43 protein-coding genes and 2 pseudogenes are annotated in these 47060 nt (G+C 41.7%); 7 read left to right on the top strand and 38 right to left on the bottom strand.

Annotation, left to right across the window (positions count from 1 at the left end; all coding sequences use genetic code 11):
* Together R7V76_RS16685 and R7V76_RS14395 are read left to right on the top strand one after the other, a co-directional pair.
* Positions 1-77: IS3 family transposase (locus tag R7V76_RS16685; RefSeq protein ID WP_369076255.1), on the top strand; the 77-nt coding region annotated here is incomplete at its 5' end.
* A gap of 290 nt (positions 78-367) precedes the next feature.
* Positions 368-682, top strand: a complete 315-nt coding sequence (locus R7V76_RS14395) for a DDE-type integrase/transposase/recombinase (RefSeq protein ID WP_440137055.1) — start codon at positions 368-370, stop codon at positions 680-682.
* A 72-nt stretch (positions 683-754) separates the two neighbouring features.
* Here the strand turns inward: R7V76_RS14395 and R7V76_RS14390 are convergent, their stop codons facing one another.
* The 20 genes and pseudogenes from R7V76_RS14390 to R7V76_RS14300 all read right to left on the bottom strand — a co-directional run bounded on the left by R7V76_RS14390 (position 755) and on the right by R7V76_RS14300 (position 20973).
* A complete protein-coding gene (locus R7V76_RS14390) occupies positions 755-1906 on the bottom strand; it encodes a hypothetical protein (RefSeq protein ID WP_318093442.1) in 1152 nt (383 codons plus the stop codon).
* Between the two features lie 534 nt (positions 1907-2440).
* A pseudogene (locus tag R7V76_RS16760) lies at positions 2441-2570 on the bottom strand (IS30 family transposase); the annotation flags it as partial.
* 116 nt (positions 2571-2686) lie between these two features.
* Positions 2687-3835: an acyltransferase family protein gene (locus tag R7V76_RS14385; RefSeq protein WP_318093440.1), complete on the bottom strand. Its 1149-nt coding sequence runs from the start codon at positions 3833-3835 to the stop codon at positions 2687-2689.
* Between the two features lie 1239 nt (positions 3836-5074).
* Positions 5075-6472: a hypothetical protein gene (locus R7V76_RS14380; RefSeq protein ID WP_318093438.1), complete on the bottom strand. Its 1398-nt coding sequence runs from the start codon at positions 6470-6472 to the stop codon at positions 5075-5077.
* 150 nt (positions 6473-6622) lie between these two features.
* Positions 6623-7306, bottom strand: a pseudogene (locus tag R7V76_RS14375) (IS30 family transposase); the annotation flags it as partial.
* 60 nt (positions 7307-7366) lie between these two features.
* Positions 7367-7486: a helix-turn-helix domain-containing protein gene (locus tag R7V76_RS14370; RefSeq protein WP_318093436.1), complete on the bottom strand. Its 120-nt coding sequence runs from the start codon at positions 7484-7486 to the stop codon at positions 7367-7369.
* A gap of 109 nt (positions 7487-7595) precedes the next feature.
* A complete protein-coding gene (locus tag R7V76_RS14365; RefSeq protein WP_318093434.1) occupies positions 7596-8870 on the bottom strand; it encodes a hypothetical protein in 1275 nt (424 codons plus the stop codon).
* Positions 8871-9995, bottom strand: coding sequence for a non-hydrolyzing UDP-N-acetylglucosamine 2-epimerase (gene wecB, locus R7V76_RS14360; RefSeq protein ID WP_318093432.1), 1125 nt, complete (start codon positions 9993-9995; stop codon positions 8871-8873).
* On the bottom strand, positions 9992-11110 hold the full coding sequence (locus tag R7V76_RS14355; RefSeq protein ID WP_318093431.1) for a polysaccharide biosynthesis C-terminal domain-containing protein: 1119 nt from the start codon (positions 11108-11110) through the stop codon (positions 9992-9994). The genes wecB and R7V76_RS14355 overlap by 4 nt, the downstream gene beginning before the upstream one ends.
* A 12-nt stretch (positions 11111-11122) precedes the next feature.
* Positions 11123-12178, bottom strand: a complete 1056-nt coding sequence (locus tag R7V76_RS14350; protein ID WP_318093429.1) for a polysaccharide biosynthesis protein — start codon at positions 12176-12178, stop codon at positions 11123-11125.
* Between the two features lie 3 nt (positions 12179-12181).
* Complete coding sequence (locus R7V76_RS14345; RefSeq protein ID WP_318093427.1) at positions 12182-12550, bottom strand: hypothetical protein; 369 nt, start codon at positions 12548-12550, stop codon at positions 12182-12184.
* A 13-nt stretch (positions 12551-12563) separates the two neighbouring features.
* Entirely contained in the window at positions 12564-13406 is an 843-nt protein-coding gene (locus R7V76_RS14340; protein ID WP_318093426.1) for a glycosyltransferase family 4 protein, read from the bottom strand.
* A complete protein-coding gene (locus R7V76_RS14335) occupies positions 13403-14563 on the bottom strand; it encodes a DegT/DnrJ/EryC1/StrS family aminotransferase (RefSeq protein ID WP_318093424.1) in 1161 nt (386 codons plus the stop codon). Before R7V76_RS14335 ends, R7V76_RS14340 begins: the two co-directional genes overlap by 4 nt.
* Positions 14564-15205: an acetyltransferase gene (locus R7V76_RS14330; RefSeq protein WP_318093422.1), complete on the bottom strand. Its 642-nt coding sequence runs from the start codon at positions 15203-15205 to the stop codon at positions 14564-14566.
* Positions 15205-15804 (bottom strand): sugar transferase, encoded by a 600-nt coding sequence (locus R7V76_RS14325; protein ID WP_318093420.1) that lies wholly within the window; start codon positions 15802-15804, stop codon positions 15205-15207. The genes R7V76_RS14330 and R7V76_RS14325 overlap by 1 nt, the downstream gene beginning before the upstream one ends.
* Positions 15801-17663 (bottom strand): nucleoside-diphosphate sugar epimerase/dehydratase, encoded by a 1863-nt coding sequence (locus R7V76_RS14320; protein ID WP_318093418.1) that lies wholly within the window; start codon positions 17661-17663, stop codon positions 15801-15803. Before R7V76_RS14320 ends, R7V76_RS14325 begins: the two co-directional genes overlap by 4 nt.
* Positions 17664-17701: 38 nt before the next feature.
* Positions 17702-18595 (bottom strand): UTP--glucose-1-phosphate uridylyltransferase GalU, encoded by an 894-nt coding sequence (gene galU, locus R7V76_RS14315; RefSeq protein WP_318093416.1) that lies wholly within the window; start codon positions 18593-18595, stop codon positions 17702-17704.
* A gap of 182 nt (positions 18596-18777) precedes the next feature.
* Positions 18778-19542: a tyrosine-protein phosphatase gene (locus R7V76_RS14310; RefSeq protein ID WP_318093415.1), complete on the bottom strand. Its 765-nt coding sequence runs from the start codon at positions 19540-19542 to the stop codon at positions 18778-18780.
* A gap of 11 nt (positions 19543-19553) precedes the next feature.
* Positions 19554-20249, bottom strand: coding sequence for a CpsD/CapB family tyrosine-protein kinase (locus R7V76_RS14305; protein WP_318093414.1), 696 nt, complete (start codon positions 20247-20249; stop codon positions 19554-19556).
* Entirely contained in the window at positions 20242-20973 is a 732-nt protein-coding gene (locus R7V76_RS14300; protein ID WP_318093411.1) for a YveK family protein, read from the bottom strand. Before R7V76_RS14300 ends, R7V76_RS14305 begins: the two co-directional genes overlap by 8 nt.
* A gap of 196 nt (positions 20974-21169) precedes the next feature.
* Here R7V76_RS14300 and R7V76_RS14295 point away from each other — a divergent pair, with 196 nt between their 5' ends.
* Positions 21170-22327 carry a hypothetical protein gene (locus tag R7V76_RS14295; protein WP_318093409.1) on the top strand — a complete coding sequence of 386 codons (1158 nt, stop codon included), beginning with the start codon at positions 21170-21172 and terminating at the stop codon, positions 22325-22327.
* Positions 22328-22373: 46 nt separating this feature from the next.
* Here R7V76_RS14295 and R7V76_RS14290 read toward each other — a convergent pair whose 3' ends face one another.
* From R7V76_RS14290 to R7V76_RS14260, 7 genes are all read right to left on the bottom strand, one after another.
* A complete protein-coding gene (locus R7V76_RS14290; RefSeq protein ID WP_318093407.1) occupies positions 22374-23300 on the bottom strand; it encodes an LCP family glycopolymer transferase in 927 nt (308 codons plus the stop codon).
* Positions 23301-23478: 178 nt separating this feature from the next.
* A complete protein-coding gene (locus R7V76_RS14285; RefSeq protein WP_318093405.1) occupies positions 23479-24192 on the bottom strand; it encodes a hypothetical protein in 714 nt (237 codons plus the stop codon).
* Positions 24193-24240: 48 nt separating this feature from the next.
* Positions 24241-25809, bottom strand: coding sequence for a S8 family peptidase (locus R7V76_RS14280; RefSeq protein WP_318093403.1), 1569 nt, complete (start codon positions 25807-25809; stop codon positions 24241-24243).
* A gap of 162 nt (positions 25810-25971) precedes the next feature.
* On the bottom strand, positions 25972-27555 hold the full coding sequence (locus R7V76_RS14275) for a S8 family peptidase (protein ID WP_318093402.1): 1584 nt from the start codon (positions 27553-27555) through the stop codon (positions 25972-25974).
* Positions 27556-27717: 162 nt separating this feature from the next.
* The gene (locus tag R7V76_RS14270; protein WP_318093400.1) at positions 27718-31062 is read right to left on the bottom strand and encodes a hypothetical protein; all 3345 of its coding nucleotides are present in this window, start codon (positions 31060-31062) and stop codon (positions 27718-27720) included.
* A 535-nt stretch (positions 31063-31597) separates the two neighbouring features.
* Entirely contained in the window at positions 31598-32011 is a 414-nt protein-coding gene (locus R7V76_RS14265) for a hypothetical protein (protein ID WP_318093398.1), read from the bottom strand.
* A gap of 64 nt (positions 32012-32075) precedes the next feature.
* Positions 32076-33317: a UDP-glucose dehydrogenase family protein gene (locus R7V76_RS14260; protein ID WP_318093396.1), complete on the bottom strand. Its 1242-nt coding sequence runs from the start codon at positions 33315-33317 to the stop codon at positions 32076-32078.
* Positions 33318-33427: 110 nt separating this feature from the next.
* Between R7V76_RS14260 and R7V76_RS14255 the strand changes: the two genes are divergently transcribed.
* Positions 33428-33673 (top strand): hypothetical protein, encoded by a 246-nt coding sequence (locus R7V76_RS14255; protein ID WP_318093394.1) that lies wholly within the window; start codon positions 33428-33430, stop codon positions 33671-33673.
* 67 nt (positions 33674-33740) lie between these two features.
* Here the strand turns inward: R7V76_RS14255 and R7V76_RS14250 are convergent, their stop codons facing one another.
* From R7V76_RS14250 to R7V76_RS14225, 6 genes are all read right to left on the bottom strand, one after another.
* Positions 33741-34589, bottom strand: coding sequence for a pirin family protein (locus tag R7V76_RS14250; RefSeq protein ID WP_318093392.1), 849 nt, complete (start codon positions 34587-34589; stop codon positions 33741-33743).
* Between the two features lie 133 nt (positions 34590-34722).
* Positions 34723-35154 carry a helix-turn-helix domain-containing protein gene (locus tag R7V76_RS14245; protein ID WP_012371518.1) on the bottom strand — a complete coding sequence of 144 codons (432 nt, stop codon included), beginning with the start codon at positions 35152-35154 and terminating at the stop codon, positions 34723-34725.
* A gap of 117 nt (positions 35155-35271) precedes the next feature.
* On the bottom strand, positions 35272-36804 hold the full coding sequence (locus R7V76_RS14240) for an SdrD B-like domain-containing protein (protein WP_318093389.1): 1533 nt from the start codon (positions 36802-36804) through the stop codon (positions 35272-35274).
* A gap of 185 nt (positions 36805-36989) precedes the next feature.
* Positions 36990-37412 carry a hypothetical protein gene (locus R7V76_RS14235; RefSeq protein ID WP_318093387.1) on the bottom strand — a complete coding sequence of 141 codons (423 nt, stop codon included), beginning with the start codon at positions 37410-37412 and terminating at the stop codon, positions 36990-36992.
* A 7-nt stretch (positions 37413-37419) separates the two neighbouring features.
* Entirely contained in the window at positions 37420-37842 is a 423-nt protein-coding gene (fabZ, locus tag R7V76_RS14230; protein WP_012371522.1) for a 3-hydroxyacyl-ACP dehydratase FabZ, read from the bottom strand.
* A gap of 27 nt (positions 37843-37869) precedes the next feature.
* A complete protein-coding gene (locus R7V76_RS14225; protein ID WP_318093444.1) occupies positions 37870-38166 on the bottom strand; it encodes a DNA-directed RNA polymerase subunit beta in 297 nt (98 codons plus the stop codon).
* Between the two features lie 306 nt (positions 38167-38472).
* Here R7V76_RS14225 and R7V76_RS14220 point away from each other — a divergent pair, with 306 nt between their 5' ends.
* Positions 38473-39843, top strand: coding sequence for a copper amine oxidase (locus R7V76_RS14220; RefSeq protein ID WP_318093384.1), 1371 nt, complete (start codon positions 38473-38475; stop codon positions 39841-39843).
* Between the two features lie 86 nt (positions 39844-39929).
* Positions 39930-40862, top strand: coding sequence for a class F sortase (locus R7V76_RS14215; protein ID WP_318093382.1), 933 nt, complete (start codon positions 39930-39932; stop codon positions 40860-40862).
* Between the two features lie 49 nt (positions 40863-40911).
* Here R7V76_RS14215 and R7V76_RS14210 read toward each other — a convergent pair whose 3' ends face one another.
* From R7V76_RS14210 to R7V76_RS14190, 5 genes are all read right to left on the bottom strand, one after another.
* Positions 40912-41505: a hypothetical protein gene (locus tag R7V76_RS14210; RefSeq protein ID WP_318093381.1), complete on the bottom strand. Its 594-nt coding sequence runs from the start codon at positions 41503-41505 to the stop codon at positions 40912-40914.
* An 8-nt stretch (positions 41506-41513) separates the two neighbouring features.
* Entirely contained in the window at positions 41514-42581 is a 1068-nt protein-coding gene (locus R7V76_RS14205) for a YheC/YheD family protein (RefSeq protein WP_318093379.1), read from the bottom strand.
* The gene (locus R7V76_RS14200; RefSeq protein ID WP_318093377.1) at positions 42578-43201 is read right to left on the bottom strand and encodes a class D sortase; all 624 of its coding nucleotides are present in this window, start codon (positions 43199-43201) and stop codon (positions 42578-42580) included. Before R7V76_RS14200 ends, R7V76_RS14205 begins: the two co-directional genes overlap by 4 nt.
* On the bottom strand, positions 43198-44844 hold the full coding sequence (locus tag R7V76_RS14195; RefSeq protein ID WP_318093375.1) for a poly(glycerol-phosphate) alpha-glucosyltransferase: 1647 nt from the start codon (positions 44842-44844) through the stop codon (positions 43198-43200). The genes R7V76_RS14200 and R7V76_RS14195 overlap by 4 nt, the downstream gene beginning before the upstream one ends.
* 82 nt (positions 44845-44926) lie before the next feature.
* Positions 44927-45082, bottom strand: coding sequence for an LPXTG cell wall anchor domain-containing protein (locus R7V76_RS14190; RefSeq protein ID WP_318093445.1), 156 nt, complete (start codon positions 45080-45082; stop codon positions 44927-44929).
* Between R7V76_RS14190 and R7V76_RS16755 the strand changes: the two genes are divergently transcribed.
* Positions 45023-47060: DUF2715 domain-containing protein (locus R7V76_RS16755; RefSeq protein ID WP_440137054.1), on the top strand; the 2038-nt coding region annotated here is incomplete at its 3' end. The genes R7V76_RS14190 and R7V76_RS16755 overlap by 60 nt on opposite strands.

Below are 47060 nucleotides of genomic sequence, written 5' to 3'. Positions count from 1 at the left end.
ATTACTATAATGAAGAACGAATCCAAGAAAAATTAGGCTACCTGACACCGAAAAAATATGGTGTACTGGCAGCCTAATCAAGGTGTTTTATATGTGTCTCATATCGCTAGGTCAGTCTAAAGAACCACTCCTATTTTGCATTACACAGAAATATCCATGAGAGAACGTCATGGTCTAGGTGCACGTTAAGAAAAAAAGCCATCCTTTCGATGGCTTTTTTCTACGCATTAGGTAGAGTACATTTGTCCGAAGGACTATATTTCACAAGGTGGTCAAAACGTGGCACTGATTGGTACAAAAAACGGCACTTGATGGTACAGAAAATGTCATAAGTGGTAAAAATTCTTGTCCGTAATCACCTCTCGTCATCGATACGTTGAAATTGGCTTTAGAGAATCGAAACCACCCCAAGGGAGTAATCCTTCATTCGGACCAAGAAAGTGTCTATACGTCATACGCTTTTCAAGAATTCCTTAAGAGGAACGATCTAACAAGCAGCATGTCTCGTAGAGGAAACTGTTGGGACAACGCAGTTATCGAATCGTTCCACTCCAATTCAAAGTCCGAGGAGTTCCAGTACGTCAAATTTAATTCACTAAGAGACCATGAGGTTTCTGAACGCGTTATCAATTACTTAAATTACTATAACGAAGAACGAATCCAAGAAAATCAAGCTATCTGACACCGAAAAAAATACGGTGTACTGGCAACCTGATCAAGGTGTTTTATATGTGTCTCATATCGCTAGGTCAGTCTAATCATCGATTTTTTTAGTGAAAGAAAATCTCTTCCAACTTTTCCAAATCGACATCAATATGACAAACATAACAAGTAATTTAGTAGCACTAGAAGTAGTCACAAAGTTACCTATCGGCAGTGATATCATCTGCATAAAACAAATATATAATACTATCAAATCAAAGGCATTTTTATCAGTTTTATCTGATATTAACCTCGATAGTTTACCTAATAATAAAGCTAAAACAAATATACCTAACAGACCATAATTTGAAAAAATGACCATTGAATCGGGATCCCACTTAGCTTCCGTATCTATATAGCTATTGATTTCTTCAGTAACTTCGATATTATCAAATAAAGTAAAACCGAAAGGAAGCAGTCCTTTTATAAGGGAAGTTAAGTCTTTAATCCATATTTCCGACACCACAGTAGAGGTATAATAAAAGCCAAACGCAAAATATCCAAATAGTTTACTAATGATAATTGATAATCCCGGAAAGTGTATTGATATAAATGAGCTATCATCATAAAAAACATCTCTAGATATATAGATACTAAACTTCATGCCTCTAGCACTAATATTGTTGGAGAAAATATAAATTGCTATCATAGATATTGAAAATAATGCTATTAATCTAACAAACATTTTTTTAGTAGACGTACGATTTAATGATAATAAAATGAAAAACAACAGAATAATCCATTCAAAAATTTCAAAACTAGTTCCTCTAGCTACTCCAATGTACAAATGCGCGATAGAAACAGCAAATAAATATAAGAAAATCCGCAAATTCATTCTTTTTTTAGATTGTGCAAACGTCACATAGCTAAATATCATTATAAATTTGCAAAAAAACATCATACCTATGTAGGGTATCTTTGATAAACTGAATACATCTAAATTATTGTTACTAAAATACCGTTGATACTCATAATAAATAGAAATTCCATTCTGAAAATTTGATAAAACATCAAACGGTGTTTGTCCTGTATAGTATTGAGCTACAATTATCGAAAAGAACATTGTAATTAAAGCTACTATTAATAAAAAAAATCCATTGCAATCATAAGATTTTTTCTCCGAAAAAACATTATCTCGTTTTTGGGAAGTATTATAATCATAAAGTTTTATCTTCCAGCCCAAATAATAAAACAAGTATCCCAACCACAATATGAGAATTGAAGAAAATAACTTACTCACTTCTAAACTAGTAACATTTGAAGTAATCAAAATAAAAAAAGTTAGTACTATGTATACATACATAAGTAATTTTGATATGCTCACTTATTTTCTAGATCTCCTCTATAAATAATTTTTACAAATAACATATACGCTCTTTGGATCAAGTTATCATAAGAAGTTGAGTTAATAAAAAAAAATTCTAATCTACTATACGGTTTATTAATTCAAAATACTACATCGTTAATATAAGACATTGATTAAACGAAGACCACATTCACAAACTATTTTCTAAGAAATTTTTTTGCTTATTTAGACTCTTTTTTAGACAATGTTTTAGAAAATCAGGAGATTCGACTAACACATCACTTCTTTTTGAAAATATTTTTTTAAAAGTTTTTTATTTACCCTTGCTGATATCTTAAAATATTTACTTAATATGCTCAACATATTCTATTAATTCTTTTTTCGATCTACATAAATTTGGTTAGCATGGGAAGCATCGTAGTGCGGATTTCATCTCGGTTCTCGTGAAATCGTAGAAGATTAACGCTCGAGGCGTCCTGCAATCTTTCACACAGAAAAAACCTAGTTCGAGATACGTCTCTATTTTGACTCCTTCTAAGGTGGTAAAATGAACATAACTCATAGTGAACCCTCCGTTGAATTTTGTGTGGTAACTCTATTCTACAAGAGGCCGCTATAGTTTTTTTTATGTTTTCAGCTAGATGTTGCACTTAATATTACAATTCATCAATATTAAATTTAGTCAATTTTTTTGTTTTTCAAACCATCTTTGTTTTTGTCAGAAAATTGTTTTACTATACGTATACTTATCTTATTAAATTTTGTTTCTAAGTGTTCGTACATAAATTTTGCAGCAAAAAATGTAATGCAAGAACTAGTAAAAAGTAATACAATAAACATTAAATTAGAATCTTGAATAAAATTTAACTTTTTAACTAAGTATGAAGATAGATATACTGCAAATATAAAATGAATAATATATGCAGAAAAAGAGTAAATACCTAGATTGGAAAGTATTTCAGATTTAAATTTTATATGATACTGAAGTAAAACAAAAACAAAAGCAAATGATAATCCAGAACTAAATGGAACTAACACATCAAAAAAGGTAAGTTTTTCACTACCAATAAAAAGCATAGTTGTACTGAGTAAGGTAAAAAATATAAAGAGGACAACCGCATGTGACAAACGAATTTTCTTAAGTATATCATTTTTGTATAAATAATATAAAGAAATACCAATGCTAAAAACAGGAATTTGATTAAAAATATTATAATAATAAAATGTCTGATTATTTGAGAAATTTGAATCAATTGTTCTAATAGAAAAATGTATCAATATTGAAACTAATAAAATAATAAGTGGTAATAATATTAAATGGTTTTTTATGGCGATAAATTTATTGAATATCCAAAATAAAGCAGGGAAAACTAAATAAAATATCATTTCAGTTCCAATAGACCAACCTCCCGGTACGATGTTATTGTTGGCTGGAATGTATAATCCGTTCAAAAATGATATATTAACTAAAATATTCAAAAGTGAATAATCGTAACCTGTTTTATTTATAAAACCAAAATATCTTGATAAAATATCTATAAATAAATACATCAAAATGCCTAAATAATAAACTGGTGCAATTCTTAAATATCTCTTCAGATAAAAAATACTTATTGTTTGATTTGGTTTATTATCCATCGAATAACAAAGAGTAAACGCAGAAATTACAAAAAACATTTGCACTCCCATCATTCCATATAATCCAATGCTTCTCAAAATAAAGCTTCCTTGTATTTGTTGAACTGTATGAACTGAGATTACCATCAATATAGCTAGCCCTCTCATCATATTAATTGAATCTAGATTCCTTACTTTGATATCTTTCAAAAAAATCCCTCCTAAGAAACTAACAATTTTATTAATCAATATTAAACTAAGTTTAATTTAAAATAATTTGTCAAATTAAAATAAACATTTCTTCCGAAAAGACTTCGTATGGAGTTTCCCAGTTAAGGCACTTTTGTGTTTTTCTATTAATCCAAGCGAGCGTTTGAGCGAATTTAGAATGACTACTCTTTCCGAAATATGTTTCTTTCAGGAAAAATTTCACGGAGAAGACCATTGGCGTTCTCATCACTCATACACTGCCTAGAAGAATATGGATCCGCAAAATACATGAATATTCTTAAAACGTGTAACGAATTCGATCGTGAATGATTAAATCCATCGAAATGTACCATTCTTGCAATCTTTTTTTACCAAAGAGTGATAAAAGAAGTACCATAGCGCTGATCGGATTTCCATCGGTACTGCGAGATAAAAACGACTTTCTCGCTCGACGAACGTCGCGACATAGACCTTGGACTTATTTAATCCCCGTTCCCGAACGACTTGACGTCGAACGGAAGTTTACTGATAGACATTCGATATTCGAACATCCACGCGTCTCAATTGGTTTCTGGCGCTCTTCCTTTTGACGACTTAGTCTAGGATCGGCTCAATGAGAACCGCCCCATATAGATACAATGATAAATAATCATAGACAAAATTTCTACTCAAGTTGAGCTGCGTTGCAATTTGAGAAACATTAAATCCTTTGGATTTTAATTGATGAATCGTTCCGTAGATCATCCACTTTTCCACTCCTAGTTCATCTCCCTACACCTGTTCTAAATACAGTGTAGCGAAGAAGTATTTGATTCGAGAATTGTTGGATTCAAATCGTCGCGGATTGTTGTCTTCATCTTAGCAGTCACAGGACCACGTCTCCCATAATTTTCGAGGATGAGGACTCCATTTTTTAGCGTAAACTTCGTACGTACACCGCATTTCTTTTTTTTCGTTCCACATAACGTTAGTCGCATAAATAGTGCTGTAGTGTAGTTTCCGTCTCAATTCTCATGAAATCATAGAAGCTTGACGCCTTGGCGTCAAGCAATCTTTCGGATGGAAAAACCTAACTTGAAATATGTCTCTATTTTGACTCTTTCTAATATGGTAAGATGAACATAACTCATAACAAATCCTTTGTTGAATGCAGTATGGTAACTTTATTCTATACGAGGATGTTATGTTTTTTTGTTTAGGTATTGCACTAAATGTCACAATTTGTCTTTATATAAAAAACTATCTATTATCTTTAAAATATTTTAAATCTCTAATAACACCTTTGTTTATTAAAGAGTAAATACATATTACAAAAACAAATAAAGTTAAGGAGTTTATTATGCTATCAGTAAAATACATCAATGACAAAATTAGTATTATATATAAAAACTCATCAAAAAAAATGTTTACTAAAATTTTTTGATAACCTAAAATCTTTCGAACTTCGTACTCTAATAAAAGATATTTAATTAAAATAACAATCATCATTAAAATAAATACATAAAATACTTCACTAATAAAATATAAAATTATTAGATAAATAGAGATAGTGAGTAAAATTAAATATACATTGTAAATAAATATTTTCTTTTCTTTTCTAAGGACTTTTAGCAAGTTAGTATTCAAAATTATAATTTTCCCATCCAAAATAGTAATTATTAAAAGTATTGGTAAAAAAATCAATCCATCAGAGTAGTTTGGTAGTAAATATTGAACTAACATATAAATCGGATAGTATATCAATAAAACTAAAAGCATTAAAAAAAACACTATTTTACTAATCTTATTATATCTATATGAAATACTGTTTATGTTGATATTTCTTAATAAAGGAAAAAAAATTAATGAAATTGACGATATAAATATCATTAAAAAACTTGAAAAATTAATCATTATGGATGCTTTTGAAAAGCTTTCAATTCCCCATTTTTTTTCAATGGCAAATCTAAATATACCAATAATAAATAAGGTAGATGTTCCTATTAAAACTAATGGAATACCAGTTTTGAAATTTTCAATAATTTCTTTAAATAGGTCGAAATTATTATTGAATTTAAAGGTGAAATTTTTCGGGTTTTTTATTACTAAGCACACAATGGTAACTAATTTAGACAACAGATCGGCATAGATAATATTGGATATAGTTACACTTATATTGGTCATATAAATTATACTCAGCAAAAATACAAATAATAATTTTTCAATAATTATATACATCGAAGTTTCAGTTGTTTTTCCCATGGATTGAAGATGGTATACAATAATAGATTTAGGTGCTACTAAAATACATGAAATGCTAGCTAGCATCATAATTTTCACTTTAGAAATATCTGTATTTAAAATAAGACCAATAATCAAAAAAATATCTAATATCATTATTAACCAAAAATGAAATCCTATATATTTAAGTTTATCGAAATTTTGCTTTTCAGAATATCTAACGTAAACTCCATCTGCTAAACCAAACGCAGCATAAGAGAAATACATATTTAAAAGCATGTAAAACTGCCACATACCAAATTCAGCGATTGAAAAAATTTTAGGGAAAATTAATAGTATAACTCCAGAAATCATTACAGACATTATGTTAGCACTTATTAAATATATCAAAGACTTACTCAAAGATTTTTTACTCATTTTCTCCTCTTTTATCGAGTATCGACAACTAACTATCAATACTCGTTTTTTTATTTATTTGGCGGTTTGTCAAATTAAGTGTAACACTTCTTCTGAAAAGACCTCGTATGCAGTTTTCCAGTTGAGACATTTTCATGGCCTCCCATTAATTTAGGAGAGCGCTTGAGCGATTTCAGAACAACTGACCTTTCCAAAATCTGTCCCCTTCGGGAAAAAATCGCGGGGAAGACCATTGGCGTTCTGGTTACTCCCACGCTTCCAAGAAGAATACCGCTCCGTAAAATACATCGGTAAACCTAACGTGTCACGAATTCGTTCATGACAGCTAGACTCTTTTCCGCGATCTGTCGTCGCAGTTTGGAACGTTTCCAACAGAAAGGAAAGATGTAATGCTTGAATCGCAGACTTCATTGATTGAGCAGACCGATCTTCCATCGGTACAGCGAGATAAAAACGTCTCTTTCGCTCGACGAACGTTGCGACACAGCCTTTGGACGTTCCTCTCCCCGATACAACAGTCAACAGTATCAAGTTCCCAATGTCCAAACGTTTGATGCCCTTTGACGTCGGACGGACATTTACTGATTGGCAGTCCGACGTTGAATCGTCCACGCGTCTCACGTGGTTTCTGACGCTTTCCCTTTTGCTGAAGGAGTCCAAAATGGACTCGACGAGGCCCATATAAATCCAACGATAAATGGTCTTGAACGAGAGTCCTTCTTCTTGGAATAATCGTCCGGCAATTTGTTCAGGGGACCATGTCTCCCGTAACTTTTCGAGGATGCAGACTCCTTTTTCGAGCGTAAACTTCGTACGTGCACCGCACTTCTTTTTTCGCTCCGCATAACGCTAGTCAGCATGAGAAGAATCGTAGTGAGGACTTCGTTTCAATTCTCATGAAATCATAGAAGGTTGACTCCCCAGGCGTCCCGCAATCTTTCGCACAGAGAAACCCGACTCAAGATACGTCTCTATTTTGACTCTTTCTGATATGGTAAGATGAACATAGCTCATAACAAATCCCCCGCTAAATTTTGTGTGGTAACTCTGTTCTACACGAGACCGTTATGGCGTTTTTTTGTGTTTTCAGCTAGGTGTTGCACTTAATATTACAATTCGTCATCTACATTCCATAAAAATATTCATTGAATTTTTTTAAAACTTTGTCTTTATTATGATTTTCTTCATATAATTTTTCAGCCATCTTAATTTTAATTTCATAGTCATTATTATTTAAAAATATAGTTTTTAATTCAGAATCCATGTTTTTTTCTTTATTAATACAATAAGCAACTGAACTTAAATACTCCATTGAAGAAATATTTGATGGACCGATTGCTAAAATAGGTTTTCCTAATGATAAATACTCTGGAATTTTTGTCGATAAAGATAATTTTGTAGAATCTATATGCTTCTTTTTAAATGATTCTACATGTACAGGAATAATATTTTCTCTAAGTTTTTCTTGCAATTTATTTTGATCTATACTTCCTAAAAAGGATGTAGAAGTATTGTTTTTGATTTTCTTTGTAAAAGACTTCGAAACATTTTGGTGAGAATATATTTCTAAACTCAACTTATTTTTTATACCTTTAGAATTATTATAAGCTTCAATAGCATTAGATAATTTAATTAATATTTTATCTCTTCCATAATGTAATCCTCCAGCATATAATAAATTACTTGGAAGAGTAGCATTACTAACACTACTCTTATTCGAACCTGATATATTTACCAAAAGCTCACTTTCAATACCAAATAAATCATTATAAGTTTTCTTCATTTTTGGAGATATAGTAAAAAATTGATCAGTAATCATAATATTTCTCTTAAACTTTTTCAAAATATATTTTCTTCTTAACCACGAAAAAATATTATGATTTTGTCTTGGTAATACGTAGTCATCTGTTATGAAAGTAGCTAATTTTAGATTAAATGTTAATTTTATTTTTTCAACTAAGTCATAAGCAAATCCAGAGTCACCTGCACAAAAAAATATAGAACTCGGATTATTTTTTTTTATCCATTCAAATAGTTCATTCTCATACCAGGTATTTCTCTTCCAAATATATTCCCTTATAATTCTTATTCCATCCGATTTTATCATCTGAGATTTTAAAAAAGTATAATAATCCGATTTAACAGTTTCTAATTTAATTTTTTTATCATATTTTTTGCTATCAATCAAATTAGTTGATAGTTTAGAGATTTTTTTTATCATCATTTTATCATTTATTTGAAAGTATTCTATATCTTCAATTTCAATACTTTCATCGCTAAAGTATAGCTGAGAAATATCGGATTTTTGCTTATCTTTAAAAAACGAAAATATTGTTTTCCCGTTATTGTTTTTTGTACTGAGTACGTTATTGCTTATAATTAAAACTTTCTTACTCATTTATTTCCTCCACACATTAGTGTTTACATAATCAACATAAGAAATGATTATTCTAATAACTTTCTCAGAAACGTTTTTTTTAGAATAGTCTTCGACTCTATTTAGAGTATCTTCAATTTGATTTTCAATAATTGATATGCTTTGTATAATTTTTTCTTTCTTTACTCCAGCAAGTATTACGCTTGCTTCTTCCATAGCCTCTGGTCTCTCATGAGCTTCGCGAATATTTAACGCCTTAAACTTTAAAATAGAAGATTCTTCGCTGATAGTTCCGCTATCGCTTAGAACTACTTTTGAGTTAACTTGTAGTGCATTATAATCAATAAATCCTAGAGGCTTACTTAAAACTATATTTTTATGAAGACTTACATTCATTTGCTTAATCATTTTTTTAGTTCTAGGATGTGTACTAAGAATTACAGGATAGTTATATGATTCTGCAATTGCATTTAATGACTCAAATAACTCTATAAAGTTTTCCTCTGAATTAATGTTTTCTTCACGATGAGCTGATACTAAAAAATATTCGTTTTTTTTAATGTTAAGGCGCTTTAAAACATCAGATTTTAAAATTTCTTCTCGTTTAGAATTCAATACTTCAAACATCGGACTTCCAGTTTTAATAATTCGGTCAGCAGGTAACCCTTCTCTTAAAAGATACTCTCTAGCGATATCACTATATGTTAAATTAATGTCAGCAATATGATCGACAATTTTTCGATTCGTTTCTTCTGGTACACGTTGATCGAAACAACGATTTCCTGCTTCCATATGAAAAATAGGTATTTTTCTTTTTTTGGCTGCGATTGCACAGAGACAACTATTTGTATCGCCTAAGATCAACACTGCCTCTGGTTGAACTTCTTCTAATACCGGGTCAATTGCAACTAGAATATTACCAATAGTTTCTACTGCTGTACCGTTTGCAGCATTCAAAAAATAATCAGGTTTTCTTAATTTAAAATCTTCAAAAAACACTTCATTTAGTTCATAGTCATAATTTTGACCAGTATGTACTAAAATATGTTCAATTGCTTCTGATTCTTCTAATTTATTAATTACAGCAGATAAACGGATAATTTCTGGACGTGTTCCAACAATCGTCATGACTTTTAATTTTTTCATTTTATGACCTCATTCATATAAGTATCTGGTTTTTTTGTATCAAACTGTTCATTTACCCAGAACAGTGTAATCATTTCACTCGTTCCAACGTTTTCAATCGAGTGCGTATAACCCGGCGGAATATCCACCACCCGCGCTTCATTTCCTTCAATTTTATACTCGATCACTTCCGATTTCTCAATATGTCTGAAGCGAATTATTGCCTCACCACTGATAACGATAAATTTCTCTACCTTCGTATGATGATAATGATTTCCTCGTGTGATACCCGGCTTTGTCTTTGAGACAAACATTTGTCCCATATAATCTGATTTAATCAATTCACTCAACCAACCTCGATTGTCTTCGTGCTTCGTTAAATCATATGAGAATGCATCCTCATTTAAGTAAGATAAATACGTCGTATATAGTTTTTTGACGAATAAATCTTGATAATTAGGCAACAGTAAAGATTCACGCATGTTTTTAAAACTTTGAATCAACGTTACTATTTCTCCGAGTGTTTTTTTATAAGTAACTGGCACTGTAACATATGTGTTATTTTCACCTTTGTTATCAGTTAATAATTGAGCAACCATACTATCAACTACATCATCAATATAAGCTAAGTTCAGCTCAATGGAAGGATCCGTAACTGTGATTTCTAAATCATTCGCGACATTGTAGCAAAACGTAGCAATTGCTGAGTTGTAATTAGGACGGCTCCATTTACCAAATAAATTCGGTAAACGATAAATTGTAATCGGTGATCCTGTCTGATCATGATACTTAAGTATTTCTTGCTCCGCTCCCAATTTACTTTCGCCATAGGGATTGTTCAGCTCAGCTTGAGAAGAAGAAGATAGCAAAATATGCGGATGTTTATTCGACTGACTAGCAAAATCTATAAGTTTAGCCGTTAAATCTTGATTCCCACTCTTAAATTCATTTTCTGTTTTCGGTCGGTTCACTCCAGCTAAGTGAACAATTTTATCTGCTTGTTTTACTAATACTTCTAATTCATTTTCTGAATTACTTCGTGAGTATTCTAATACTTCAAATCGTGAATCTTCTCTTAAATGCGCAATCAAGTTTCTCCCGACAAAACCTTTTGAACCTGTTACTAAAACTTTCATCGTACTTCCTCCTTACATCAATTCAATGATGCTATCTGATTCGACTTTTTCGCCTTTCCATTGGGCCAACTCATATTGAATATAAGGAAGATTTAAAAGCATTTCTTTTACTTGATCAACGTTTACCCGATTTGTATTATCAGAGTTATACTCCAAATGATCACGAACTAATTCGTTTCCTTCTGTAAAGAACTTCTCATAATTCAGATCACGTGTATCTGCTGGTATACGGTAGTATTCACCATGGTCTTCTGCCTTCACAAATTCTTCTTTAGTGAGTAATGTTTCATACGACTTTTCACCATGACGCGGTCCGATGATTTTGAAATCGCTTTTTGCATTGAACAATTCTTTTAATGCAGTTGCTAATTCAAAGATTGTACATGCAGGAGCTTTTTGTACAAAAATATCTCCTTGTTTAGCGTTGTTGAATGCATACAATACTAAATCAACTGATTCTTCAAGTGACATCATGTAGCGTGTCATACTTGGATCTGTAATTGTTAAGTCTTTTCCTTCTTTCATTAAATTGACGAATAAAGGGATGACCGATCCACGTGAAGCCATAACATTTCCATAACGTGTAGAACAAAATACTGTTTCGTTTTCAGAAACATTTCTTGAAGCTGCAATCATACACTTCTCAGCCATTGCTTTTGAAATACCCATGGCGTTAACTGGGTAGACTGCTTTATCTGTACTAAGTAATACTACACGTTCTACTCCATGATATTTAGCTGCTCTAAATACATTATCTGACCCTTGTACATTTGTCTTGATTGCTTCCATCGGATAAAATTCACATGAAGGAACTTGTTTTAATGCGGCAGCATGGAAAACGTAATTCACATCTTTCATTGCGTCAGCAATACTATTGTAATCTCTAACATCACCGATGTAATATTTAACTTTGTCGTTTTGAATCAAATTACGCATATCATCTTGTTTTTTTTCATCTCGACTAAAAATGCGGATTTCTTTAATATCTGTGTCAATAAAACGATTTAATACTTGATGGCCAAACGAACCTGTACCACCAGTAATTAGCAAAATTTTGTTCTCAAACATTTTTTACACAACCTTTTCTATTTTTTTTATTTTGTTTAATATAATATTCACAGCATGAGTAGACGTGAAATTTTTCTCGAAGAAATTCTGTGAGTTAGAACCTAATTTGTTAGCATAGTTTTTATCTATAAACAGTTTTGATTTAAGATAAAACTCTTCAACGTCATCACTTCTACACCAGTGTCCTAGTTTATTTTCTTCAATTAAACTGCTTAAATCTGAATTGGTATCCGTTGCAGCCATAATTGGTAATGAAGCCTGCATATACGATAATAACCTTGAAGGGAAATTAGGTATTGTAAATCTAATATCTAGGAAAATCATACCTACATCTGCTGAATGTACAACGTCTTCATAATCTAGCCTCGACATTTGTGGTATTAGTTTAGTGTTTTGTAATTCTATTATTATGAATAAAATTATGAAGTTTTTGGTATTCTGTGCCTGATCCTATAATTAAAAAGTACATATTTTCTTCGTCTTTAGTTCTTAATAACACATCACACAAAAAATCAATTCCTTGAGGTTTTCCTAAATTCCCTCCATATATATAGAGAGTTTTGTCTAAAGGTAAAGAATATTTTTGCCTAATTTTTTTTATTTCACTTTTGCTATATTTTTTTTGTTGAGTTGTAAGTGTGTTCGGGCAAATTTCAATTTTTTCAGGATGCAGATAATTGTTGTGTTTTAAAATATATCTCAAATTGTTTGTAGTCATACAGCCAATTCGGTCAGATTGATTATATAGTTTCTTTTCTTTAAATCTAAAATAACGATAAATAGGGCTGATTTTACTAAAATATCCTAAGTCTACAGCATTTTGTGGAAAGATATCTTTAAGTAAAAGATATGTTTGCGCATTTAAATTTTTTCTTTTTAAATATTTTATTACTTTCTCAAAAGTAATTGGCGGAGTTGTGTAAATAATCAAATCAAAATCATTATTAGTAATATATTTTTTTATAGCCTTTAAATATAAATACTCTAACTGTAAAATCGAAATCCCTTTTCTTACTTTATTAGTTTTAGTTATGTCACCTATTTTTATTTGTAAAAAATCTATACCTTCATTACGAAAAAAATTTGTTTCTTTATTTTCTCGTTTTTCATAAGGTCCCACTACTGTCATATCATGTCCACAATTTCTAAATTCTCTGATTAAATCAGTGTATATGCCTGGATTATTAATCTCTTCAATATTTAACAATGATAAAAATAAAATTTTCATTTAATCACTACTTTATTAAAAATACTTTTGATAGCGTTAATAACTTTAATTTGATCTGTATCAGTTAAATCTGATCCAGAAGGCAAACAAACTCCTGTTTCAAACAATTTTTTTGAAAAATCATTATTCAATGAGTGTTCAAAGAATTTAGTTCCTTTAAATAGTGGCTGTAAGTGCATAGGTTTCCATAAAGGCCGTGTTTCTATGTTCATTTCATTCAAAAATTCTATAAATTCTTGTTGAGAAACATCCGTCTTATTTTCATCTATAATAAGCGTCGTTAACCAACGATTAGAATAACTATTATTCAATTCTGGCATAAAACTAATTCCATCTATTTCTTCTAGTTGCTGTTTGTACTTTTTAAATACATTACGTCTTGCTTCTACACGATCATCAATAACTTCTAATTGCCCTCTTCCTATTCCCGCAGAAATGTTACTCATACGATAGTTGAATCCTATTTCAGAATGTTCATAATGGACAGCAGGATTCCTTGATTGAGTTGCTAAAAATCTTGCTTTTTTAATCATGTCTTCATCATCAGATACAAGCATACCGCCACCTGAAGTTGTAATTATTTTATTTCCATTAAATGAATAAACACCAAATTTTCCGTGAGTACCACTTTTTTTATTATGATATGATGCGCCCAAAGATTCTGCTGAATCTTCAATTATAGGTACACCATACTCGTTGCAAATTTCTAAAATTTCTTCCATTTTGGCACTTTGTCCATATAAATGAACGACTATTACCGCCTTAGGCATTTTTTTAATGCTTAATGCGTACTCAAATGCTTTTTTCAACGCTTCGGGAGACATATTCCAAGAATCTGGCTCAGAATCAATAAATATAGGGATTGCTTTTTCATATAAGATTGGATTTGCAGTTGCAACAAAGGTAAATGTAGAGCAAAATATTAAATCGTCTTGCTGTGTATCTAATAATCTCAGTGCCAAATGAATTGCAGCTGTTCCGGAAGATACTGCTGCTGCTGATTTTATTCCAACATATTCTGCAAGTTCCTTCTCGAACCCGTCTACGTTTGCTCCTAAAGGGGCAATCCAGTTCGTATCAAATGCTTCTTTTATATATTTCATTTCATTTCCACTCATATGCGGAGATGACAATAGTATTCTTTTTTTATCAGTCATTTAACCTCTGCCTCCTAAAACATTAGTCAACACTCTCGATGGTGATCCTACTACCGTGACGTCATTTTCAACATCCCGAATTACAGTACTTCCAGCTCCTACGACAGTCCATGAACCTACATTGATACTTGGAATGAGAGTAGCTCCAGCACCTATATGACATCCTTCTTCTACAGTTACATTTCCAGTCAATGTACTGCCTGGTGAAATATGAACGTAATCTTCAATCACGTTATCATGTTCAACGACACAACGAGTATTCAATATGACATGATTACCAATTTTTGAAGCAGGGTTTACAACACTATTTGGCATAATACAAGTTCCATACCCAACAACTGTATCTTCAGAAATGATTGCTGATGGATCAATCACAACTGCGTATTTTTCGAGGGGGACATTTAATTTTTCAAAAATAAGTTTCCTTACACGATTAGCGCCAATAGCAATTAAAATATATGTGTTTTCATCAAGGAGATTTGAAATCATACTAGTCGGCCCCTTGACTTGGCCTTTGGAGTCAACCGTACTTTCAGAATACTTATCATCAAGCTTCGCAATAACATTCCAATTAGCACGAACTGCTATATGCTCAATGACTTTTGCATGTCCTGAGTCTCCAATGAGAATTAATTTTTTCATTAGTAAATCTCCTTATTGCCTTTGAATTTTTCAATAGTTACATGATTTCCATTTGAAATACCTTCACTAATAAATACCTTTTTTACAGTCAACAATAAAATTTTAAAGTCTAATAAGAGTGACTGATTTTCTACATACCAAACATCTAATTTAAATTTTTCATTCCAACTAATAGCATTTCTGCCGTTGATTTGTGCCCAACCCGTAATACCTGGTTTGACCTCATGTCTTCGTTTTTGATTTGAGTTGTACAGAGGTAGATATTCCATAAGAAGCGGTCTTGGTCCTACCAAACTTAAGTCACCCTTTAACACATTGAATAATTGTGGTAACTCATCTAAACTAAGTTTCCGAATTAACTTCCCATGTGCATTTAATCTCTCTACATCTGAAAGTAATTCACCATTTGAATCTTTTTCATTAGTCATCGTTCTAAATTTATAAACATGAAACGGTTCTGCATTTTTTCCCGGTCTTAATTGTTTAAAGATTATTGGTTTTCCAATAAATATAAAAACGAAGATTGCAGTAATTATAATAATTGGGAAGAGAAAAATAATTAATATTAGGCTAAAAATAAAATCTACCGTTCGCTTCATAAAGTATTGAACTCCTTTTGCTTTTCCATATGTGAGTAACTTTCGTTTGCCCAGTTAATTAAATATTGCTTTAGTTCATTCTTATCATAAAATGTTTCTATCCTATTTAAATTACTATACAACTCGGGATTAACTGCAGTTTTCCCAACAAAAATACCTGGAGAAATTGTTTCGGGATTGACTTCACCTTCTTTTAAGAGTTCTTCATACATTTTTTCTCCTGGTCGAATACCAGAGAAAATAATCGGCATTTCATCTTCTGTAAATCCACTTAATTCAATCATGTTTTTTGCAAGATCAACGATTTTAACAGGTTCGCCCATATCAAGGACAAATACTTCCCCACCATCCGCTAGGATACCTGCTTGAATGACGAGACGACTTGCTTCCGGAATCGTCATGAAGAAACGTGTCATATCCGGATGTGTCACTGTTACTGGACCACCTGCTAAAATTTGTGATTTAAAAAGTGGAATGACGGATCCACGACTCCCGAGTACATTTCCAAAACGAACAACAGCAAACTTGGTCTTACTACGACGACCTAAATCTTGGACAATCATCTCCGCAATCCGTTTAGTCGATCCCATGACGTTTGTCGGATTAACGGCTTTATCTGTCGAAATCATCACAAAACGTTCTGCTTGGAACGAATCAGCCACTTCCGCAATATTTTTAGTCCCATACACATTATTTTTCACAGACTCATAGGGGTTTGCTTCCATTAAAGGCACATGTTTATGCGCTGCCGCATGAAAAACAACATGTGGTTTATGTAATTCGAATACTTGTTCAAGTCGCGTCCGATCTTGAACATCCGCAATAATCGGCACTAAATTAATTGGTAATTGTAAACCTCTTAACTCTCTTTCGATTAAGTAAATACTATTTTCTCCATGCCCTAATAATAATAATGTAGTTGGATTAAATTGAATGATTTGTCGACAAATTTCTGAACCAATTGATCCACCAGCCCCAGTCACAAGAACCGTCCGTCCTTCAATTTCTGTTTTAATTCCAGAAATATCGAGTTCAACCGGTTCTCGACCTAGTAAATCTTCGATCGAAACATCACGAATTGCATTAACGGAAATCTTACCGGTAATCAATTCCTCAATCATTGGTAAAGTTTGTACATCCTTACATAATGATTTGGCTTCCGTAATTAATTCAATTCGTCGTTGTTGTGTCAGTGACGGAATTGCGAGCACGATCGCTTCAATTCGATGTTTTTCAATAACTACTTTTAAGTTATCCGTTGTTCCAACCACTTCAATTCCCTGAATCATAAAATGCATATTTTTCGGATCATCATCCAAAAAAGCAACGGGCTTTAACTCATGAAAAGGAGAAACATATAATTGACGGACTAACGAACGTCCGGCTCGTCCAGCTCCGATTACGAGCGTTCGTTTACGTGACTTGACCATTCGTCGCGGTAACGCATATTTTCGCCAGTGTTGACCAATTCCGAGTAATCGTAAGGCAACACGAATTGCACCGAGTAACAATAAGGAAATACAAAAGCTCAGAATCGTGATGCGTTCAAGCACTTGTCCGAATACGAATTTTTGATAAATCATTAGACCAATCGAACTGATCCCTAATGATAAGGAGAGCGTTAAGGCTTCCTGAATACTGGCGTACTTCCAGTTCACCCGATACAACTTCATTAAGAAGGCCAGTGTGACAAACAACAAAGAAAACACTGCTGCCGATTGTAGTAAGAGTTGACTGTCAATCAAGTCAAATAACTCTCTCGGATATAAGAAAAAATAAGTAAAACCAATAGCAATACATAACGCTGCAGCATCAATACAGGCTAATGTCAGCGTTCGATAATAATAATAAAATTTCATTGATTGAAAGTCCTTTCTCTTCATATCTGAAGTATTTTTTAAACAGAGGAGGTACGGCTAGCTCTTTCCGCCAACAACTCTTTCATCATGCGTGCGACGTCATCTCCTAAATCGTCACGTTTTAACGCAAATTCAAGTGTCGTTTGGATAAAACCAAGTTTTTCTCCCACATCGTAGCGTCTGCCACGGAACTCGTAAGCCAATACTTCGTCGAATTCATTTAGTCTTGAAATCGCATCCGTCAGTTGAACTTCTCCGCCGGATCCAACAATTTGTGTTTCTAAGTACGTAAAGATATCTGGTTTTAAAAGATAGCGCCCCAAAATTGCTAAATTGGACGGCGCTGTTCCAAGAGCAGGTTTTTCAACAAATGATTTCACCTTATGTAAGTCCTCTGAGATGCTGTTGCTTGGATCGACGATACCGTAACGTTGTGTATCTTGATTTCGCACTTGTTGTACTCCGATGATTGAGCAATTGGTTCGTTCGTACTGCTCAATTAATTGACGTGTACACGGTATTTCTGCTTGGACGATATCATCACCCAGCATAACGACAAATGGTTCGTTTCCAATAAATGCTTTCGCTTGGAGAATTGCGTCCCCAAGACCTTTTGGTTTGGATTGCCGGATAAAATGAATGTTAATATTTGTCGTCTCTTCAACAAGATGTAACAGATCGGATTTATTTTTGGCGATTAGATTCGCCTCAAGCTCCGGCACCGAGTCAAAATGATCCTCAATTGCCCGTTTCCCTTTACCTGTAATGATGATAATATCTTCAATCCCTGACTCAATCGCTTCTTCGATGATATATTGAATCGTTGGCTTATCAACAATCGGTAACATTTCCTTCGGCATCGCTTTTGTCGCTGGTAAAAAACGTGTTCCTAACCCAGCAGCTGGAATTACCGCCTTTTTGACCCGGTACATGAGATTCACTCCATTCTCATTTTCCATAAGATAAGTTATATGGCAATCTTTACTTTATTTAAGATAACACATACCACATTCTACTTACCATAAACTTTTCCATATATTCATAATGTAAGCGTTAACATAGAAAAAAGAGAGTGTTAATTCACTCTCTTTCCCTTTCATTGACATTAAATCACTTATACCCATTGTCCTTTCCAGTTCTTTTCGACTGGATTTGGCGGGTTGATGGTGACCAATTGATTCAATAAAACTGCTTCATTGTTTTCATAGATTTCTTCATATAACCAATCTTCCAGCTTCTCTGACAGGAACTTGCGGCATTGCTCCCAGTAAAACGGACGCTTCGTCGTATGATGGGCATCTGACGCAACAAGATGCGCTAATCCGTTCTCAAGTAAAGCAACAGCAAAACGTTGGACGTCTTTTCCGTACTTTCCAATCAAACTTGCGCATGTCACTTGGCTGATTGCTCCATTAGAGATCAAGTCGAATAACAATTGCGGGTTTTGAATAATGGCTTTATTTTTCTCCGGATGCGCAATAATCGGAATATGTCCATCTGAAATCAATTCAGCAAACACTTGACGTGCATAGGACGGAATCCCCGTCGATGGAAACTCGATCAAGATATAGCGTGAAGCAGCTAAAGGTAACGCCACTCCGGCTTCCATCTCTTCGATCAACTCGCCAATCAACCGGACTTCATGTCCCGGATACACTGTCAGTGGAATGTCACGTTGTTTTAATAAGACGTTTAATTCCGCGACCGTTAACGGAACGTCGATATCACCCGTCTCGAACTGGGGATGATACAAGTGCGGTGTCGCGATGATTCGGGTGATTCCTTCTTCGACAGCCTGTTCAGCTAACTGTAACGCATGTTCAACACTCGAAGGACCATCGTCGACGAGTGGTAACAGATGACAGTGGATATCAACCATGATAGGATCCCTCACTCATAGGAATAGTAGTATTGGTACGCCGAATCATCTGTCAATTCCCGACGATTCAAGACGACTCCTAAAATTTTCGCTTCCGTCAGTTCCAATTGTTCTTTTGCTTTTAAGACTCGTTGGCGATCAGAAGTCGTACAGCCGATGACCAAAATGACACCATCCGTTAATTTTGATGTGATGCGGCTATCCGCAACTTGAAGCAGTGGTGGCGCATCTAAAATGATGACGTCGTATTCTCCACGTAATTGTTCAATCAGCTTTTCCATCGCACGCGACGATAACAATTCAGCCGGGTTTGGTGGAATCGGACCCGCTGTTAAAATGGAGAGATTATCAACCTTCGTCGGTAAAACCGCTTTTTCGAGTTCGGCCTGACGAGTCAACAGGCTCGATAATCCAAGACCGTTTGCAACACGGAACGTATAATGAACGGTCGGACGACGCATGTCAGTATCGATGATCAAGACACGTTTTCCTTGTTGTGCATAGGCGACAGCAAGATTCGAGGCAGTGGTTGATTTCCCTTCCCCTTGTGTCGAAGAGGTGACCAGCATGACTTTGATTTCTTTATCGACCGCCATGAATTCAATATTTGTCCGAATCGTCCGGTACTGCTCCGCAATCGGTGATTTCGGTTGTGTCGCGGTAATCAGGTTCCGTGCGTCTTTATTCATCTTATTTTTCTTAGCCATACTGTTTGACCACCTCTCGTTTTGCCGACTTCGCTGATGCTTTAAATAATTTGCTATCGATATCCGGAATACTTCCTAAGACAGGCAGGTCAAGCAGTTGCTGGACTTGTTCTTCTGTCCGGATGCGACGATCGAGCACTTCACGCAAGAAGGCCAGACCAACACCGAGTAAAAATCCGACGACGCCGGCAATCGCAGTGTTGAGTAAGATATTCGGACTGACTGGTGACGTTGGAATACCCGATACAGATAAGACTTTGACGTTATCGACATTCATCAGATCCGGAATGTCTTTACTGAATGTTTTGGCGACAGCATTCGCAACGTTGGAAGCGAGCGCCGCATCGGTGCTTTGGACCGAGACGTTGATGACCTGTGAGTTTTGCTCACTTTCAACTGTAATCATGTTATTCAATGCACCGATGTTGTCCGGTGCATTTTCAACTTCTTCTTGCACTTTTTCTAAAATAGCCGGACTCTTGATGATGACACGATATGTATTGACGAGTGTGACGGATGATTGGACCTGTGCTGCATCGATCACATCGGTTTCTTGTTTTTTCGGTGTAACCAGGATTTGTGTTCCTGCTTGATACGTCGGTTTAATCAAAAACGTACTGACGGCAAATGAAATCAATGCCGCAACAATCGTGAGTGCCAAAATGCGCCAAAACGACTTTCTTAAAATCGAAAATAACTCTTGTAAACTAATCGTTTCATTCATGGTTTAATTATTCTCCTTTATTTGTCTAATGCGGTGGCTTTTTATCAACTAGAAATTAGTATAACAAAAAAATTGGAAATGGTTGATATAATTTTAGGAAATATTATACGTTTATTGAAAAAGGTTGCGTATAATGAAAAGGACATGTTTTCTTTTCACATGAATTTCCGAAGATCTACATAGGAGGAATTTTTTTATGCATCGCTCACTACAAGCCCTTCAATACTATACATCGCACTCAGAGACGGATATCGAACGTCTCCACGAACGAATTTGTTCCAGCTTGGCTTCGACAGAATCGCTGACAGATACAATGATTCGCTTGACCGGACAAGCACCGCTCGTACCCTTTCAACAAGATACCGTAACCGCTGAAGAATGGACCGCATTCTTGTCGGGAAAACACCATCAGGTGCTTGCCGATTTTTACGGCACGCTTGTCGCCCGGCCAATTCTTGAAGAAGATGGTCCCGCTCCAGTTGAAGAAACTGCATCTACTCCAACACTTTCACGGACGCATCGGGAACCGGAATCTCCGCGCCGTCAAAAAATCAAGTCTTTTTCCGAACCGCGTTCAAGACGCAAGTTCCCATGGGGATGGGTCGCTTTACTCATTTTATGTTTTTTGTTAGGAGCCGGCGGTACCTACGTTTACTCCAACTACATTGCCAGTCCGCGCGTGTCTGAACCAAAATCGACTGTCGAAAAACCGGTTGCAATCAAAGAAACCAAAAAAGAAGCACCTAAAGAAGATCAGCCTGAAGTAAAAGAGGTTTCAGATATTCTTTATGTCAAAACACGAAACAGTAACATCTACAGCGATTCTGGTTTGACAGTTACTTTGTATGAAGCAGACTTCGGCGACGGTTACCGGATTCTTGAAACTACCGATACCATCAGCAAGATTGAATTGACCGACGAGCTGATTGGTTACATCAAAAACGCCGATACGACTAAGACCCTACAAGATGATGCGATTGCCGACGAATCGTTGTTGACATGGGTCGGTGACAATTTGGATACCAGCTTCGTCACCGAGACACTCATTGACCTTATCGGCAAATCAAGCGCTGATTTGAATAGCATTTACGGAGAACCGGAACGGACGTTTTCGGACGAAGTCAATTCGTACCTGTTTTACGGTAATCATTTCTTCACCCTGCAAAACGATCAAGTCATTGCCATCGACTGGTCGGAGACCGATATTACGAATGATGATTTAGCTTTACTTACACCACTTCAACTCGAAACAGAGACGACGGCACTTGTCACAAGTAATTCGTATCGACTGCAACGGTTTGATAAACCGGGAACAGATTTCAGCCGCGTTCGTCTGGCTGAGCAAAAGCTATAAAACAAGAGAGCCAATCCTTTTACGGATGGCTCTCTTGTTTTATAACTTAATTCAGATCAAGTGAATAACGTAACGCTGTTTTCGTCTGGCTCAGTGAATCTTCTGTCGGATGCCAGTAATAAATGCCATCTGCTTCTTTTCCACCTGCTCCTTCGAGCTTTAAGTTTTCCTGATTTTTAAAGGCATCCATGTAATCAAATGCCAGTGTCTGCATCGGTTTGAATGAGACATTCGTCTGTGCATTTTCTCCGACAACATCCATGATGGCATTGAATTTACTGACGGATACATCGGAAGATAATTTTGAGACCACTTGTGCAATCACGTCACGCTGCCGCATCTGACGGCCAAAATCTCCACGCGGATCTTCATAACGCATCCGTGTGTATTTAAGTGCCGCGTCACCGTTGAGATTAATCTTCCCAACCGAGAACTGCGTCCCATCTGCATTAAAGTCAATATCGTTATTAACCGTCACCCCGCCGACCGCGTCAACAAGCGACGTGAAACCTTCCATATTGATTTCCGCGTAGTAATTGATTGGAATATCAAGAAATTGCTCGACCGTCTTGATTGCCATCTCCGGTCCTCCAAATGAATAGGCGTGGTTGATTTTATCGTTTGTTTCGCGACCGACGATCTCAACTTTCGTATCCCGTGGAATACTGATCAGACGACTTTCATTGCGGGTCGGATTTAAGGTCATGACCATAATCGAATCGCTTCGCCCCTGCTCACCTGGACGTTGATCGACCCCGAGTAATAGAACAGACACCGGTTTCTGCTTTTCAATGATTTTGTCGCCGGTATTTTTAACCGGGGATTGGATTTTTTTGACGGTTTGATCGACTTGATAATACGTATAACCGACGAATCCTCCTACTCCAATGATGAGTACTAAGGCAATCAATAGCATGATTTTAAGCGGGGTGAACCGCTTTTTTGCTTTTCGTTTCTTTTTGACACGTTCCACGTCTTCACGTTCCTTCCTTCTCGTTCTTCTTTTCATTATGTAAATCATTTGAGTTCCTGTTGTTATCGGTCGAACAAAAGTCACTTTACAGTCGAGTATACCTAAAAATTAATTGAATTTGTAAAAAACGGAAAAATATGAAAAGAAGAACTCGCCAAGTGGCAAGTTCTTCTGAGGATTACAGCAAGGATTCTTCTGCAGATACGCGTTCATACATAAAGACTTCGTAGATTTTTTTCTTGAAGTTATAGTCCATGCTGACGAACATACGTTTTTTCGGATCCGTCGTCTGGAAGACATATGACTTCATCATGATTGGATCGGCAAGCCCCAACTTGATGTCTGCTTTTGAAGCGACCGTTGAATAATCATAGTGTCCCCAGTCCATCCATTCGCCAAGTCCTTTACCCGTCAAAACGGCATCGAGCTGTTTTTCTGTCATGCCTTCTGTCAACTTGGCACCTTTCGTCAGCTGCATCTTACTTTCCCGGACGCCGATTTTCGTCTTCGCCGTGATGCTGATCATTTTTGAAGTCAGACGGTAGACCGAATCCTTACTTTTTGTCGCGAATGACAGCTCCGTATAGGTCGGAGGAACTTTCGCTTTCGTGTCATAGAAGTCGTACGCCGCAAACTTTTGACCGTCTTCTTTATCTGCGTACTCTGGTTTTTTCTTCAACATTGTCGATCCGTCTTTTTTCGTTAACTGTGTTTTATAGCTTTTTCCGTAAAGTACTTTGGCGACTTGTTCCATTGTCATCCCTGTTTTCAAGGCTTCGAATTGCGTCGTCGCTTGGATTTCTTCTTTTGTTGCCGCTTGTGCTGTTCCTGCTATTAATGTTGAACCGGCCAAAATCGCCGCGATTGTCAATTTACCAAATGTTGTTGTCATGTGTTTTCGCTCTTTTCTAAAAGGTATTGGTTGATTCAAACTATCTGTTTAACGTAATAGTTGGACGGCCCGGTCGGCATCCAGTCGACCGTATCCGTACGACGTGTCATAACCCTTTTTCCCAAGGTCTTGTGCTGATTTCTTGAGAATGCTTTCGACCTCTGATGCTTTGATCGCCGGTTTTAAGCTGTAGAGAAGACTCGCGACACCCGCCACATGCGGTGCTGCCATCGACGTCCCGCTCCAGAAAGCCGACTCACCGTCACTGAGGTAACTCGGAATGTCTTGTCCCGGTGCAATCAGATCGAGTCCCTCGCCGTAGTTCGAGAAAGCCGATCGTTTGTCGAACCGGTTGGAGGAACCGACCGAGAAGGCATACTGCGATCGTGCCGGATACGACAACTTGTTTGTCCCGTCGTTTCCGGACGCGACGACGACAAGAACACCTTGTTTTTTCGCATACGCGAGCGCATCTTCAATCGCTCGTGATGAGAAGCCACCGCCGATGCTCATGTTGATGACTTTGGCTTTGTTTTTCACCGCATGCATGATGCCTTTGGCGATGTTCGAGTTGGAACCGTAGTTGTCTTCGCTCAACACTTTGATCGGAATGATTGATGCTTTGGCATTGATCCCGGACATGCCGTACGTATTGTTGCTGTTCGCTGCAATGACACCAGCGACGTGCGAACCGTGTCCGTGATCATCGATCGCGAGTCGTTGCCGGTTGACGAAATCATAGCCAAGGTCCATCCGGACGCGTCCGGCAAAATCAGCATACGTCGGATTGATGCCGGTATCGATGACTGCGACAAGAACCGTCGATTGTTTTTTCGAAGCAATCCGCTTCTTCATCGCATCAAAATTAATATCGGCCCCTTTGACACCACCACGTTGACCGGTATTATTCAGTGACCACTGGTACGATTTGAACACATCGCCACCGAGTCCCCGCATTTGACTGTCGAGTTCGACATAGGCGACACCCCGTGTTTGTTCGAGTTGGCGTTTGGCAGCAAGTGCCTGCATGACTGTCCGGTACGTGAATTTCTCAAGCTTCAGTCCGGCGTCAATCGTCTCCCGTTTAACGGCGTCTGTTTTCTCAAACAATTGCATCGCCTGACTCGTCGTTCCTGTTACTTTGACGACGAGACTGCTTGCCTTTGCCGACGTGCTGGCTTTTGCCAGTTGTTCACGCATCGGCTCAAACCGTTCAAGTTTAAACGGAACGACAAATGCCGTATTTTTCTTCCCTTCGATTTCTATGTACTGACGCCCGCTCCAACTGAGTGGAAAGATCAACGATTGATCACTGACTTCCGCGTAACGTTCATAGACCAGTTGTTTTTGATAGTCCGTTTGTGACTCATAGACTGTCACGGCTTCCGTCGCGTCCGCCGCAAACTTCAAGTGTGTCCCGCCCGTCAGATACGTTTTTGTATCAAAGTAGAACAACGCTTTCCCTTTACTGTTAAACGTTCCTTTGATGTATGCTTTTTTTGTTTTTGTATCCAGTACCGGCAACTTCCTAGCTCCCGTTCCTGCTGCATCCGTCTGAACCGGGACCATCGTTCCGAGCAAACCGAAAACCGTCAAACCGACTAACCACTTTTTCATTTCTCCACTCCTTTATCCGCCTTTTGTCCTATTCATCCAGTATAATGGAAAAAATTATGACAAACACCTATTTTTCGTCTTTTTATCGGTTTTTTTCCTCTGTTTTTGAAGCACTTCATTAAAAAAGGTGAATCCCATATTGATTGGATTCACCATGTCGCTTTATTTAATATAGCTCGTTGCTCGATCGGCATTCAGTCGACCGTAACCGTACGTCGTATCGTACCCTTTCGTCCCGAGATCCTTGGCGGATTTCTTAAGAAAACTTTCGACGTCCGACGCTTTAATCGTCGGTTTAAGACTGTATAGGACACTGGCGACAGCCGCAACATGCGGTGCTGCCATCGAGGTTCCACTTGCAAAGGCCATTTCTCCGTCCGCCAAATAACTTGGAATCTCGACACCCGGTGCGACGAGATCGAGTCCTGTCCCGTAGTTCGAGAACGAGGCTCGTTTATCGGTCCGACCGGTCGCACCGACCGAAAAGACATACTTCGAACGTGCCGGATAAGCGACCGTCTTTTTGCCGGCATTACCGGATGCGGCGACGACCAAGACGTTTTTACTTTTCGCATAGGCAAAGGCTGACTCGACCGATTTCGATGACGTGTCACCACCGAGACTGAGGTTGATGACCTTTGCGCCTTTTTTGACCGCATGATTGATCCCACTGACGAGATCCGATGTATAACCGGCCCCATTCTCATCCAGGACTTTGATCGGGATGATCGATGCTTTCGCATTAATGCCCGTCATCCCGTACGTATTGTCACTGCCGGCTGCGATGACACCGGCGACATGTGAACCGTGACCATGATCATCCCAAGCCGTCTTCGAACGATTGACGAAATCATAACCGAGATCCATCCGGACCTTCCCGGCAAAATCGGCGTAACTCGGATTAACACCGGAATCGATGACGGCAACGAGTGTCGTCGCTTGTTTCTTTTTCGCGATCCGTTTTTGCATCGCCGTCAGACCGATGTCAGCTCCTTTGACACCTTTTTTCTGACCCGTGTTGAGGAGTGACCATTGATGTTTCTTAAACGCATCGGCACCAAACGCTTTGATTGGTGTATCGTATTCAACATACGCCGTCGCACGTGATTGTTCGAGTTTTCGTTTCGCTTGTGTTGCTTCCGCCACCGATCGGTAGGTCAATTTTTCAAGGCGGAGTTCCGGTGCCAACGCTTGAACGCTCGTTGCCCCGAGACTGCTGCCCCGCACCATGCCGGCTTTCGTTTGAACGATCAGTGCTGTCGTCGTTTTGGCTTGGACAGATGTACTACGCGTCAGATCAATCGGTTCGTAGCGTGAGACACTGAACGGAACAGAGTACGTATCCCCCGGATACCCTTCTAAAATCAGATACTGCCGTCCGCTCCAACTGAGCGGGAAATACATCGTTTCGTCATTGCGTTGGAAATAGCGGTTGTAGACACGTCCGGCATCGGCGTCGGCCTTGCTCGTAAACATCGTCCCGTAGATATCCCAATCAAGATTAAACTCGAGATGCGTCCCGTCCGCGACAAAGTCCTTCGCGTCCAGATACCAAATATCCAGTCCATCCTCATCAAAACGTCCTTTCAGTGGTGCACCGACATAACTGCCATGGAACGTCGGAAATGCTTTTGCTTGATTGATTTGCTGACGACTGACCGGTTTTTGCTGATCGACTGCTTCTCCGTTTAATCCAAATCCCATCAACATGCTCAGTGCCAGACCACCTGAAATGATTCGTTTCATTCCGCCACTCCTCTATTTGTCTTAGGTACATACTCCTATGTACCCGATAATATTGGGATAATGTGGAATATTGAAAATCATTTACCTGATTCGTTTAAATTAATTTGGAATGCACGAAAAAACACCTTTCATCCATTTCTGGACAAAAGGTGTTCAAGGGGATTAGTTTAATCCGAGAAGAACTGCTTTCTCGTAACCGCCAGTCAAGACAGAGTTGTCATATGACTGAAGCTCTTTGTTGACCGTGATGACGTTCGACAATGTTTTGAGTGTACCTGCTGGCACTTTGATCTTAACGATGTCGAGACCGTTTGTGATGTCGTCATCTGAGTCAGCAAGCGAGATGCTTGTGCCGACCGGCAAGTTTTTGCCGTTTAGTGTGTACTGAGCTGTACTTGTTGCATCGTACATACCTGAGTACTGAACACCTTCCGAGAACTTGACGCGGATGACGTCTTTTTCGTTTTTGTCATTTGCTGTGACTTTAACGATTTCGAATGGAGAAACCACCGGAGTAACTGGTGTTTTCGAAACTTTGAAGTCGTGAGATGCCGTCGCAACTGTGTTTCCGACATCGTCAGAAAGTGACTTGACGACAACTTTCCACTCTTCGCCGTATCCTTCTTTGTCGACGAGGTACTGGATGCTCTCGTTCGCTTTGACGCGGAAGTTCGTATCTGAACTGTTTGTATAACCAACGACTGAACCGTCGACTGTAACGATTTTACCGTTTTTGTCTTTACCAATGAACTCAACTGTTGTTTTCGGCGGTAAGACCGTGCCTTCTGCATTGATGAGTGGTGTATCCGACTGATCAAGACCACGTAATTTAACCGGTTCGCTCATCATGACGTTAAAGTCATTCGAGAGAAGGATGCGGTCGATGGCATTGATTTCAGCACTCTTCAGATCAGGAGAGTTGAGCGGTGAACCAGCGTAGTTCAGGTCAAGTGACAACGCATCGTTTTTCTCGCCGTTCGCTTCTGCTTTGACTGCATCTTTAGCAAGTGTGATTTTGAACTTGCCGTTGTAATAGTTTTCTTTCGTGTTGACTGTATCGTAGATTTCCGTCCAGTCTTTGTTGAGCTCGAGAAGTACTTCGCCCGTCTCTTCGTTGTAGTATGTGACGTCAGCATATTGGCTGAAGTCTTCATACACTTTCGTACCTGAGTTGTAGCTCTCAAGTTTCAGTTTTCCTGAAGCAAGCAATCCTTTGACTGCATCAAGATCAAGATTTTTGAGTTGTTTGCTGAACATGATCCGGAATTGTTCAGGTGACTCAACTACGACGCCAGCTGTCGGTTTAACTGTATCTGCCGCAACCGTGAAGTCGAGGTTTTGTGTTGTTCCGATATTCGACTCATCTGAGAGGGCCGCGAAGTCCATTGCATCCCAAATCTGGAGTGAGTGTTTACCTGGTGTGAAGTAACCTTTTTTCGGTCCTGGGTAAGCTTCTTCTGCTTTGACAGCTGCCATCATCTGCTCATCGTTTAACGTGATGATGACTGTATCGCGGCGGTCGACACCTTCTTTGTTGTCGAAGCCGAGGTATTCGACATCAAAGTATTTCTCGCCGAACTGACCGTCGATTTTGAACTTCGCATCCGCGATTGCTTCTGAGAATTTCACTTCGAGTTGGTTCAGGCCGACCGGTTTAACAGACGTGACTTCAGGTTGACGTGCATCCGTCAATTTGAAGCTCGCTTTTGATTTGACTTCTGTATCCGTGCTGCTTGTGATTTTCGCAAGGACTTTGACCGTCGCGTTGTCTTGGAGTGGTGTTTCTTTGTCCAAGATGACTTCGAAGGCTTTCGGATTTGAAGGAATCGATTTGATTCCGATAACACGTTTCATCCCATCGAATTGTTCGATTTGGATGTTGTCGTTCGCCATATACTCGCTCTCATCTACAGTTGGAAGCTTTTTATCAAGCCCAAATGATTTGAGTAATAATTCACGTGAAACGGCTTTGTCGAGGAAAATCGTCACGCGATCCGCTTGGTTCGATTCAGCTGCAAGGACATTGATCATCTCAACCGGAGCCGGTGTGACCATGACTGTGCTGAACTTCACTTTTGCTTGTCCATCGATTTTACCGATTAAGTCTTTGTACTCACCATTGACTGTCTCGATGATTTGCGCATCGATTGTCGCTTCAAGGTCCGTGTTGCTGAACTCTGAAGTGAGGAGGACTGTCGCTTTACCGTCTTGGATTGTAACACGCTCTTTGGCGAGTGAACCGAATGATGTCGATAATTTCAAGACGATATCGTCTGCTTTCATATCTACTTCACCAGTTGCTTTGTTTTTGAGCGAGAATGTCACTTCCGTGTTGTCCGATCCGTTTGCGAGGATTGAAGACGCTTTTGGCGTGACTTCAAGCATCCAAATGTTTTCAACACTTTGTGTCATGAAGCTGAGTGAACCAAGATCTTTGGCTACGCCGCCAATCATGATGCCTTTCGCATCAACTGTGTAATCCATGCCGTACTCGAGGCCTTCGACTTCGAGGACTGCTGATTTCTTGTCGGCACTGAGTGTTGCTGACTTGACTGTTGCACCTGCGATTTTGAAGTTGTCTGCCATGACAGAATCAACTGCACGTGAGAATGAAACTTCAACTTTTTCTTTGCCGAGTGCTTTTGCTGAAGCAAGAACTGTGTTTGCAATCGTGAAGTCCATTGCAGCTGATTTCACATCGCCGACTTTGACGACATAGCTATGTGTGCCTTCAGGAATGCCGCCTTGCGACGCCATGAATTTCCCTTTAGAAAGAGATCCTTTGACGACGATCGGTGCTTTCGTCATATCTTTTCCTGGGTAGATCAAGAGTTCAGCCATTGCGCCCACAGCAGGGTACATGACGTCTGCTTTAACAGAAAGTGTCTGATCATCGACGCTTCCCATGACGTTTGAGATCATTGCTGCTTTCACTTCATAGTTGATCGAACCTGTCACGACAGAGTTCGCACCTTTGTATGTGTAAGCAATTTTATATTTGCCGGCTTTTGAAGTATCCGGTGTTTTGATGTTGAACTTGCTGATCGGGCGTTTCACGATGATGCCTGATTTATAACGGATGCTGATTGTGCTCGGAAGAACAACTTTTCCTCCGACGGCAACTGGTTCGAGGACTGGTTCGAGGATATCAACGACATAGTTCTGAAGTTCTACTTTGAGGACGGCTTTTTTCGAAGTGCCGGCAACTGTACCGTAAAGCACTTGATACTTGTTGATGTACTTCGCTTCAAACTTAACCGAGCCGTTCCATTTTACAGAACGCATTTCGTATTTGCCGTTTGTCAGCTTGACTTTGACTTTCGTCGGCAACATCAATTTCTTAACCGCGTACTTTGAACCACCTGCATGCTTCATCAGGATTGGTTCGATGTATTTAACAGAGACCTTTGCTGCCGCGTCAGCAGCAACCGGTGCAACGACAGATGCAGTGACTGCGAGTGCAGCTGCAGCAGCGTACAATTTGTTTGATTTTTTCGTGTAAGCCATGTTTACAATTCCTCCTCTTGTCTTTCAAAACTAAATGCAACAATCCCAACCAGATAACCTACACTTAAAGTAAAATATTTGTAAATATTTACTTTAAAACATGCAACGAATTCTCTGCCTTCTTGGGAGGAGTACGTTCTGTTTCACACGCCGATCCATCGCCTATTCAGTAGACGATCGTCAGTGACACATTATGTATCCAGTTTGGGATGAACAGAAAAACGTTGTTTAATGCCTTCATAAGTAAGGCATTTCATATGTCGTAGGTTTGCACCAAGTCTCACTGCTAGATCAGTGAGTCACTCAGCTACAGCTCAAATATACAAAACTCAGAAACTAACGACAATAGGTTTTTTGTAAAAATTAGGTGAATAGTAGTAACTAGTAAAATATATTTACAGGTTGTATATGGAAATTAAAAATCTAACTATCCCTTTTTAAGAAAACGCTTACATTTATATAGAATTTCATTAAAGTCAATATTTTTCTGAAATATAATAAAGCCATCACGCTTCGATCCGTGACGGCTTTTCGCTCAAGATATATTCTGATTTGCTCGTTCTACCGCTTTTAAAAAAGCGTCGCGGTGAAATCGATGATCGGCATCTGCCGTCAACTCAATCATGTCGTCCAAGCGACGCAATTGAATCGGAAGACCACGTCCGATCCATTCGAGTTGCTGCTGGAGATGCCGCCTCGCCCGGTCAATCGTATGTCGTTCGGCTGCTGCGAACTGCCGTAAGTACTGTAAGACGTAACCGAATCCGAATTCAATCGGAATCCGTAATTCAGCTCCTTTGTCCTTGATCCGGATCAGACCGGCTCCATAATGGATGGCCCGTTCCCATTCTTCGCTGATTCGTTCGTACCAGTTCCCATTCGTCAAACAGTGTGTTTCCAGTGCGCCTTTCGGACCACTTGGCATGACGCTGAAATAATCGATTTTCATTCGTCTTCTCCTTTTGTCATTAAAAATAGGATGAATCCTTGATGGACTCACCCTATATGACAGGTCAAGAGGTTGGATTGTTCGAAAATGTTTTACCCGGACGACCAATCCCTTCGTATTGGACGTCCCCCGGTTCATCGACGAATGCCCAACAGTTGCGGCCGTCAATCAATCGGGCCGTTTTCATGTTATCCGTCAGCTGTCGTGGTGTGACATGCTTGATTTCATCCCACTCCGTCATGATGACAGCTACCTCAGCTCCTGCGACCGCTTCTTCTATCGTCTCTTTTTGATTGAGCAGGGTTTTGGCTGCAGGATCATAGCCTGTAACGATGACACCCAGTTTCGTCAGACGGTCTGCCAGACGTAATGCCGGAGCATCACGTAGGTCGTCCGTTCCCGGTTTGAAGGATAAACCCAATAAAGCAATCCGAAGTCCTGGTCTTGGATTGATTTTTTGAAGGACATATTCGAGCTGCGCTTCATTCGTCCGGTCCGCTGCCTCAATGACATGAAGATGTTCTCCCTGTCTTTGAGCCAGTGTCGTCAAGGCTGCGATGTCTTTTGGAAAACACGATCCACCATAACCGGCACCGGCTTTTAAGAAAGCCGGACCGATGCGCGGATCAAGACCAATCCCATGGGCTACGTCCTCGACGTCGGCTCCGACGATATCCGCCAACCGTGAAATCTCATTGATGAAACTGATTTTGACAGCCAAAAAGCTGTTAGCTGCATACTTCGTCAACTCGGCTGTTGTCGGATCAACGTGAACGATTGGTGCATTTGCTTTAAATAAGTCGGTCAGACTCTCCGCTAATGCTTGATCGTGTGTTCCGATGATGACCCGGTGCGGATTGCGCATATCTCGCACAGCAGTCCCCTCCCGGAGAAATTCCGGTACCATCGCAAAACGTAAGGACGGATACCTTCCTTGGAGTGATTCCGTCGTTCCCGGTGGTATCGTCGATTTTAATACAATTGCTGCATCCGGTTGAATGGAATGAATGTACGCAATGACCGCTTCGACGGCTGATAAATCACAACTGCCATCTGCCCCTTCCGGTGTTCCGACAGCTATTAGGTACAAATCAGAAATTGGATACTCGGTCGTAAAGGTCAGACGACTTTGATTTTTCTGTAACGCTTCTTCAATTCCCTCTTCCGTAATTGGTACAATTCCTTTCGATAACAGTTCCATTCGTTCTTTATTTAAATCGACACAAACCACATCGTGCTTCGCATCGGCTAATCCGATTGCGGTTACGAGACCAACATATCCCGTGCCAACTACTGTTACTTGCATCTCATCACATCCTCCATCAGTTTCTCTGTCTTCACTATACGGGAGCGAAAGTGATTTGTGCATCGAAAAAGCTTTTCGAATACGCTATACTGAAGACGGGAATGGGAGGAATGCTCGTGGCGATTATCATCTTTTGCCTCGTATGTCTCTTCGCATATCGTATCCGCAAGCTTCCCGAAGCGATTCGGACGATCTTACTCATCCTCGGTTTACTCAGTGGATGGTTCGCGCTGTTTGAGATCATCAGTTATTTAGAAGCGAATCCTTACCTGGCCGCTATCCCGATCACACTCGGACTCGGCTACTGGTTTTGGCGCCGCAAGAAAAAACGGACGACCGGTTCTACCTCAGCTTGAGGTCGAGCGGTGTCCGCCTATCAATCACACAAGACCAGTCCGCTAGACGGAACTGGTTTTTTTATTGTTACAAGACAGCGGGTGGTCCGAATTTCCCGTCATGGTAATCCCGGTACGCCTGACGGATCTCATCTTCCGTATTCATGACGAACGGTCCGTAGGCAATCGTTTCTTCCCGGATCGGCTGACCGGAGTAAATCAGGACCTTCGTCCGGCTGACGGCAGTTAACGCAAGTGAACTATCACCTGCTGCCTGTTCGTCAAACGTCAACGTCGCAGCCATCGTCTTCGCAAGTCGGGTTTCGCTTGTCCCGACTTCCAGTTCGCCGGCCAGAACATATAAAAAGGCATTATGGTTCGCCGGGAAGACATGATGATACGTCGCCCCTGGTGCGAGCGATACCTCACTCATCGTAATCGGAACGAGACTGTCGAGTGGTCCTGTCACGCCGGCAATGTCACCGGAATAAACCCGGACGTTGCCCCCATCGAACGTCACGGTTGGCGCCTGTTCGAGCAAAACGTTTTGATACGATGTCGTTGTTTCTTTCAAACGTTTCGGCAGATTAAGCCATAGTTGCAACGTATGGATCAAGTCGTCATCAACCGCTTCTTCCGCATGACGTGCTGCCCAACCAGCGTTCATGTACTGGACGTCCCCAGCGTCTAAAATCGAATGTCCGCCATGATTATCGATATGTTCGAGCCGGCCGTCGATGACATAGGTGATGGTCTGAAAGCCACGGTGCGGATGATCGGAAAAGGTCCCGCGCTTAAACCAGTCTTCCGCCATCAGGATAAACGGATCAAACTCGTCTTTCCGGTCCGGTGGCAGTACCCAGCCCTGCTGCACATGAGGGTAGCCGTTTTGTTGATAGGTCACTTGCCAGTGATTCTTGACATCCCGTTTGAACATCTCTCCAACTCCTCTACTCATTATACCTTCATTGTCGCACAGCCATATCCGGAAGCTGCACTCGTTTGCTTGTCAGAGCCTTTCCATCCATAAAAAAAACGACTCCGGTTGACGGAATCGTTTTTTCCTTAACTTAAAGACGTGACGCCTTTTGTTCGAGAACGGCAATCTTCTCTTCGATTTCAAGCAGCTTCAGTTCGTGTTCGAGTTCGAGGCGACGTTTTTTACGTTTCAGTTGGCTCAGTTCTTCTGCGACCGATTCCGGTGATGCTTCCGGACGTGGCGGTGCTGACTGATCCATCGACTGACGGAGTGGGTCAAACAGATTCGACTTGGCAAACTTCGCCGCTTCCGGACCAAACAGGTCGTTGATGATTGGCAAAACCTTGTTCATCGCGTTGCCTGGAATCTGTGACTTCTCGTCGACCAGACGTTTAAGTGCGAGCTCGTCGACCAAATAGCCTTTACCATCCTGTTCTGCGTGCAGTTCTCCCGTACGGATCCAGCGGCGGACCGTCTCTTCTGATACACGTAACAATTCACTGATCTGTTTTGTCGTTAACATCGTGATCCCTCTTTCCGATTCATTTGATACCTTCACTATACACACGTGTGTGCGTGTGTGTCAACAGATACACACATCAAAAAACCCTCCGAACCGATATGGTCCAGAGGGGCATACTTATCCTGCGCGTCGTAATAATAACCAGAGTCCGACAACTGCCAGTCCTGCTCCTGTCGCTGCGTATGGGAACGGTTTCTCTTCCCCTGCTTGCGGGAGTCGTTCACCGGACATGCCGCTTGTCTCCGGATTGTCCGCTTTGACTTCCGTAACCGGAGCTTGAACCGGTTGCGTCGATGTCTTCGTCGGTTGCGGTGTTGGTTTCGGTTCAACGACCGGTTTCGCCTTCTTGATTTCAGCAAGCAGGAAATACCCCATCGTTTCGTCCGTCAAGGTGACCGAATCCGTTGTAGCTTTTCGTTTGAACAGTTTGAGGAATTCATCGTATCCCGGGAATTCCTCTTCGTCTTCATCCGCCATGCCGACAGCAAGGGCTTCTGCTCCTGCTTTCGTCAGTTCGAACGAATCCATCATCTCATCGAGCGAGACATGGTGAATCGCTTCGACTGTGTATCCGGCTGCGACTTCTGTCTTCACCGTATACGTACCTGGCGTCAACTCGATCGATAACGCATCGTCTTTGCCGACTTCTTCCGTATACACGTCTTTCCCTGTGATCGCATCCGTTATCGTATATGTCGCAGGAATCGTCTGCTCCGAGTAGCCCGGAATCTGATCGTTATTCGCATCGAGGAAGTTCGTTACGATCAACAGATTTGCCATTTCCATCTCTTCGTCATCAAGACCGTAGAGACCGGCATCCACCTGAACGATGTCGCCTGCTTTAAGTTTCACTTTTGCCAAGTCCTCTTCGTCAAGATCCGAATCGATTGTCGGATCCGTTCCTTCGTGTTGAGGAGACGTATAGTAGTACCCGATGTCCATGCCGTATACTTCCACGTAATACGTTCCCGGCTTAATGTCCTTAAACGTATACAGACCGTCTTTCGTATAAACTTCTTCAACGACATCATAGTTTTTATTTAAGAGGTACACCGGGACGTCACTGATGCGTGTTTCTTTTTCCTGGCGGATTCCATCTTCATTTTCGTCAAACCAGATGATTCCGTTGATGACTGCCGTCTTGGATTGAACCGGCTCTTCCTTGACCGGTTCTGTTTCCGGCGTTGGTTCTTCCTTGATCGGCTCTTCTTTAACCGATTCTTCTTTCACTGGTTCTTCTTTGATTGGTTCTTCTGTAGCCGGTTCTTCCGGTGTTGGTTTCTCTTCCGGTTCCGGTTCTGTCGTTACAGGTTCTTCCGGTGTCGGCTCCGCTTTGACTTCACGACCAAATTCAATCAAAATCGTCTTCGCTTGATCCGTTGATGTGACGTTTACAACAGGTGCCGTTTCTGCCGTAAAGGTGACAGTCGGATGTTCTGCGATATCAATCGCTTGTCCCGTCAATCCGTCTTCGAAGACCAGCTCTGTTTCGGATTCGAGATTGACCATTCCTTCACCCGTGAACGTCAACGTATAGGGATTCGTTCCCGTTCCTTTAACATCCCATGAGGAAATCGTTTCTGCCTGTACCGGTGTGATGATACCAAAGACAAGCAGACACGCTGCTATGTACATTCCAATTTTTCGCATTATGTTTGGTTTCGCTCCATTCTAAAATATGTGTTACCTAGATTTTAAACAATAAAGGGAAAATAAACCACAGGATTTCTAAAATTCCTTGAAGAAAAGGACAATTCATGTCCATTTTTTACGGAAACAAAAAAAGAACCATACGATAACCGGGGAACAACTGGTTATCGTATGGTTCCTTTAAATTAACGAACAACTTCAAGCGGAATTTCAATTCCACGTCCGGCGCCGGCATCGATGATCAAAACCGGCAAACGATTTTCATCAAAAACTTCTTTTTCAATCGTCGTATCTGACGTATATGTTCTGATTTCCCCCATTTTTTTCGCTGAAAACGAAACGAATGGGAACGGAATGGACTGATTCGCAACATCGAGTCGAATGTCGACCTGTTGGTCATCAAGCCGAATATCGTTTGCCGTCCGAATCGTCAGACGCATCCGATCGTTTTCCGTCGCTGAAATCTGAGCCGAGATATTTTCCGTTTGTCCGGCACGTGTGACAGGATCGATGATGACCGTTGGGGAAGCGGTCTCCACCTCATCAGCACGCTGACAACCGGGAATGACAAGCAGCGAGATTGCCAAGGGGATCAGCAAACGCTTCATCACGGATTCACTTGATTGCGAAAGTCAGTTCAGCAGTACAGGCGACTTCCCCATCGACTGTTGCTGTGGCACGCCCTTTACCAATCGGTCCACGCAGTTTCGTCAGTTCGACTTCCAATCGGAGCTGGTCACCGGGAACGACCTGACGTTTGAAACGACAATTCTCAATACCGGCAAAAAAGGCCAGTTTGCCTTGGTTCTGTTCCATCTTCAGAACAGCAAAGGCACCGACTTGCGCTAATGCCTCAACAATCAACACACCAGGCATGACGTTGTAATCCGGGAAATGGCCATTGAAGAACTCTTCATTTGCCGTGACATTTTTGATTCCGACAGCCCGTTTTCCTTCTTCGACTTCTAAAATCCGGTCGACGAGTAAAAACGGATAACGGTGTGGAATCACTTCCTTGATTTGTTCAATCGTATACATATAGCGCAGCTCCAATCACTGGTTAATTTAAGATTGTGTCCAAAAATCGGTGATACGGGTCCATGTGTCGAGCTTGAGGACATCCATCGCTTCGCCACCACCAAGTGTCGCATATCCAACCATGGCTCCGATCACTAACGCAAGGACAATAAGAAGAACAATGATCAATAGACGAACAAGGATGGGAACGCGGCGTGAAGAATACTGACGTAATTTTTTACGCTGCTTCGGTTCCTGCTCTTGTTGCTGTTCGTTCTTGATCTGTTGATTACGTTTCAGACGTTCACGGGTCGGTTGGTCCGTTCCGGCTTGATTTTGTACCATTTTGATCACCTTTCATTGGTTCAGTCTAAAGAACAGTATAGCATATTAGTACCTGGTATTAAATAGTTGCAGTTTAGCTACAAATCGGTTCTTTTTTTAAGTGTAACATGCACAAACGATGAACTTGTAAAAAAAGTTCTGTATTTCGTATATATAGAAGAAACAGGACAATCCGTTGTTTTTTTAAATTTTTTTTCGATTTTTCAATCCAAACAAAATCCGGGTGCGTATGCTGTTCAGAACGATACAGACAACAACTACCAAATACGAAGTAGATATCACCCAAATTTGAGAGGATGAGACAAGATGAAAAACACGAAAAAATTCGCAGCAACAGCAATGGCAGCAGCACTCGTATTACCAGGAACGGCAGCATTCGCTTCCGGTGGCGGAGACGACATGAAACATGAGGATAGCGCGAAGAACGTCACGGTTAAAACAAAAGCCGCTGACCTCCGTGCCACACTCGATCAGTTACTCTCTGAGCACTTCGTGCTTGCCGTCATGGACATGAAAAAACAGTATGACGGATCAAAAGATGCCGAGTATTACGAAGCAGCCCTTAAACAGAACGCACTCGACATGACACCGGCCATCGCTTCTGTCTACGGCGACGAAGGCGCAAAACAATTTGAAAAAATCTTCGTTGACCACAACAAATACACAACGGATCTCGTCAAAGCTGTAAAAGCGGACGACCAGGACGGCATCAACGCATCGAAAGCTGAAACAGAAGAGTTCGTCCAAGATCTCTCAAGCTTCCTCGATACAGCAACAGAAGGTAAATTGCCGAAGGCAGCAGCGGAAGAAGTCCTCCGTGCCCATGAAGCAGACGTCTACAAAACCTTCCAACAATATGCAGCCGGTGACTACGAAGGATCGTACAACACGTTCCGCGAAGGTTACAGCCGCATGTATGATATCTCAAAAGCCCTCTCAGTCGCGATCACAACACAGATGCCTGAGAAATTCGACAACACGAAAGCTGATACAAAAGCCGCTGACCTCCGGTCAACACTCAACAGCCTCGCAGCTGAGCACGTGGCACTGGCGAACCTCAGCATGACAGCTGGCGTCGATCAAGCGAAAGACTATGATGCAGCGAACTGGGCGGAAGACATGCACACAGCTGACTTCAAAGCGGCAATGAAATCGGTCTACGGCCAAGCGGGTGCAGATCAATTCGAGCAAGTCTGGACAAAAAACCACATCGAAGCGCAAGCAAACCTCGTCACAGCAGCCATCAACGACGACAAGAAATTGATGGGTGACGCACAAGACATGCTTAAAATGTTCTCAAATGACTTCGGTGCGTTCCTCGGAGCAGCAACGGAAGAAAACCTTCCGACAAAAGCAGCACAAGAAGCGGTCTCTGGTCATGAGACATACGTCCAAGATACGTTCATGCAGTATGTCGAAGGCGACTACAAAGGATCAGTTGACACATTCCGTGAGTCATACGCTTACATGTACGGCGTAGGAGCTAACCTCGGTGATGCAATCGTCAAACAATCACCTGAGAAGTTCATGGATGGTACACCAGGCTCAATGCCGAACACAGGTAACGGCGGCATGAGCGACAACAACACAGCTGCAACGACTGGTGCAATCGCACTCTTCGGTCTCGCACTTGGTGCAGCCGGAATCGTCCTCGCACGCAAACGTCAAAACGCATAAGATTTCGGGTATACTAAAAAGGATAGCGCCTCGGCACTATCCTTTTTCTGTGTAAGAGACTTTGTCTCGGAAAGGAGTGACGTGTCTTGAAAAAATGGTTATTACCGGTCAGCATCCTCTTGATGCTCGTTTCAATCGGTACGTTAATTTTTCTACTGATTGGAAATACGACCGAACCGGAAACGAATATTACGCAGGGCGATACACAAACGGACGCCGCGACATCTTCCGAGACAAAGGAAGACCCGCTTAAACCGTCAGCCATCTTTAAAAAAGAATTTAAGAATCTCTCAACCAATGAAGTCGAGCTCCCTAAAACGTTAGCCATCGGTAAGCTGGATGTCAAAACGAATGTCGAGCAGGTGGGTCTTGATAAAAAAGGCGCCATGGGAACGCCTAAAAACGAGCAACAGGTCGGGTGGTATAAACTCGGCCCCCGTCCGGGTGATGTCGGAAATGCCGTCATTGACGGGCACACCGATACAAAGACCGGTCCTGCCGTCTTTTATCAGCTGCATGAGCTAAAAAAAGGCGATAAAATCGAAATCAAGGATGAATCAGGACGCAACCTCGTTTTCCGTGTCAAAAAACTGGTTGAGTACGGTCACCTTGATGCACCACTCGAAAAAATCTTTGGTGCCTCTGATCGGCGCAACCTGAACTTGATCACCTGTATCGGGACGTACGATGAAAATGAAGGGACGTACGACAACCGTCTCGTAGTCTTTACCGAACTGGATCAAAAGGCATCCGATCCTGTGAAAACACCACCCAAACCAGCAACGAACGTCCGCGTGTCCGGCGGTTTCGTAAACTGGTACGCATCAACGGATGAAGAAGTCGTCACATATAACGTCTATCAAGAACAGGACGGAAAACGGAAAAAACTCGGTTCGACGGAATCAATCGAACGAAAAGCCTTCCCGTTACCAAAAGATCCGACCGGACGTTTCATCATCACGGCTGTCAACAAAGCCGGGATCGAATCGGAAGAAGCGTTCAGTGCCGTTCAAAAATAAGATGAATTAAAAAAATCCTGTGCCTCGATTGGCACGGGATTTTTGTCGTTCATTCATTTAAGGCAATCCGGAGTTGTTTTTCCCCGGACATCGTTTGATAAAACACGCTGAGCCTTCCCTCTGTCACCCTTACTTGAGACGATGGAATGAAGACGATCCCAATCCGTGACTCCCCTGGTTTATAGGAACCATTCAACGAATTGAATTGGTCCGCAATCGTAATGATTTTTCCTTTCGTCTCATATTCACCAATCTTCGGCATGATTTGAATCGTATCCGCTGACTGATTTGTGATTTTGACAGTGATGGCGAGTAAACGGTTCGGTTCACCCATGACTTGTAGCAGCTTTTCTTTTTGAACATTAATCAGCAGGAGCGGTGTTTGACGTGTCGTATCACGATGCGCGACGTCAAGCGTCTTCAACTTGAGTCCCGCCATCTCATAAGTCACCCCAACCCGGTCTTCCCGGTCAAATTGTTTTAATTGTCCTTCGTCCAACCGGAGGGTCGTCCGTGCTTTTTCCGAAACAGGGGATGGTTCTTCCTGCTCCCACCAACTAAAAAGAGGCACCATGAATTTAGCGACAATGACGATGACGAGAAGTGTGGTCATGACATAAAACAAAAACGTCTTCACAATCATCCTCTTTTCTAAGCCTCGATCTGCTCTTTCATCCACCCGGCTGTCAACCCATTCACAGCCGGTGACACCTGTTGACGCGCAAGATGGTCACAGTACTGAATCGCGAGATACTCAGCTTGGAATTCCACGTAACGTGTTCCCGGAAGACTGTTGACTTCGTAGATATAAACATTCCCATCTGCTCCGATTCCAACATCGATTCCGAGCGCATCCAATGGATAGGCATAAAACGACTCGAAGTAGACCGGAAAACGACGGGCAAATTCTACGATTTTCCGTGTGACGTCTTGATGTGTATCCGGGTAATTTTGTTCCATGAAAATATCCATGCGCGTCGTCGAAAATGCACCATGACTTAAGTGACTGACCGATTCTTGGTTATTGTTGCTGACAAAGGGAAAAAACTTCACGAGTTTCCATTTCCCGCCTGCTCCTTTCGCAACATGAACACGCATGCAATACGAATGCCCGTGAATCGTTTGCGAGGCGATAAATGGTTGCACGATTATTGGATTTCGCTTTGTTTCTTCTTCGATGCGTTCAATCAATTCTCCTTTTGTATAATTCATTTTCTCAAGCAAATGATGAAACTGAAAAGAATTGTCCCCGTCTGGCTCAATCGTATAAATCCGCTGTCCCTGCTTTCCGTTTGCCGGTTTAAAAATGACCTGTCCATACTGTTCAAGCAACGGGAACAGATCGTCTCCTTTTCGAATCCGATACATCGGAATCAAATTTTCCCGAAATCGGCCATCCTGTGCCAAACGTTTTAACACGACATTTTTGTTGCCGATCCGGTGGGTCGTAAATGGAATGTCCTGCGCGAGCCGGGTAAAGATTTCTTTCTGTTCTGTCGAGAGCGGCAAGTGGTTGTAGATGACATCCGGAAATTCATCGAAACTTGTCTGCCAACCGTCATCGAGGAAATGTTGCCCCCGAATCATCCGACTTTCAAAATCGATATCCTGCGGACGAAAGAAAAACGTATCGATTCCCATCGAAGCCGCAACGACACACGCAATCTTATCGCGAAACTGAGGTTTCTCATTCAGACGTAATATACCAATCCGTGTCATCCTAGCTCCTCCTTCACCGGTTCCAGATAGATCAAATACCGTTCCGTACTGTCTGTCACGTTATAAAACGGATAACACGTTGAAATGACCAACGATTCTTCACCGGTCGCTTCCAACACACGCGTATCCGTAAAATCAACGATTTCACTCGAACGCATGATGTAACGATACGATCCGTCCGCCAGATATAACTCTACTTCGTCTCCTGCTTTAAGCTGGCTGATCTTTGAGAAGGTCGTATCGTTATGACCGGCGATGAAAATCCGGTCGCCCTGCCCCGGAAAAGCGGTATCCGGATGATGACCGACTCCTTTTGCCAGTGTCACTTCATCCACCCCTTCAAGCAGCGGCAGTTCCATATCGAGTGTCTGAATCGTCAGGTATCCAAGCGTCTCGCCCTGCGTAAATACGATGTCCGGTTCCTTTTTCGATGTCTGATCCGATTTCGGCTTGTCCGACTCTTTCTTTGAAACAGTTGACCCCTCCGCTTGCACGACCACTTCTTTCGCTTTCTCCAGCTCAACCGATAACGTTTGCCGGACAATCATTTTTTGATAGCCGACGTATCCGAGTAAGACCAGTCCGAACAGCAATAAAATCGTCGAACCCTTTCGTATCATGGCATCCCGACCTCCTCACGATTTGAACGCAACACCTGACAATAGCCGGACAGATTATGCTCGACATCATCGATCCGGACCCGGAAAGAATGGTGCCGGATATAAAAGCTACCGAGAATCCGTTCAGGTCGTTTCATATACATGGCGACTTCCGGATAAAAGAAACCATTCAATTGATAATGCATCCGCCGTTCAATCGTCGCTTCCAGTTGTTTAGACGGAAAATCGTTTAACAACTCGCCCCGTCCTTGATCGTGCATCCGACCAATCATCTGACGTGCCGCGAGCATCAACTCGAGGAACGTCGGATATGTCGTTTCCCGGTCATGGATGAAGTTTAGTTTCGGTGCTACATTTTGCAGACCAAACATGTAGTACCGATCTTCCGGACGGTATTTCGTCAATTCATTGATACTGTAGCTTAACCAGTGGTCATGGTATTTCCAGTACTCCCTTTCGAGAAAATAATCGAAGGCACGAATGACCGATGTCAAAAAGCGTTCATCGCGGTCCTGCTCATAGAGGCGAAGCAGGGCAAACGCCGCTTCTCCTTCGTAATAAACGATTCTGAACGCTTCTTTTACAGTCAGTTCCGGATAAGCCAGAACATGCTGGAAATGCCCGTCTTCTTGTTGCAACTCCAGAATGACAGTCGCGAGCTGCCGGCATAATTCGAGGTCATCCTGCGTCTGAAAAGTCTTCATGTATTGTGTCAGTGCCAACAAGGCCGTCGCATTCGCTCCGAGCTTCACTTCATTGGACTCCCAGTCCACTACATACGCCCGGTCTTTTTTCGTGACAATCAATTCATTAATCAAATAGAATTTCGCCCGATCAATCGCTTGCCTTAAAACCTTGTCTGGCGTTATTTCATACGCTTCAATCATCGAATACAACGTACTCGCATGACGTAAGCTGTTGTAAAACGAAATCTTTTTATCGAAGCATGGAAAATAACCGTATATGAACCGGCCGTTCGTTTGAACTTGTTCGGCCAAATAATGACTGGCCTGTCGAACAACCGATGTAATTTCCGAATTTAATGAATGTTGGTTTGGATATTCGCGAATCTTTTCCGCCGGCAGAGACGTCCGTAATCTGACAGGAACTTCTTCCTCGAACAGACTTATCGTCTCAAAGACGATACAGCGCATTTGTGGATGAAACGTCATTTGTGGAACGGATCGTTTTTGCAATTCGACGTAACGCGTCATATTTTTTAAATTAATTCGTAATTCCGGGTGGTCGGGATCTTGTGTCAACATCGCATTCCCGTTTAGCTCTTCCTCTAAAAAAGCGCATTGCATTTTCATATCGAATGCAAGACCGTGTCGGAAATAGTTTTTACGTGTCTGCTCGACACGTTCGTTCAATTCTTCAAACGTACAGATTTGAAAGTTTTTCGCCAGATCAATTTTTATCCATTCATAACGATTTGGTCGTTCCAATAAGTGCATTTTGATTTTTTGAAAGATTGTCGACAATCGCTTGCCGCGAAACGTATGAACTTGTGCCCGCTCAAACGGGTTCCCTAAAGAAACAAAGACCGTTAAACGTTGATTCAAGTAATAAACAGAGGATTCCTGTTCCATCAGCTCTATCAATTTCTTCTCTAACGCTTCAATTCGCATAAGTTGATCCACTCGTCTCACTCCTATTAAAAAGATGAAATTGCAGCAGGAACGGTTTGCCCCTGCTACAATTCGATTCACTTTTTTAGTCGACTCAGTCTTGTGGACGACGTCGGAATAGCTTTGCAAACAATCCAGTTAATGTCGCCATCATGCCCAACAACGTAATCATGAACAAGTTTTCGGACGTATTCGGAAGACTCTTAGCCACTGGTTTCGGAAGCGGCTGACTGACCGGTTTCGAATACATCGGTGTTTTGGCTGGCGGAACGACACTAGTCGTCGGTGGTGTCGGTTTAGTCGTGATCGGAATCGGTACGACTACCGCATCCTTGTCATCATCTTTTGGATTCGTGACTGGATCCGGCTTACCATCGTTATTGTTGTCATTATCGTTATCGTTATCATTGTCATCATCTTTATCGGCGTCAGCATCCGCATCAGCGTCGGCATCAGCATCTGCATCCGCATCCGCATCGGCGTCCGCGTCAGCGTCAGCGTCGGCATCCGCGTCGGCATCCGCATCAGCATCAGCATCGGCGTCGGCATCAGCGTCCGCATCAGCATCGGCGTCGGCATCAGCGTCCGCATCAGCATCGGCGTCGGCATCAGCATCTGCATCAGCGTCAGCGTCGGCATCCGCATCAGCGTCGGCATCCGCATCAGCATCAGCATCGGCGTCAGCATCCGCATCAGCGTCAGCATCGGCATCCGCATCGGCGTCAGCATCCGCATCGGCGTCGGCATCCGCATCCGCATCAGCATCTGCATCGGCATCTGCATCGGCATCTGCATCCGCATCGGCGTCGGCATCCGCGTCGGCATCCGCATCAGCGTCCGCATCCGCATCCGCATCGGCATCGGCATCGGCATCCGCATCGGCATCCGCATCGGCATCGGCGTCGGCATCCGCATCAGCGTCCGCGTCGGCATCTGCATCTGCATCAGCATCGGCGTCAGCATCGGCATCCGCATCAGCATCCGCGTCAGCGTCAGCATCCGCGTCGGCGTCGGCGTCGGCGTCAGCATCGGCATCGGCGTCAGCATCAGCGTCAGCGTCAGCATCGGCATCCGCATCCGCATCCGCATCCGCATCGGCGTCAGCATCCGCATCCGCATCGGCATCCGCATCCGCATCAGCGTCCGCGTCGGCATCTGCATCGGCGTCAGCATCAGCGTCAGCGTCAGCATCGGCATCAGCATCCGCGTCAGCGTCAGCATCAGCATCAGCATCCGCGTCGGCGTCGGCGTCAGCATCGGCATCGGCGTCAGCATCCGCATCCGCATCAGCATCCGCATCAGCATCCGCATCCGCATCGGCGTCCGCATCCGCATCCGCATCCGCATCGGCGTCCGCATCCGCATCGGCATCCGCATCAGCATCAGCATCCGCATCAGCGTCAGCATCAGCGTCAGCGTCAGCATCAGCGTCAGCGTCAGCATCAGCGTCGGCATCCGCATCGGCATCCGCATCGGCATCGGCGTCCGCGTCGGCATCCGCATCGGCATCCGCATCCGCATCTGCATCAGCGTCGGCATCCGCATCAGCGTCGGCATCCGCATCGGCATCGGCATCCGCATCGGCATCCGCATCGGCATCCGCATCGGCGTCCGCATCCGCATCGGCATCGGCATCCGCATCGGCATCCGCATCGGCATCCGCATCGGCATCCGCATCGGCATCCGCATCGGCATCCGCATCCGCGTCGGCATCAGCATCGGCATCCGCATCCGCATCCGCATCGGCATCCGCATCGGCATCGGCGTCAGCATCCGCATCGGCATCGGCATCCGCATCCGCATCCGCATCGGCATCCGCATCGGCATCGGCGTCAGCATCAGCGTCAGCGTCAGCATCAGCGTCGGCATCCGCATCGGCATCGGCGTCCGCGTCGGCATCCGCATCGGCATCGGCGTCCGCATCGGCATCGGCATCGGCGTCCGCGTCGGCATCCGCATCGGCATCGGCGTCCGCGTCGGCATCCGCATCAGCGTCCGCGTCGGCATCCGCATCAGCGTCGGCATCCGCATCCGCATCCGCGTCGGCATCCGCATCCGCATCCGCATCGGCGTCCGCATCCGCATCCGCATCAGCATCCGCGTCAGCGTCAGCGTCAGCGTCAGCGTCAGCGTCAGCGTCAGCGTCAGCGTCAGCGTCAGCGTCAGCGTCAGCGTCAGCGTCAGCGTCAGCGTCAGCGTCAGCGTCAGCGTCAGCGTCAGCGTCAGCG

The organism is Exiguobacterium artemiae, assembly GCF_033342815.1.
Lineage (GTDB): Bacteria > Bacillota > Bacilli > Exiguobacteriales > Exiguobacteriaceae > Exiguobacterium_A > Exiguobacterium_A artemiae_A.
This window is presented reverse-complemented; position numbering and strand designations above follow the sequence as displayed.

What these genes read in the sequence shown, in the direction of transcription:
- R7V76_RS14355 (WP_318093431.1), bottom strand. Translation starts at nt 11,110, where the DNA reads ATGAAAGTTTTAGTAACAGGTTCAAAAGGTTTTGTCGGGAGAAACTTG.
- R7V76_RS14365 (WP_318093434.1), bottom strand. Translation starts at nt 8,870, where the DNA reads ATGAGTAAGAAAGTTTTAATTATAAGCAATAACGTACTCAGTACAAAA.
- R7V76_RS14320 (WP_318093418.1), bottom strand. Translation starts at nt 17,663, where the DNA reads ATGAAATTTTATTATTATTATCGAACGCTGACATTAGCCTGTATTGAT.
- R7V76_RS14345 (WP_318093427.1), bottom strand. Translation starts at nt 12,550, where the DNA reads ATGTCGAGGCTAGATTATGAAGACGTTGTACATTCAGCAGATGTAGGT.
- R7V76_RS14245 (WP_012371518.1), bottom strand. Translation starts at nt 35,154, where the DNA reads ATGTTAACGACAAAACAGATCAGTGAATTGTTACGTGTATCAGAAGAG.
- R7V76_RS14205 (WP_318093379.1), bottom strand. Translation starts at nt 42,581, where the DNA reads ATGACACGGATTGGTATATTACGTCTGAATGAGAAACCTCAGTTTCGC.
- wecB (WP_318093432.1), bottom strand. Translation starts at nt 9,995, where the DNA reads ATGAAAAAATTAAAAGTCATGACGATTGTTGGAACACGTCCAGAAATT.
- R7V76_RS14295 (WP_318093409.1), top strand. Translation starts at nt 21,170, where the DNA reads ATGCATCGCTCACTACAAGCCCTTCAATACTATACATCGCACTCAGAG.
- R7V76_RS14265 (WP_318093398.1), bottom strand. Translation starts at nt 32,011, where the DNA reads ATGAAAATCGATTATTTCAGCGTCATGCCAAGTGGTCCGAAAGGCGCA.
- R7V76_RS14305 (WP_318093414.1), bottom strand. Translation starts at nt 20,249, where the DNA reads ATGGCTAAGAAAAATAAGATGAATAAAGACGCACGGAACCTGATTACC.
- R7V76_RS14270 (WP_318093400.1), bottom strand. Translation starts at nt 31,062, where the DNA reads ATGGCTTACACGAAAAAATCAAACAAATTGTACGCTGCTGCAGCTGCA.
- R7V76_RS14260 (WP_318093396.1), bottom strand. Translation starts at nt 33,317, where the DNA reads ATGCAAGTAACAGTAGTTGGCACGGGATATGTTGGTCTCGTAACCGCA.
- R7V76_RS14225 (WP_318093444.1), bottom strand. Translation starts at nt 38,166, where the DNA reads ATGGTACAAAATCAAGCCGGAACGGACCAACCGACCCGTGAACGTCTG.
- R7V76_RS14280 (WP_318093403.1), bottom strand. Translation starts at nt 25,809, where the DNA reads ATGAAAAAGTGGTTAGTCGGTTTGACGGTTTTCGGTTTGCTCGGAACG.
- R7V76_RS14210 (WP_318093381.1), bottom strand. Translation starts at nt 41,505, where the DNA reads ATGATTGTGAAGACGTTTTTGTTTTATGTCATGACCACACTTCTCGTC.
- R7V76_RS14310 (WP_318093415.1), bottom strand. Translation starts at nt 19,542, where the DNA reads ATGGTTGATATCCACTGTCATCTGTTACCACTCGTCGACGATGGTCCT.
- galU (WP_318093416.1), bottom strand. Translation starts at nt 18,595, where the DNA reads ATGTACCGGGTCAAAAAGGCGGTAATTCCAGCTGCTGGGTTAGGAACA.
- R7V76_RS14370 (WP_318093436.1), bottom strand. Translation starts at nt 7,486, where the DNA reads ATGAGCTATGTTCATCTTACCATATCAGAAAGAGTCAAAATAGAGACG.
- R7V76_RS14235 (WP_318093387.1), bottom strand. Translation starts at nt 37,412, where the DNA reads ATGAAGCGTTTGCTGATCCCCTTGGCAATCTCGCTGCTTGTCATTCCC.
- R7V76_RS14325 (WP_318093420.1), bottom strand. Translation starts at nt 15,804, where the DNA reads ATGAAGCGAACGGTAGATTTTATTTTTAGCCTAATATTAATTATTTTT.
- R7V76_RS14380 (WP_318093438.1), bottom strand. Translation starts at nt 6,472, where the DNA reads ATGAGTAAAAAATCTTTGAGTAAGTCTTTGATATATTTAATAAGTGCT.
- R7V76_RS14250 (WP_318093392.1), bottom strand. Translation starts at nt 34,589, where the DNA reads ATGTTCAAACGGGATGTCAAGAATCACTGGCAAGTGACCTATCAACAA.
- R7V76_RS14330 (WP_318093422.1), bottom strand. Translation starts at nt 15,205, where the DNA reads ATGAAAAAATTAATTCTCATTGGAGACTCAGGACATGCAAAAGTCATT.
- R7V76_RS14190 (WP_318093445.1), bottom strand. Translation starts at nt 45,082, where the DNA reads ATGTATTCGAAACCGGTCAGTCAGCCGCTTCCGAAACCAGTGGCTAAG.
- R7V76_RS14340 (WP_318093426.1), bottom strand. Translation starts at nt 13,406, where the DNA reads ATGAAAATTTTATTTTTATCATTGTTAAATATTGAAGAGATTAATAAT.
- R7V76_RS14335 (WP_318093424.1), bottom strand. Translation starts at nt 14,563, where the DNA reads ATGACTGATAAAAAAAGAATACTATTGTCATCTCCGCATATGAGTGGA.
- R7V76_RS14275 (WP_318093402.1), bottom strand. Translation starts at nt 27,555, where the DNA reads ATGAAACGAATCATTTCAGGTGGTCTGGCACTGAGCATGTTGATGGGA.
- R7V76_RS14240 (WP_318093389.1), bottom strand. Translation starts at nt 36,804, where the DNA reads ATGCGAAAAATTGGAATGTACATAGCAGCGTGTCTGCTTGTCTTTGGT.
- R7V76_RS14285 (WP_318093405.1), bottom strand. Translation starts at nt 24,192, where the DNA reads ATGACAACAACATTTGGTAAATTGACAATCGCGGCGATTTTGGCCGGT.
- fabZ (WP_012371522.1), bottom strand. Translation starts at nt 37,842, where the DNA reads ATGTATACGATTGAACAAATCAAGGAAGTGATTCCACACCGTTATCCG.
- R7V76_RS14255 (WP_318093394.1), top strand. Translation starts at nt 33,428, where the DNA reads ATGCTCGTGGCGATTATCATCTTTTGCCTCGTATGTCTCTTCGCATAT.
- R7V76_RS14300 (WP_318093411.1), bottom strand. Translation starts at nt 20,973, where the DNA reads ATGAATGAAACGATTAGTTTACAAGAGTTATTTTCGATTTTAAGAAAG.
- R7V76_RS14200 (WP_318093377.1), bottom strand. Translation starts at nt 43,201, where the DNA reads ATGATACGAAAGGGTTCGACGATTTTATTGCTGTTCGGACTGGTCTTA.
- R7V76_RS14350 (WP_318093429.1), bottom strand. Translation starts at nt 12,178, where the DNA reads ATGTTTGAGAACAAAATTTTGCTAATTACTGGTGGTACAGGTTCGTTT.
- R7V76_RS14220 (WP_318093384.1), top strand. Translation starts at nt 38,473, where the DNA reads ATGAAAAACACGAAAAAATTCGCAGCAACAGCAATGGCAGCAGCACTC.